General features: G+C 41.5%; 41 protein-coding genes and 1 pseudogene (1 of these 42 only partly in view). 15 read left to right on the top strand and 27 right to left on the bottom strand.

Translation table 11 applies throughout. The annotated features are described in order from the left end of the window. Positions 1 to 46: 46 nt before the first annotated feature. On the bottom strand, positions 47 to 1,714 hold the full coding sequence (locus tag NXV01_RS04785) for a tetratricopeptide repeat protein (protein ID WP_259021827.1): 1,668 nt from the start codon (positions 1,712 to 1,714) through the stop codon (positions 47 to 49). Between the two features lie 180 nt (positions 1,715 to 1,894). Further along, positions 1,895 to 3,187, bottom strand: a complete 1,293-nt coding sequence (metK, locus tag NXV01_RS04780) for a methionine adenosyltransferase (protein ID WP_148367809.1) — start codon at positions 3,185 to 3,187, stop codon at positions 1,895 to 1,897. A gap of 230 nt (positions 3,188 to 3,417) precedes the next feature. Here metK and NXV01_RS04775 point away from each other — a divergent pair, with 230 nt between their 5' ends. Further along, the gene (locus tag NXV01_RS04775; RefSeq protein ID WP_259021826.1) at positions 3,418 to 3,606 is read left to right on the top strand and encodes a hypothetical protein; all 189 of its coding nucleotides are present in this window, start codon (positions 3,418 to 3,420) and stop codon (positions 3,604 to 3,606) included. Here the strand turns inward: NXV01_RS04775 and folK are convergent. The 7 genes from folK to NXV01_RS04740 are packed head-to-tail and all read right to left on the bottom strand — an operon-like array spanning position 3,581 to position 8,761. Further along, positions 3,581 to 4,066, bottom strand: a complete 486-nt coding sequence (gene folK, locus NXV01_RS04770; RefSeq protein ID WP_148367808.1) for a 2-amino-4-hydroxy-6-hydroxymethyldihydropteridine diphosphokinase — start codon at positions 4,064 to 4,066, stop codon at positions 3,581 to 3,583. The genes NXV01_RS04775 and folK overlap by 26 nt on opposite strands. Then, positions 4,066 to 5,124: a tRNA preQ1(34) S-adenosylmethionine ribosyltransferase-isomerase QueA gene (gene queA / locus NXV01_RS04765; protein WP_004298889.1), complete on the bottom strand. Its 1,059-nt coding sequence runs from the start codon at positions 5,122 to 5,124 to the stop codon at positions 4,066 to 4,068. The genes folK and queA overlap by 1 nt, the downstream gene beginning before the upstream one ends. Before the next feature lie 17 nt (positions 5,125 to 5,141). After that, complete coding sequence (gene truB, locus NXV01_RS04760; protein WP_259021825.1) at positions 5,142 to 5,864, bottom strand: tRNA pseudouridine(55) synthase TruB; 723 nt, start codon at positions 5,862 to 5,864, stop codon at positions 5,142 to 5,144. Further along, positions 5,864 to 6,718: an undecaprenyl-diphosphate phosphatase gene (locus NXV01_RS04755; protein ID WP_148367806.1), complete on the bottom strand. Its 855-nt coding sequence runs from the start codon at positions 6,716 to 6,718 to the stop codon at positions 5,864 to 5,866. The genes truB and NXV01_RS04755 overlap by 1 nt, the downstream gene beginning before the upstream one ends. A 2-nt stretch (positions 6,719 to 6,720) precedes the next feature. Further along, on the bottom strand, positions 6,721 to 6,963 hold the full coding sequence (locus NXV01_RS04750) for a DUF3098 domain-containing protein (RefSeq protein ID WP_009001366.1): 243 nt from the start codon (positions 6,961 to 6,963) through the stop codon (positions 6,721 to 6,723). A 13-nt stretch (positions 6,964 to 6,976) separates the two neighbouring features. Next, positions 6,977 to 7,858 (bottom strand): ABC transporter permease, encoded by an 882-nt coding sequence (locus NXV01_RS04745; RefSeq protein ID WP_117513332.1) that lies wholly within the window; start codon positions 7,856 to 7,858, stop codon positions 6,977 to 6,979. A gap of 3 nt (positions 7,859 to 7,861) precedes the next feature. After that, positions 7,862 to 8,761, bottom strand: a complete 900-nt coding sequence (locus NXV01_RS04740) for a methyltransferase domain-containing protein (protein ID WP_008641564.1) — start codon at positions 8,759 to 8,761, stop codon at positions 7,862 to 7,864. Positions 8,762 to 9,330: 569 nt separating this feature from the next. Here NXV01_RS04740 and NXV01_RS04735 point away from each other — a divergent pair. Next, positions 9,331 to 10,506, top strand: a complete 1,176-nt coding sequence (locus tag NXV01_RS04735) for an IS256 family transposase (RefSeq protein WP_259021824.1) — start codon at positions 9,331 to 9,333, stop codon at positions 10,504 to 10,506. 836 nt (positions 10,507 to 11,342) lie between these two features. On the opposite strand, the gene NXV01_RS04730 is transcribed toward NXV01_RS04735, so the two are convergent. From NXV01_RS04730 to NXV01_RS04690, 9 genes are all read right to left on the bottom strand, one after another. After that, a complete protein-coding gene (locus tag NXV01_RS04730) occupies positions 11,343 to 12,701 on the bottom strand; it encodes a transposase (RefSeq protein ID WP_259021823.1) in 1,359 nt (452 codons plus the stop codon). A gap of 215 nt (positions 12,702 to 12,916) precedes the next feature. Then, a complete protein-coding gene (locus tag NXV01_RS04725) occupies positions 12,917 to 13,522 on the bottom strand; it encodes an imm11 family protein (RefSeq protein ID WP_259021822.1) in 606 nt (201 codons plus the stop codon). Further along, positions 13,519 to 16,782 (bottom strand): RHS repeat-associated core domain-containing protein, encoded by a 3,264-nt coding sequence (locus NXV01_RS04720; RefSeq protein ID WP_259021821.1) that lies wholly within the window; start codon positions 16,780 to 16,782, stop codon positions 13,519 to 13,521. The genes NXV01_RS04725 and NXV01_RS04720 overlap by 4 nt, the downstream gene beginning before the upstream one ends. Before the next feature lie 14 nt (positions 16,783 to 16,796). Then, entirely contained in the window at positions 16,797 to 20,435 is a 3,639-nt protein-coding gene (locus tag NXV01_RS04715; protein WP_259021820.1) for a hypothetical protein, read from the bottom strand. 95 nt (positions 20,436 to 20,530) lie between these two features. Next, positions 20,531 to 20,626 carry a smalltalk protein gene (locus NXV01_RS04710; protein ID WP_005681936.1) on the bottom strand — a complete coding sequence of 32 codons (96 nt, stop codon included), beginning with the start codon at positions 20,624 to 20,626 and terminating at the stop codon, positions 20,531 to 20,533. Positions 20,627 to 20,631: 5 nt separating this feature from the next. After that, positions 20,632 to 21,168: an N-acetylmuramoyl-L-alanine amidase gene (locus tag NXV01_RS04705; protein WP_259021819.1), complete on the bottom strand. Its 537-nt coding sequence runs from the start codon at positions 21,166 to 21,168 to the stop codon at positions 20,632 to 20,634. A 101-nt stretch (positions 21,169 to 21,269) separates the two neighbouring features. Beyond that, a complete protein-coding gene (locus tag NXV01_RS04700; protein ID WP_120079432.1) occupies positions 21,270 to 21,788 on the bottom strand; it encodes an HU family DNA-binding protein in 519 nt (172 codons plus the stop codon). A 204-nt stretch (positions 21,789 to 21,992) separates the two neighbouring features. Further along, positions 21,993 to 22,862 carry a DUF4373 domain-containing protein gene (locus tag NXV01_RS04695; RefSeq protein WP_259021818.1) on the bottom strand — a complete coding sequence of 290 codons (870 nt, stop codon included), beginning with the start codon at positions 22,860 to 22,862 and terminating at the stop codon, positions 21,993 to 21,995. 36 nt (positions 22,863 to 22,898) lie between these two features. Next, positions 22,899 to 23,285, bottom strand: coding sequence for a hypothetical protein (locus NXV01_RS04690; RefSeq protein WP_259021817.1), 387 nt, complete (start codon positions 23,283 to 23,285; stop codon positions 22,899 to 22,901). A gap of 481 nt (positions 23,286 to 23,766) precedes the next feature. Between NXV01_RS04690 and NXV01_RS04685 the strand changes: the two genes are divergently transcribed. Continuing rightward, the gene (locus NXV01_RS04685; RefSeq protein WP_259021816.1) at positions 23,767 to 24,480 is read left to right on the top strand and encodes a S24 family peptidase; all 714 of its coding nucleotides are present in this window, start codon (positions 23,767 to 23,769) and stop codon (positions 24,478 to 24,480) included. A gap of 82 nt (positions 24,481 to 24,562) precedes the next feature. On the opposite strand, the gene miaB is transcribed toward NXV01_RS04685, so the two are convergent. Continuing rightward, entirely contained in the window at positions 24,563 to 25,936 is a 1,374-nt protein-coding gene (miaB, locus tag NXV01_RS04680; protein ID WP_148367735.1) for a tRNA (N6-isopentenyl adenosine(37)-C2)-methylthiotransferase MiaB, read from the bottom strand. A gap of 336 nt (positions 25,937 to 26,272) precedes the next feature. Here miaB and NXV01_RS04675 point away from each other — a divergent pair, with 336 nt between their 5' ends. The 3 genes from NXV01_RS04675 (at position 26,273) to NXV01_RS04665 (ending at position 29,754) form a co-directional block, all read left to right on the top strand. After that, entirely contained in the window at positions 26,273 to 26,746 is a 474-nt protein-coding gene (locus NXV01_RS04675; protein WP_148367734.1) for a ferrichrome ABC transporter substrate-binding protein, read from the top strand. Positions 26,747 to 26,926: 180 nt separating this feature from the next. Further along, positions 26,927 to 28,426: an acetyl-CoA hydrolase/transferase family protein gene (locus tag NXV01_RS04670; protein ID WP_259021815.1), complete on the top strand. Its 1,500-nt coding sequence runs from the start codon at positions 26,927 to 26,929 to the stop codon at positions 28,424 to 28,426. Positions 28,427 to 28,557: 131 nt separating this feature from the next. Next, entirely contained in the window at positions 28,558 to 29,754 is a 1,197-nt protein-coding gene (locus NXV01_RS04665) for an ATP-binding protein (RefSeq protein WP_148367732.1), read from the top strand. A 6-nt stretch (positions 29,755 to 29,760) separates the two neighbouring features. On the opposite strand, the gene dacB is transcribed toward NXV01_RS04665, so the two are convergent. The 4 genes from dacB to NXV01_RS04645 all read right to left on the bottom strand — a co-directional run bounded on the left by dacB (position 29,761) and on the right by NXV01_RS04645 (position 34,343). Then, positions 29,761 to 31,167 (bottom strand): D-alanyl-D-alanine carboxypeptidase/D-alanyl-D-alanine-endopeptidase, encoded by a 1,407-nt coding sequence (gene dacB / locus NXV01_RS04660; RefSeq protein WP_259021814.1) that lies wholly within the window; start codon positions 31,165 to 31,167, stop codon positions 29,761 to 29,763. A 46-nt stretch (positions 31,168 to 31,213) separates the two neighbouring features. Next, entirely contained in the window at positions 31,214 to 32,416 is a 1,203-nt protein-coding gene (locus NXV01_RS04655; RefSeq protein ID WP_309569313.1) for a TlpA disulfide reductase family protein, read from the bottom strand. Positions 32,417 to 32,505: 89 nt separating this feature from the next. After that, positions 32,506 to 33,849, bottom strand: a complete 1,344-nt coding sequence (gene lpdA, locus NXV01_RS04650; protein ID WP_258978907.1) for a dihydrolipoyl dehydrogenase — start codon at positions 33,847 to 33,849, stop codon at positions 32,506 to 32,508. Between the two features lie 41 nt (positions 33,850 to 33,890). After that, positions 33,891 to 34,343: a PH domain-containing protein gene (locus tag NXV01_RS04645; protein WP_148367729.1), complete on the bottom strand. Its 453-nt coding sequence runs from the start codon at positions 34,341 to 34,343 to the stop codon at positions 33,891 to 33,893. Between the two features lie 106 nt (positions 34,344 to 34,449). Here NXV01_RS04645 and nadB point away from each other — a divergent pair, with 106 nt between their 5' ends. The 8 genes and pseudogenes from nadB to NXV01_RS04600 all read left to right on the top strand — a co-directional run bounded on the left by nadB (position 34,450) and on the right by NXV01_RS04600 (position 50,923). After that, entirely contained in the window at positions 34,450 to 36,021 is a 1,572-nt protein-coding gene (nadB, locus tag NXV01_RS04640; RefSeq protein ID WP_148367728.1) for an L-aspartate oxidase, read from the top strand. 365 nt (positions 36,022 to 36,386) lie between these two features. Next, on the top strand, positions 36,387 to 37,445 hold the full coding sequence (locus NXV01_RS04635; RefSeq protein ID WP_259021812.1) for a glycoside hydrolase family 130 protein: 1,059 nt from the start codon (positions 36,387 to 36,389) through the stop codon (positions 37,443 to 37,445). Continuing rightward, positions 37,445 to 38,707 (top strand): MFS transporter, encoded by a 1,263-nt coding sequence (locus NXV01_RS04630; RefSeq protein WP_148367726.1) that lies wholly within the window; start codon positions 37,445 to 37,447, stop codon positions 38,705 to 38,707. The genes NXV01_RS04635 and NXV01_RS04630 overlap by 1 nt, the downstream gene beginning before the upstream one ends. Continuing rightward, entirely contained in the window at positions 38,691 to 40,424 is a 1,734-nt protein-coding gene (locus NXV01_RS04625) for a hypothetical protein (RefSeq protein ID WP_148367725.1), read from the top strand. Before NXV01_RS04630 ends, NXV01_RS04625 begins: the two co-directional genes overlap by 17 nt. 17 nt (positions 40,425 to 40,441) lie before the next feature. Further along, positions 40,442 to 43,511: pseudogene (locus tag NXV01_RS04615) on the top strand (SusC/RagA family TonB-linked outer membrane protein). A gap of 24 nt (positions 43,512 to 43,535) precedes the next feature. Beyond that, complete coding sequence (locus NXV01_RS04610) at positions 43,536 to 45,089, top strand: RagB/SusD family nutrient uptake outer membrane protein (protein ID WP_258978902.1); 1,554 nt, start codon at positions 43,536 to 43,538, stop codon at positions 45,087 to 45,089. A 59-nt stretch (positions 45,090 to 45,148) separates the two neighbouring features. After that, positions 45,149 to 46,852: a hypothetical protein gene (locus NXV01_RS04605; RefSeq protein WP_259021809.1), complete on the top strand. Its 1,704-nt coding sequence runs from the start codon at positions 45,149 to 45,151 to the stop codon at positions 46,850 to 46,852. Positions 46,853 to 46,969: 117 nt separating this feature from the next. Next, the gene (locus NXV01_RS04600) at positions 46,970 to 50,923 is read left to right on the top strand and encodes a two-component regulator propeller domain-containing protein (protein ID WP_259021808.1); all 3,954 of its coding nucleotides are present in this window, start codon (positions 46,970 to 46,972) and stop codon (positions 50,921 to 50,923) included. A 199-nt stretch (positions 50,924 to 51,122) separates the two neighbouring features. Here the strand turns inward: NXV01_RS04600 and rbr are convergent, their stop codons facing one another. Then, positions 51,123 to 51,701: a rubrerythrin gene (gene rbr, locus NXV01_RS04595; protein ID WP_148367721.1), complete on the bottom strand. Its 579-nt coding sequence runs from the start codon at positions 51,699 to 51,701 to the stop codon at positions 51,123 to 51,125. 247 nt (positions 51,702 to 51,948) lie between these two features. Between rbr and NXV01_RS04590 the strand changes: the two genes are divergently transcribed. After that, complete coding sequence (locus NXV01_RS04590; RefSeq protein WP_148367720.1) at positions 51,949 to 53,628, top strand: SulP family inorganic anion transporter; 1,680 nt, start codon at positions 51,949 to 51,951, stop codon at positions 53,626 to 53,628. A 781-nt stretch (positions 53,629 to 54,409) separates the two neighbouring features. Here NXV01_RS04590 and NXV01_RS04585 read toward each other — a convergent pair. The 3 genes in view from NXV01_RS04585 to NXV01_RS04575 are tightly spaced (at most 30 nt apart) and all read right to left on the bottom strand, a layout consistent with a single transcriptional unit that may run on beyond the window. Continuing rightward, positions 54,410 to 56,449 (bottom strand): fimbrillin family protein, encoded by a 2,040-nt coding sequence (locus tag NXV01_RS04585; RefSeq protein ID WP_259021807.1) that lies wholly within the window; start codon positions 56,447 to 56,449, stop codon positions 54,410 to 54,412. A gap of 30 nt (positions 56,450 to 56,479) precedes the next feature. Next, positions 56,480 to 56,953 carry a hypothetical protein gene (locus tag NXV01_RS04580; RefSeq protein WP_004324161.1) on the bottom strand — a complete coding sequence of 158 codons (474 nt, stop codon included), beginning with the start codon at positions 56,951 to 56,953 and terminating at the stop codon, positions 56,480 to 56,482. A gap of 12 nt (positions 56,954 to 56,965) precedes the next feature. Beyond that, positions 56,966 to 57,671, bottom strand: partial view of a glycoside hydrolase family 88 protein gene (locus NXV01_RS04575; RefSeq protein WP_117933363.1) — the 3' portion only. Its footprint extends 476 nt past the window's final position; 706 of the gene's 1,182 nt are visible here — the last part of the coding sequence; its start codon lies beyond the right edge, outside the window; its stop codon occupies positions 56,966 to 56,968.

The following is a 57,671-nucleotide window of genomic DNA, read 5'->3' as shown; positions in this document are numbered from 1 at the left end:
ACACAGTTGCTTAAAAACAAAACAGCCAAGAAATATCTGTCATATTTCACTGATTATCAACGCCAAACACCCGTTCGAAAATTTGCGTATCCATTTTGTTCTTTATACGATTTTTACGTGTTTTAAGAGCATCTGATGTAGCATCCATCAACTCCATCACAACAGTCTTTGAACAACAAAGCAGTGAAAGAACACAAAAAAATATATCATCGCCAGTTAAAGCGGGGCAGCGCTCCTTAAGATTCATCATCACATCAACAAAAGCGTTAGAAATATCAGAACGTATTTCCTTCCTCAAGCTACGCATTGCCAATAACTGTTTAGGAGTCGCTCCCTCTAATGCTTCCAATTGATCGTAACAATTAGTAGTCTTAAGTACAGATATACACAATTGAATCTGTTGTTCCGTCAGATCTGACCTTTTCTTATTTATATGTTCCTTATTCGATTCAGAAACCTCCTCCTCTTTCAACAACATTGTATCTACTCGTTTTTGAGTTAATTCGTGTTGTAAATCAATATAATACTTCTTCCTTTGCCTATCATTCCACATAAACCAAAAGATACATATAATCATCAAAGAAAAAAATGTAGTAACTAAACTAAAAACCAATGTTTTTGTACGCTCAGACAACAACCTTTTATGTTCCTCCAATTGATGTTTATCCATGAGCCGGTTAAGTTCCTCATTGTCAGCCATAACTTGAATAGAATCATAAAGAACCTTATATGCATCCATATTTTTCATCGCAGCTTCCCATTGACCTTTTCTCTTTGCCACTTGATACATTCCATCATAACACACAGCCCTTCCATTAATATCGAGATAATCCATATCTTTATTAAAAAAATAACTCGCAGAATCAAGCTTATTTAAATTAAGCATAATTTCAGCTTTTAACAAATAAGCATTAGTCGCTTCATCCTGCCCCATTACAAGAATAGCTTTTGATATATATTGATCTGCTCGGATATAATCTTTTTCTTCATTATAAACCATAGCAAAGTCATGATAAATTGCACCTATCATACTAGAATTCTGCATTGTCAATGCACAATCAAGGGCTTGTTGATAATAACATAATGCACTATCTTTTTCACCTTGTGAGAAAAATACACCTGCGATCCCTCTCAATGGGTATACCTGTGCACTTTCGCCTTTTAATATCTGATAAGCTGCACGATAAGCCTCCATAGCCACACTATTCAAACCATCTTTTGCATAGCACTCTGCAAGATTATCATATATCATTGCTAAAAATTCATCTCGAACAGGCATCAGTCGAATTGCAGCCAAATATTCTTCTACAGCAAAAGAAGTATATCCTTTCTCTCGATAGGTAGCTCCCCAATAATAATGAGCTTTTGCAGCACGTACACTTTTCTTCTTATCACCATAGTATTCAACAGCCGTTTTTATCAGCGAATCATCCTCTAAAGCAATATAATTTTTATGCCTTGCTTGCGTAAGCAATAGCGCATAAAGTGCTCTGTCGGCACGTGGCAATTTCAGTGGGGAGGAAATTGATTCCAAAATAGATAATGCACTATCAGGATATATTTCCATCAATGAGTCAGCAGATAGTAGCAATGGACTCTTCACCGAAGAAGAGCAGGAAGATAGAAAGACAGACATCAGAATGCTACCTACGCTGACAAGTAAACTAAAAAACACCAATAAATAGCGTTTAGAACAACAACATCTTGTTTTCATTAGGCAGTCGTTTATTTACGGGGCAAAAGTAACAAATTCCGGCAAAAGAAGATTAATATCCAAAAGACATTTATTTAAATATAACTTATTTAAAATCAAGAGCCACAACCTCTATTTCCTACCAAAAGGAGTTGAGGTTGTGGCTCTTACTGAACGAGCTAAGCTCGCTTTCAGACTATTTTACAGACCAAAAGCAGCTTTAATTTTATCTACGTAGTCAAGTTTCTCCCATGTAAAGAGTTCTACTTCCACAGTTTTGTCCCCTTCGTAGCGAGAGAAGAATTTCTTCGTTACCACTTGCGGTTCACGTCCCATATGGCCGTAAGCGGCTGTTTCCTGATAAATAGGATTACGAAGTTTCAGACGTTCTTCGATTGCTTTCGGGCGAAGATCGAACAACTGGTCGATAACGCGGGCAATCTCACCATCCGTCATATTGACGTGGGAACGACCATAAGTATCTACAAAGATATTGATCGGACGAGCCACACCGATAGCATAGCTCACCTGTACAAGCATTTCATCTGCTACGCCTGCCGCTACCATATTCTTAGCAATATGACGCGCCGCATAAGCTGCGCTACGGTCTACCTTGCTAGGATCTTTTCCGGAGAAAGCACCACCACCGTGAGCACCTTTGCCACCATAAGTATCAACGATAATCTTACGACCTGTCAAACCGGTATCTCCGTGAGGACCACCAATTACGAACTTGCCCGTAGGATTCACATGATAAATGATTTTATCATTAAACAGCGCCAACACTTTATCGTGATGGATAGAAGCAATGACACGAGGCATCAGAATCTCGATCACATCACGACGGATGATAGACAGCATTTCTTCGTCAGCTTTCAACTGGGCAGCTTGAGAATCATCTTCCGGTTGGATAAAGTCATCATGTTGCGTAGAAACAACGATTGTATCAATGCGAACAGGAGTTCCGTTGTCATCATATTCAATAGTAACCTGGCTTTTGGCATCGGGGCGGAGGTAAGTCATCACCTTTCCTTCACGACGAATGTCGGCCAGCACTTGCAGAATGCGGTGTGCCAGATCAAGAGAAAGCGGCATGTAGTTTTCCGTTTCATTGGTAGCGTAGCCAAACATCATACCCTGGTCGCCTGCACCCTGTTCCATCGGGTCCTGACGCTCTACACCACGGTTGATATCGGGGCTTTGCTCATGAATAGCGGAAAGTACGCCACAAGAGTTACTTTCGAACATGTACTCTCCTTTGGTATAACCGATTTTCTTAATCACTTCGCGTGCGATGAGCTGGAGGTCAACGTACGCTTTAGTTTTCACTTCACCCGCTAGCACCACTTGTCCGGTAGTCACTAGTGTTTCGCAAGCTACTTTCGAACTGGGGTCGTAAGCCAACAGTTTGTCAAGCACGGCATCCGATATTTGATCGGCTACCTTGTCGGGGTGTCCTTCTGACACCGATTCGGATGTAAATAAGTATCCCATCTTTTTAAATTAAGAATTAAAAATTGAAAATTAAAAAATGAGAGAGAGTAGGAGAGGCGAGTGCTGCAAAGGATAAACCGAAAGGCGTCAATCAGACGTGTTTTAGCATTTTTTTCCGTGGTTGCAAGCTACTCAAATCTGTCCACACTTTCATTTCGGGTACAAAGATAAAGAGATTTCGGAGATTATGAGTATCTTTGCCCTGTATTTAACACATAAATAGATTTATAATGATTCTAAATAAGAAATTTAAAACGCTTTTGGTGTTGGCACTTTATATAGGCTTCACGATTGCTATCTATGCCATTGTCTGCCATTTCATCGACAAGCCGTTTCAGGAGATTCATTTGTTGTATGCAGTATTGGTAGGATGCATTGCCTATTTGCCGGTGTTTATTGCGGAGAAAAAGAAGAAGTAAGTTCCTTCATCGTTTTTCCAAGTACCGGATGCACTAATCCGGGAGCAATTTCTGCCAGCGGCTTCATAACGAAGTCACGTTCTGCCATCAACGGATGGGGGAGGATCAACTTCGCTCCGGAGGGAGAAGTGGTGGAAAGTATCAAATCATCATAAAGCAACAGGTCAATATCAATCAGGCGGTCGCTATATATACCGTTGACGGATTTCTTCGTACGTCCCAATTCCTGTTCAATTGCCTGCGTTCTCTGTAAAACGTCTATGGGAGTCAATCCGGTATCTACACAAACTGCTGCATTCAGGAAACTGTTATCGGAAGAAAATCCCCAAGGGGCAGTTATGTAAAAAGCAGACAGGGAAACTATTTTCCCCACCTGCTCTTCTATTTTTTGCACGGCATCCCGAAGATTTTGTTCTTTATCTCCGAGGTTAGTGCCGAGTCCCAGATAAACTTTTGCCATTATTTGTCCAAAATCAGCATTGCATCTCCATACGTGCCGAAACGGTAACCTTCTTTCAATGCTACATGATAAGCATCCATCACTTGATCATAACCACCGAAAGCAGCTACAATCATCAGTAAGGTAGAAAGCGGCATGTGGAAATTGGAAATCATTGAATTGGCTACGGTAAATTCATATGGAGGGAAGATAAACTTGTTAGTCCATCCTTCAAATTCCTTGAGATGTCCGTCGGTGCTGACTGCGCTTTCAATAGCACGCATCACTGTCGTACCTACCGCACATACATTTCTACCGTTATCTTTGGCACGATTCACAGTTTTCACCGCCATTTCGTTTACAAACATTTGTTCTGAATCCATCTTATGCTTCGTCAAGTCCTCTACGTCGATGTCGCGGAAGTTACCCAGACCGGCGTGCAGAGTGATATATGCAAAGTCCACACCTTTGATTTCCAGACGTTTCATCAACTCACGGCTGAAGTGCAAACTAGCAGTCGGGGCAGTCACCGCACCTTCGTTCTTTGCGAAAATTGACTGGAAGCGTTCAGCATCTTCCGGTTCTACAGGACGGTTGATAATAGAGTGGGGGAGTGGAGTTTCACCCAAAGAATACAGTGCCTTTTTGAACTCGTCATGAGGTCCGTCGTAAAGGAAACGGAGCGTACGCCCGCGAGAAGTGGTGTTATCAATCACTTCAGCCACCATTGAATCGTCCGGACCGAAATACAGCTTGTTACCGATACGTATCTTACGTGCCGGATCAACCAATACGTCCCATAAACGAAGTTCTTCATTCAACTCACGCAACAAGAATACCTCGATACGAGCACCTGTCTTCTCCTTGTTACCATACAAGCGGGCAGGAAACACCTTCGTATCATTGAATATAAACACATCTTTATCATCAAAGTAGTCCAACACATCTTTGAACATCTTGTGCTCAATCTTACCTGTATTACGATGCAATACCATCAAACGCGACTCATCCCTATATTTCATAGGATGTAGAGCGATCTTATCCTCGGGTAACTTAAATTTGAATTGTGATAATTTCATATCTATTCCTTATTACGTTAATTATTTTCTTCCTCATTTTCTATCTCCTGTCCGTCGATCCACTCTTTAAAGTGTTCGGGGTTCAGGCAGTCTTCCAACCGGACATCACCTACGCGGGTGCGGATCAATCCTGTCAGGTGAGCTCCGCTATGGAGTGCTTCACCGATGTCGCGGGCCAGGGCACGGATATAAGTCCCTTTGCTGCATACGACACGGATTTGAATCATCGGTTCCGGATCATCCAGACGACATTCCAGCAATTCAATCTCGTCGATAACAAGCTGTTTTGCTTTTAGTTCGACTTCTTCTCCTTTCCGGGCCAGTTCGTAAGCACGCTTACCGTCTACCATACAGGCAGAGAAAGCAGGAGGTACCTGATCGATGGCACCGATAAAATGCGTCAGCACTTCTTCCACCAGTTCCCTCGTGATATGTTTGGTAGGGTAGGTGGCATCTATTTCATGTTCCAAATCGTATGACGGAGTAGTGGCACCCAAACGCAACGTTGCAACATACTCCTTCGTATGATATTGAAACTCTTCTATTCGTTTGGTTGCCTTGCCTGTACATACAATCATCACCCCTGTTGCAAGCGGGTCCAGTGTTCCGGCATGGCCGACTTTTAGTTTTTTCACTCCTATCCGGCGGCAAATATGATAGCGGGCATGCCCTACTACTTTAAATGAAGTCCATCCGAAAGGTTTATTGAAAAACAGTACTTCTCCTTTTTTAAAATTCATCAGCCAATTTCTAAGTTATATCCAAGCAACAGCATTACCAGAATGATTCCGCCAACTATAATTCTGTACCAGCCAAATGCTTTAAAGCCATATTTCGTAACAAAGCTAATAAAGAACTTGATAGCCAGCAAAGCAACGACAAAAGCCACCACATTACCGATAATAAGTGCCGGCATGTTGTTGACAAGAATCTCGGTTCCACCATCCAGGAAGAGTTTCAAGACCTTGTAGCCAGTTGCCGCAAACATAGTTGGCACGGCAAGAAAGAATGAAAACTCAGCAGCATCCTTACGAGTCAGTTTCTGGGCCATACCTCCGACGATGGTAGCCATCGAACGGGATACACCCGGTATCATTGCAATACATTGAAACAAACCGATATTGAATGCCTTTTTTTCTGTCAGCACGGTATCTTTACTTCCCTTCGAAAAAATCTTATCGCAGAACAGCATGAATATACCACCGATTACCAGCATCACTGCTACTATCGCTACACTTTCGAGCATCTCGTCTATCTTATCGCTAAACAGGAAACCCAAAATTGCAGCAGGAATAAAAGCCACCAGCAGCTTCCAGTAAAAATCGAATTTATGCAGAAAACACTTCAAAGCAGAAGCGCCTGCAGGAGCCGGTGTATGGTTCAACCGGAAAAAACGTTTCCAGTAAAGGCAGACTACTGAAAGAATTGCGCCAAACTGAATAATTACAGTAAACGCTTTTACAAATTCCGTACTTTCTACCCCTAGTATGTTTTGTGTAATAATCATGTGTCCTGTAGAAGAAACCGGTAAAAACTCGGTCAGCCCTTCTACAATAGCAATAATAATCGTCTCAAATGTTGTTAAATCCCCCATTTTTATTCTTCTGTTTTTTGTGTTTTAGGTTTGCGCAATACTGCATAAATCATAGATATAAAGCCAAACAGGCAAACGACCGGCGCTACCTTGATTCTGCGTACACTGAAAATATCGGGTTCAAAAAGCGTTTCGGACGATGTAGGTCCCGTCATCAATAGAAAGCCGATAATAACAATCGCCATCCCTATTGCGAGCAAGATAAAGTTCACTTTATCAAAGGCAAATTTCTGCTTGTCAGACATAGTTTATTTTTTTTTAAATATAGTACAGGCTGTTCGCTTTCATTCTCAAGTATTTATTCATGGAGAAATAGGCGCATAGCCACGTTATTACAATTCCAAACGCCAATACGCTTGCACAGACTATCAACATGACTTCAGGCGTGATGACCTGAAGCAATTCCTGTTCGTATGTCACAGCCCAATAGGCGGTTCCCATCAATATGGAATCGGCAACGATGGCTGCCAATATCCCGCTCCATACATTCTTTCGAAGGAATGGCCCCCGGATAAATCCCCAACTCGCCCCTACCAGTTTCATGGTGTGAATAAGGAAGCGTTTGGAGTAAATAGCCAGTCTTATGGTATTGTTTATCAGGGCAAAAGAAATAAAAGTAAGCACGACCGCCAAGGCAAGCAGTACCAGACTGATATTTCGTATGTTATCATTCACGGCGTCAATCAACTCCTTTCGATAGAGCACATCTTGTATGTTGGTATTCTTTTTAATCATTTTCTCTATCTTCGCAATGCTGTCCGAGTTGGCATAGTCAGAATGGAGTTTGATTTCGATGGAAGCGGTAAAAGGGTTATAGCCCAGAAATTCTTCCGGATCGGTTCCCATTGCTTCCGTCTGTTCTTTCAGTGCTTGTTTTTTAGAGATATATTCGGATTGTTTCACGAAAGGTTCCTGATTCAGCTTCTTCTGAAGTTTCAGTATATCCGCTTCCTTCATGTCGTCGCTGATAAGAACGGAGAAACTGATATTCTCGCGGACATATACGGAAAGATTGTGCGCTGTCAATACAAAAAAGACAACCAGTCCGAGCAACAGCAATACCAGTGTCGTACTGATACTCGACGTGATGAACTGCATGTCGAAAATCGAACCTGACTTATATTTGTTTTGATTTCCCATGCGTTATCTCTTTTTTCGGAATACATAAATCATTGAACTGCTGCGTTCTTTCCTTCCCAAAGCATTGAACCAGGCCAACGTCCCGGCAAACATCCCTTTCAGGAAACTGCATGAACTGCCACGATGTTTCTCGCTCAACATAGATACGTAAAACGCATCGAACGGCATCGGATGACGTGCCGCCATAATAAAACCATGGCGGGAAGCCAACTGTTGTATAGTGCCCGGAGTGAAATGCCAAAGATGGCGGGGAACGTCATAAGCCGCCCAATACTCACCGTAGCGCTTGGCATCATAAGAAGAGCAGTTGGGTACTGCCACAATCAATACTCCTTTTTCTGTCAGCAGTTCGCGAAGCGTCTCCCAAGTCTCATTCAAAGATTCGAGATGCTCCATCACATGCCAGAGAGTGATGACATCAAAACTAGCAGGAGCAAACTCTTTCAGAGCCGATTCGGGCTTTACATCCAGTTCGAAATGTGTTTTTGCAAACTCACGTGCCTGCGGACTTTTCTCCACTGCCTCTACCTTCCATCCCCGACGAACCATTGTATCGGAAAAATAACCGGTTCCCGTACCTATATCGAGCAAACGCCCCGTCTTGCGATGCGCTTCCTTGGCTACCAGACGCGCTTTGCGACCCAGCATATAAGAACGTACGTAATGGTAGATATTATTCATCGCTCCCTTGCGCGTATCAGTGTGGGAGATGTAGTCGGGAGTCTCATAATACTTGCCTATCTCTGCTTCCACGGGAACTCCTTGTGTGAATGTAAATCCACAGTCTTCACACGAATACAGTTCAAACTGTTCGCCCGAAGCATAAAAATCCGTACAAGTCATGACGCGTTTCAAGTGCGTACCGCCACACACCGGACAAGCATTTATACTGAGTTTCTCCATTAATTTCTAAGCAAAATTAAGAGCCGCCTCGAATGACAAGACAACACTATACCCGAATTTGGTGCAAAGAAACAAATAAAAAGTGATGGATTGGGCTTTCGTTAAGGACTTTTAATAGAAGAGTTGCTCCCGATACAAGATGAGAGTAGTTTTGACAGCTCATATCGGGACAAGATATCTTTTTGAAGAAAGATTAAAAAGTCAGATTAACGGAAAAGCCCATGTTTCTGTAGCTGGGTTGACGAGACCATGATAGACTATTAACATTTCGACAAGGCGGAAAAATGGAAGAGACAACATTCGATTCAGCAGAGGAAATGGTCAAATTGGCAACTATAAAATTATTATTGAGGAAAATTTAAACAGACTCTAAAACAAAAAGAAACCGGTATGTATCAAAGTTCAAAGCTGATCCATACCGGAAGTCATGACTTAAAAGAATATTTCACAAAACATAATAAGACTCGAACATGGTTAACTAAATTGATTTCCAAGTCACTTTAGAGAATGTAATTTAAACTGTGTCAGGAAAGAAAAAAGAATTAACTTTGCTAACACAGTTTTTTTTTATGAACGAAGAATTTGATTTTGAAAGTATTAAGAACAAGGCTCTCGAACAACTTAAATCGGGTAAATCCTTGTTAGGTAAAGATGGTGCTTTTGCTCCTCTTTTAGAAAGTATTCTTAACGCCGCCTTGGAAGGTGAGATGGATGCGCATCTTAGTCCAACAGAGCGTGAAGAGGGTAATCGCCGTAATGGCAGGATGCATAAGCAGGTTCAAACTCCCTTAGGGGAGGTTACTGTTTCCACTCCCCGTGATCGTAATTCCAGCTTTGATCCTCAGTTTATAAAGAAGCGTGAAACGGTTCTTGCGGAGAGCGTTTCTGATCGTATTATCGGTTTGTATGCTTTGGGTAACAGTACGCGTCAAATCAATGATTGGATGGAGGAAAACTTAGGTAATCGTGTATCTGCCGATACAATCAGTTCAATCACCGATCGTGTACTTCCGGAAATAAAGGCTTGGAAGTCTCGCAGTCTTGATTCTGTTTACCCCATTGTTTTCATGGATGCTATTCATTATAAAGTAATGGATGATCGCGGTCAGTCTGTCAGCCGCGCTATCTATAATGTTTTGGGAATAGACTCGGAAGGTCATAAAGAACTTTTAGGGATGTATATTGCTCATAGCGAAGGCGCTAATTTTTGGTTGTCCGTCCTTACGGATCTTCAGAATCGTGGTGTGAAGGATATTCTGATAGCTTGTGTAGATGGCCTGAAAGGTTTTCCTGATGCTATTGCGAGTGTTTATCCTGATACTACTGTCCAACTTTGTATTGTCCACCAAATTCGCAACTCCATCAAATACGTAGCCAGCAAGAATCAAAAGGAATTTATGAAAGACCTTAAACTTGTTTACAAAGCTGTAAGCAAAGAAACAGCTGAAATGGAACTGGATAATTTGGATAAGAAATGGGGAAAACTTTATCCTATTGTGATAAAATCATGGAGGGATAATTGGGAACGGCTATCTGCGTATTTCCAATTTACTCAAGGTATTAGAACACTTATCTACACTACTAATACTGTTGAAGGATATCATCGGCAGATTCGTAAGGTTACCAAAAACAAGGGCGTATTCCCTACGGATACAGCCCTTGAAAAATTGGTTTATCTTGCTTACCGGAACGTACGTAAAAAGTGGACTATGCCTATTGCTAATTGGGCTATAATCGCACAATAATTAGCAATTAAATTTGGAGAACGATTGATTTTAATCTAATTTTGTCGCTCGTCGGGACGGGTGGTCCCGCCCCTTGCCGCTGGGCGTTCCCCGACCGAAGAGATTTTAGAGAAAAGAAGGCTTGACACAGTTTATTTTACGCTCCCTCACTTTATACTAGAATAGGACGCTATAATTTATATGTGTACTTATTATTATCAGCGAATACATATAGTACATCATCCTGAATATTAAAATCATCAATTAAATCAGTCGTCATATCTTAAACAATTTCCCCATAAGGGTTAACTGTTCTAATATAAGTTTCTTCCAAAACGAGCATTTTGTTATCATCTATTTGATAAACACCAATCAATGGGCTAGTTTAAGCCTATTTCTTTTATAACTTGGCCTTCCTTATTATCGATAATATACATAAGAATCAAAACTTATAATTACAATATTCTTAATTTATCCAAAAACATATATTTATATTTTCTTGAATAAAGTTGCTGCAAAATGACAACGCAAACTCCTTTTCTTGTGTATTTGCTACCTATTTGTACATCGAAGTGCTATCCATCTTGATTTAACCCAGAGTAATGCAAAAAAAACCTGACATGAAACTAATAATTAGGGATATTCAGTAAATGTCCCTCTTTCTTATAAATACAGAGATCAGCTCTCCTTTTCGTGAACTTTTCTCTGTATTTTTCTTGGCAAATTCTCGATTCTTCTATCTTTTTACAAGAATATTATTTACATATTGTTGTTTTTTCTTCGCAACACTGCGTTATGCACATACTTTTTTAGGTGAAGTTAAAAACCTCTCCTCTTCTGTTCTTATTTCAGTCTGATTATGCTGCCGCTCTTTTTTTCTTTTCAACCTTTTCTATCATACATATCGCGTTGGCCGTATGTATTCCAAAGAAAATCCAAAGAATTTCCGTTTTTCTGTTTCTGGCTTTTATCCTAGCCAGTGAGTAATGTTGTTTCTGTGTACCAAAACTTCCTTCCAGACGGGTAGCTCTTTCACGGCTAAGTTCCGACCGTAAGATCTTCCGAAGCGGCTCATCTTTGGCCGCTCTGCCCTTACGCTTAAAGGAAGTACTTATATGATATTTTGTACAAAATTTCCGGTTGGCATTATTAGCATAGATTGAATCCGCTGCAAGCGCCTTAACCCTAACCTTGATCAGTTGTTGTTGCAGATGAATACAGTCTTTTAAACGTACTCCTTCGTTAAAAGCCTTAAAGGAGATATGTTCTATAAAGGAGATTCCATCTATCTGTATATTGTTGACTTTGGCTCCGAATTCAACGGATTTGGTTTCCTTGCCTCTGATAATGGGGCGAAGGTAATGCCGGTCGATACTCACGATACGGTTAGGCACTTTTTTACCTGCAAATAAATTCTTCCCTTGCTCAAGGACCGTCTGTATGACCGAGAAACGTCTTTGATAATCAGAGGATAGTGTAAGCCTGTGCCTGTAGGATGAATGAAGCTGCTCCAGCTGGTCCAGTAACTTTTCCAATAACTGAAGTAGTCTGCGTTTAACCATACGAGTCTGTGATTTCCTGCGTTTACGCAGTTTACTGTAAGCAAGGTAGGCACGGCTTACATCAAGATACTTGTTACGGGGACGTTGTATGTGCAATGTCCGGCAATGTTTGCACAGATGACGATGAAGCCATACAATACCTTCCCATAAGAGTTTGACATCAGTAGGGAAACGCAGATGACTTTCATAACAGGTGGCATCGGTCATACAGACATGAAGGTCCTCAAGATAAGGTTTCCAACGGTCAGCCAGAATAGGCTGGAGGGACTCAATATCAAGGCGATCTGCTAGTTCCTGACGAATTGCACTGACGATTTTAGGATTGGTCAGTGGATGAAGAGGATCAATCTGAACACCACAAAATAACTGGTAATGAATATTATCGTTTAAATGTTCAATCAGTTGTGAATCTGAAAAGTTAGTATAGGACTTCAAGACCATTAAGGCGATTTTACCTTCAGGAGAAAAATAACTTTTACGACCCAGACGAGATTCATGTAAATCCATTTGTTGAGCCAGTTCGGAGAAAGGAAAAAGAGAATGAAGACGCCCCAATTCACTCTTTTCAAAACTTTGACGATATTTTTCGAGAATATCAAATTCTGTAAAACCTAAAGTAGGTTCAATTTCTGAAATTTTTCGTATCTTTACCATGTGTTTTTATTTTTAATTACCCCCGTTTTAGTCGTCAAACTGTATTTACGGGGAAATGCTTAAAGATACAAAAAAGGCAACTAATTCGCAATGAAGTAGTTGCCTTATGTTTTTTATTTACTGAATATCCCTAATTAAGAGTTCTCATGTCAGGGCAAGCATCAAATACGGTTATCGAATATGATTAACTAAATCACAATATGGTTCAGAAATATCTATTCCGTTATAATCGCCTTTTCGAACTCTATTCCTGTTAATTTTTCTTTTTGTATTTTCTTTTTTATTTCTTCATTAACATAGAATGAAGAAGGTATTTTCCAAAAATTATAGGATGAAGGACATACAAACAAACTGTAATTTTTAATCTTAGAGAAAGAAAAGACAGGCTTTATTACACTTTCTTTTCTTTCATCCATAAATAATGTTTTCTTCTTGTCCAGCACATCCATTTGCTTATTGAAGCGCAAAATGTAATACTCTCTAGTTTCACCTAAATTTCTAAGATTGCAAGTAATCCAATCTATTTGCTCATTGCCTTTCAAACTCGCTTCAATTATACTTTTAAACTTTTCAGACATTATAGGCCACACTAAGCTATTAGGCTGATAATCCTGCCAAACATCTTTTACTATTACTGTATTGTCATCAATAGTTAAGCCATCTTTTCCCTCCTTAATTCTTCTCAATTTAAAATCTAACGGCATTTCATTTTTGCCTTCCAACCGAGATATTAACTCATAATCGAATAGACTTTCATCCTCATAACATGCACTTGCAATCTCTGGATTATCTCTCCAATATACACAATAATATTTTTTCATTTCCAACCTGATTTATTTAATAAATTGGGATTATTAATAACTTTTTGTTTCACATATTTATTATAGAGTTTCAAAAACTTTTTAGGATTTCCACCGGCTTCCATACTAGCTTGTTTCATACCTCTCAATACAAACTCATGATATGCGTTTGGATGTCTTCCCAAATGCGGAAGTGCCATTTTGTTCCAAGCCTCATCTAGCTTTAATCCATAAATTTGAGCGATATCTGCCATCTTTTTCGTATATTTAGAGTTTTTATTTGTAGCAAAGTGGTGTATCTGAACAGGTAACTTCTGCCCCCCCTTGTATAACAGATTAGCTATCCCTCTTGCAAAAGTAAGAATCCCAAACTCAGGATATACATTGTTCAGGCTACCAGATGCTTTTCGATACCATCTTCCTTTACCTCCATCTATTGAAGCTCCACCTTCCCAAACATTGGATGCTTTTACAGAAACACCAACTCTAGTAGGGACTCCATCTTCAACAATACCATAACTTGAATAAAAAGTATTTGTTTCATCGTTGAATGTCAAATTGCCTGTGAACTCACCATCCGTAGCATGATCCCACGAGCTAAAGTTAAACCTCTCCAGGATAGAACTATTATTGAAACGAAGAGCATCCATAAAACGGGCAATCTCAGCCGAATTATTTGTGCTCCAATAATCCATTCCGTCAGGATCAAATCTATTTACAGGATTATTACCACAATAATTGTATGGACTGGTTTCACAATAAAGTTCTGCCATCGGATCCACCGTATGCCATCTACCCAACGTCGCATCATACATTCTCGACCCGTAATCATAGCAATCCAATCCGTTTTTACGATCCAATTCTTTCCCATTATACTTATAAGGCTGAACGGAATTTACAAATGAAGAAAGTAAACTTCCGAAAGGATAATAATCATTCACTTCTTCCATTGTCCCGTTCTGCGCAAGTACAACACGAATATTGCCCTGATGGTCGCAACAGAAATAATGAAACTTGTCATCGGAAGGTGTTATATATCCATCCGAAGTCAGCATTCGGACTAACACATCATTCTCATAGATCGCATTGCCAAAATAAGAGACGACAGTCGTATCATTACCTAAAACATAAGTAGAACGAAATTTCGTTCCGTCAGCTGAATAGAGGTAAAAGATACTGTTACCATTCTCAAACTCAACTTTCTCTGGCAAATCTAATAAATTATATTGAATAACAACTATCTGTTTATTCAAATCTTGCGTTAAGTTACCATTTTCATCGTAAACATACTCTATACTCTCCGTTGCACCGTTCTTAAACTCCATACCATTGCCGTACACGGAATGAGTGGCGTTATCATAGACCGATTGTAACTGATTTCCCGCATAGGTCAGATTCAAGTTATCAACCAGTCCGTAGCCAGCGGTAGAAGTCTGTCCGTAGCGAAGCAGTGAGAGGATATTTCCGTTCCTATCATAGTTCGTGATTTGCTCGTCAAAACGACCGACATTGTCACTCAGCAGGATACCTTCACCATACTTTGCGTCTTTCAGACGGGAAAATCCGTCGTATACATACTGATATCCTTTGAACGAACCGTTTTCTGTTTTCCATATTGTACTGCTGATATTTCCATTATAACAAGGAGTACCTGATCCGTCTGTATAGTGTAGCATTTGTGAGAAGTGCGGGCTCTCTATTCCTGTCAGCCAGCCGCGGATATTATAAGAGAGGCTTTCTGTCCATACGTCATTATATCTCTTGCCCGTCAGGCGACCTAACCTGTCATACGTATAAACCACTTTGTCGGAAGACGTTCCGTTCCAAGTATTGTCTTTAGTCAACAATCTACCTCTTTCATCATATTTGTATATGGTTTCCAAGACGTTTGCTCCAGTTTTATCCCTTAGCTTCAACACATTACCCGTAAAGTCGTATGCAATATCAGTCTGTCGTGATCCTTTTCCGGGATAATGGGAAAAAATCTGAATGGCACGAGAACGGGTATCATAGTAAGTGGTTTCTGTTATCCAATCGTCTGTACCGAGGAGACGTACCTTTACACTTGTTACCAAACCGGTAGGATATACATTATATAGCGTATCATATCCGATAACCGGAACAAAGAAATGACTTATCACGTTTTCCGTCGGCTCATAGCTATCATACACTGTATATTGCAAAGGCGTACGGATGCCCTCGGGAAGATAACGCGCACTTTCCCATGCCGATTGACGGAGTTCACTAAGAGACTGTTCGGAAGAGAGTTGCACCTCGCCTTCTTCTATCACGCGGTTATGGCAATCATAAAGAAAATAACTCCATTTCCTTGCATCAGCGTTCCGTTGTTTTCCATCTTGGGCCAATGCTATACGATCACGTCTATCATAAATCATATAAACGGGTTCGCAACCCGGAAGACATTTTGATATCAGGCGGTCCCGGTTATCGTACTCATACGTATAGACCAGACTTTTTAAGACAGAGACATCCACCGTATCCGTTTCCGCTTCCAACCGATGATCAGCTTCCGGAGAGAGGACATAACGAAGGCGGCTACGATCATCATACACATAGCAAGTTCTCAAACTATCTTCACCGTTGACAGATGTAATCTGAATGATACGTTTATCGGAATCGGTATAGGTTATACTCTGACATCCGTCTTCATCCGTTTTGGCAACGGTTTCCAGTTTTCCTGCTTCATAGAATCCAGAAATAGTCAACAAACCATCGGGAGCTACCTTGTAGTGCTTCACCTCGTCCTCCCCATTCATCCCATAAATGGATTGAACACTCTTACCAGCAATGTGCCATACCTTACCAGGCCCCATCTGTCGGGATACACGCATCAGCGGGTTGTCCTCATATTGAGTCAGATGATAGGCATAAGACTGCTCTTCCGTGCCATACATGCTCCAACGTTCCGAAGAAAGAGTATCAAAGGCGCCTCCGTTATCGTTTTTCGCATACGGCAGGTATTCTTTTTCAATCTTGCCCATTGTACTATAAGCGTAAGAAAATACCAAGTCGGCATTATCCACAGGGCTACCGTTTACTTGTATCTCCTGTTGCTTGAACCCGAAACCGTCGGTATAGACTATATTATGAACAGTTCGTACCGCATTCCTGTCCATTCGGGAACTTTCGTCCAGATAAATTTCTTCTGCTGTATAATTACGTGCTTTCGTATAGCTTGTCGCTTGTTGCCCATTCATAAAAAGAGAGAAAAAAAGCAGACAAAGCAGGCTTACTGCTCGTTTTATCTTTACTGTTTTCATATTAAATATCTAATTTATTCATTAATGGATTGGTTGTGTTCGTATATTTTCAGAATATTTCCGTACTGATCTTCTACTTTGGTCACTCTCCCTACGGAATCGTAAGTGTAATACTCTACATTTCCACTTTGATCGAAACGAGCGTATATCGTGCCATCTTCATTATAAGAGATAGCTTCAAAATTGGCTCCTTCGGGGACGAGTGCCATGTAAGAACCTTGACCTAAGGTCGTGACAGAAGTTATATCGGAATACTCCCCCAAATATATAGTGTATATTTTCAGTTTAGAGGAAGAAACACTCTCAACGGTATATGAAGTCTTTCCACCAGAATGAGCAATAACTCCCGAAGCAGTTTCATTGCCGTCCAATATATATAATTTTATGTATTGAACACCTGAAAGAGGAGTTAATTGTGGAAGATTAGCAAACCCGTTGTTGGCAACGTTGAATTTTAAATAGAAAAAATTAAAAAGCTCAAGTTTGTCAAATCTGAATAATGCTTCCACCTCATTTAAAAAACCTCTTAAATAATCGCTGGATTCAGGATAGAGTTTCATAAGCCGTTCATACTCATATACAAATACGCTTAATGCTTTGTAACCATTCTCTTCGATATGTTCATAATAGTTTCTAGCTATACTTAAATCCGGTCTATTTTTTATTATTTCCAACATAAATGAAGAGATCAAGTCATTTTCCGCTGAAGCTAAAAAACGAAGGAATTGTTTATCTTCTATTTCTTCAAAAACTCCTTCTTCTTGATTAAAAAAATACCTATACTTTCTTAAAGACTTCAATACGCTGTTAATTTCAGCCCCATTTACTGTCACATTCGCTCCTTTATATTTGTCACTTACCGCAATTCTGTTCGCATCGCTTTCCATCAATAATTTCCCGTAGTCATCGTAAGCATAGCTTTTCGCTGCCGTTCTTCCTTCAGTTTCTACCCGTAACCGGAATTCCTTTTGTCTAACATAACGATGAGAGGCTTCCACCACATATTTATCATCCCCATAAATAAATAACAGTGTATCAATAACAGCAGAAAGATACACTTTCGGAGTGTCAGGAGTATAAGTCAGTTCTTCCGCCAAAACTATAGATCCCGGCTTTCCCTTCCCATCCGATTGATATCGATATACTGTTTCATTGGTCAGTTTCCCATCAATCAAGTTTTGCAATTTTATTACAGGAGAAAGCAAACGAGCTTCTTTCATTTTGATAAAAACAGAATCTGCCACATTTGCCATGTCCATTACCCGTTTTACAACCTCGATCCGTTCAATACCGTCCGATCCAATACGAACAATACGAGTAGGAAACATAGACTTCTCATTATCATAGAAATACTTTGTCTGATAATACGGGGTATTTCCGTTATTCCTGTATTCCACTTCTTCCTTTAAAGCAATTTTCCAGCTATGCTGCAAATAATAGAGTTTGTCAGTATTCGTTGGAGTCAGGCGTGGCTTAATGTTACATTCATAAAACTCTTCTCCTGTCAAATAAGCAGTTCCTTGATGATTGTAAAAACTCCTCAATTCATCACCATCCAAATAAAAATTAGAAGGCTGTATTTGCAGAAGTCTATTTTCCCTGTCCGCATGTACATCATAAATATACCTAACTCTTTTTAACAACTCTCCATCGACATTGTACATCTGTTTTTCTGTCAGTAACCCGTTCAGCCAATATGGATAGTTATCAGTCGTCGACGAAGGAGAAACCACCTGATAATGGTAGACAGTGCTACCTTTACCAGAAACTATCTCCGCCACGCATGGATAATAAAAACCATTATTACCCGTATTTATTATCGGATGTCCTTCCGGCTGTACACAGTCATAAACAATTATGTCGCTACACATAGGATAAGTAATAGTAACCTTATTGGAAAAGTTATAATACACACTCACCCCCATTTGGGGATAAGCATAAAAAATAGTATCATTCCGTGCACCCTCCATGTCACCGAACACCAACGATTTTAAGCGTATTCCCCCTACTATGGTATTTCTTGCCCTATTTCTTTCATAACAGATCCCTATCTTTCCGCCGCCGGACAAGGCTATACTTTTCAAAGACTTGACCATAGCATATTCTTCACATACCTCATCTTCTTCATTTTGTGCAACAGGATATCCCCAAAGATCTTTTCCTTTCTCTTTCCAACCGGAAAAATCATCCTTATCATAATAATCAAACTTTGTGATGGATATTTTTCTGCCGTTCTTATCTAGGAAAGCCAGTTCTTTCAGAGGGGATACTGAACCCATCGAATATGACGACAGCAATTCCATATTTCGGTTATGCAAACTAACAGAAGATAAAGTAGAGGAAGAATGATAGGCAAACTTGATTACATATTCAGAAGAAGTAATCCTATCAAGCAACGGAGAAAGAACGGAATAACTGCTTCCTCCACTTATTTCTTTTGTCTTAATATACCGGACCTCAGATAAATACGATTCTATACAAAATGCCGCTCCATCCAAATAGCTACTAGCCATATCCGCATGATATCGATCACCACCAGACATATTTCTGCAATATTTTGCCATACTTTCCAGCGCTTCTTTCAATTGCTTTGAAAAGTTATCCATTTGAGATATATCAGATAATAATCCGACAATTCTGGCATTCGTTTTTATATAGCCGCTGTTAAGTGGCTGGATAACGGACAGACCGTATTGGTTAAAATCTCTCAATTTTGAATTCAAGTCTTCAATACTCATCTGTAAAGAACACATGCTCAAGTGAAATTTAGCCTTCGAAATGGAAAAGTCAAACTCCGACCGATATTTACCAAAATCAAAAGGTTGTTCTTTTACAGGACTGCCGTATGTGTAATTCATCTTGTAGGAATCATATACATCCATTACATATACATCTTCATCGGAAAATCTGTAAGTATCTCCATTGTAATAGAAATCGATTGGCGCACCGTTATATGGAAGTATTCGGGTAAGATACCACGCAGAGGTATACTCTGTACTAATACCATTCGAAGTGGATACATTCACATATTTGACATCTTTATGTTTGGCTTCCTGCCGGTAAATATACCGGTCTCCGTTATTATCCGTAATCACCCAACCGGTAATGTTCGCATAACCACCCTCACACTCGATGTGGACATCTGTCTGTTCCAGCGGAAGAGCGTATACATGAAAATCTTCATCCATCTGAATAATAAAATCGACCTTCTTTCCGTTGAATACTGCAGTAAAGATATCGCTTTCTCCATCCCGTTTGCGAAGCCCCACACTTTTGGCATCCTGTTCCAGAGGAGTAGTAAAGTATTCATTATTAATTAAATATCCTCTTTCCTCATCAGCAAATCCGCCACGCATTGTGCGGGTAACAATTCCACCGACATTGAGCGACCAGTTGTATCCGACCAAACCATAAGGGTCACTCACCTTCACCCCTTTTCCTACATAATCCAATGAAATAGGTAATTCATAATCACCGGATTTCAGAGTATACAGAGGAACCTTATAGTGAAACAATCCCGTTGCATAATCCACCACTACATTTTTTCCCTCCGTCAGATTCTGGACATCTGGTCCAGGAAAGAAGTCCTGAGCTTTCACAGATACGCCCACCAATATACATAATAATAATGCGTACAGTTTCTTTTTCATCATAAGTTTAATTTTTATATCTTATTTAGTTTTTGTTTATTTAAAGGATGTCGAAAGTCTGAGAAGTTATTGTTAACCTTCGACACCTTCATGATATTTTACAAATTCATCGCGTTAGCGCCCAAAACTCCTGCCAAAGCTGAAGCCACTGCGATAACCACTTTCAGGATCATGTCCCATACTGATTTCTTCATTGCCATCATTTACCTCCTTTCTGTTCTTTAATGTGTTGTGTTACTCTGTTTTTCTCCGTACTTCCAATCTCATCAGTTCTATCGGCAAATGCTCCGAACTCCTTGAATTCCTTTGCCACCTCAAAACACGGACACGATTTAATCCACTCTTCCGGTTCTATCTCACCATTCCCATTGAGATCGGGCGAAAGATCCCGGTGTCCGCATACCCGGCAGCCGGGGAATTTCCTTTGCAACTGCTCAACAAGTTGCCGGAGGGTAGCCCGTTGTGCCGGAGTCCGGGTATCTGCCGGGCGTCCCCGGCAGTCCAGACCACCTTCATAGCAGATACCTATTGAATGAGTATTGAAACCTTTTGCGTGTGCTCCGACACGTTCGATTGCTCGGGTGAGATGCACTGTTCCATCCTTGCGGATATAATAGTGATAGCCTGTTCCGTTGAATCCGCGACATCGGTGCAAACGGTCCAAATCTTCCGGAGAAAGTGTACAATCCTCCCTCGTGGCGCTGCAATGCACCACAATCAAGTTGATAATCCTCATGTTAGTGGATGATTTCTAGTTTAGTTAAAAGTCAAATGTTTAGTTAAGCCTACGAAGTTTGTCATTTACATTTTGTGTACTATTCACTGCTGTGACACCATTTATGCAGCCGGATCGGGTGCTTCTCCACCTCCTTCATTACCGCCTCCACCGGGCTTGTCGCTTCCACCGGAGTTACCGCCTTCCGCACTACCCGCATCGGAAACAAGTTTATCATAACGAGCACACTTCGCACCGGTCACCATCGAACGGGTAGCGGTAGTGCGGTCAAGGTTCCTGGTAGTCGCCGGTTGGAATCGGACGGTAAGCGTAGCCTGTGCAGCCGACACTTCGTCAGAGGTTTCCACACCTTTGCCGCGAGCCACCATCACCATACGGAAGGTACCAAGACCGTCCACGCTTACGCTTTCCGAAGATTGTAAGTGTTGCCCCATCACCGTCACTAGGTTGTCGAGTGTGTTTTTTACGTCACCCGGAGAGAGGGAAGAGTAGGCTGCTATTTCTTTCGAAAGTTGTGCGGAATCTACGTTTCCCGAACGTACAACTCGGGGATAGAAGAGTTTTTTACCGCTTTTTTTGTCTTCCAGAGTTGACTGGAAGGGTTTGTACAATACTGGCATAATTGTAATAGTTTTTAGTCGTTAATAATTCTAGTTAGTCTGTGTCTTTAAGCTTATCGACAATGCAAATATAAGACCTTATTTCTGTCTGTGCAAGAGATTTTAAAAGTGTGCGTTAATAAATTCGTTAATATAAAAATCTGTTATTATATTACTAATTTACAAAATATTATATAACAAAAAAGCATCACAACCCTTATTAATTCAGTTATTCAGGACACTCAACAAATAATGACCGGGCAGTTTGATCTTTCCGGCACTTGCCCGAATGACGCCGAACCCCTTCCAAACTTTACCACCGATTTCTCCGTAATTACTTTTCAGCACGATTGCATACTGTTCGGAGGGAGGAATATGATAAAGACGAAGGTTATCCAACAGTCCGGAAAGGTTGCGCGGGTGTCCGTCAGCAGGAGCTTGCATCCGGTCAATATCCGACTGTGTCAGTTCGTGTTTCTTCTTCGCCGGTTTTCTGTTAGAAAAATCTCCTCCCTCTTCTTCCTCATCCCCTCCTTTGGGCAAAGGAGGGTTAGGGAGGATGTTTTCTTTCCTTTCTTTTTCTTTTCTTTTTATGAGGGTGCTTTTTGTTGCAGTACCCGGGGATTCTGTTACAGTATCGAGGGTTTGCGTTACAATATCCGGGGTTTCTGCAACAGCATCCGGAAGGGTGGAGTGTACGGTTTCCTCATCCGGCAGCAGACAATAGTCCGGAGAAATATGACGGCGGCTGCGACGTTTAGTGATAAAAAGGAACTGCCGCTGAATGTCGGCGGAAGTCAGGATGCCGTAACGTTCGTAGAGAGAGGAATCGAAGAAACCGTACTCCACAAACAGATGAAGCACCCGCCGGACACTATCGTTATCCGTGCTGAAGAGCTGGTCGGAGAGTTCGTCATAGAAGTCATCGTCGACATGAATATAATAACCCTCGCCCGAATATAGATAAGACAGGGTATAGAGCAGGATTGTGAAGGCGGAATCGCCTTCACGCTTCATCACACGGCGTACGACACGGTCGTGCATAAAATCGGTATTCAAAGGGAAATAGTCAAGCCCTTGTTTTATTCGTCCCATGATATAAATTGTTTTTATAAATCAGTCTGCCAATTCTTATTTTAATCCTGATTTTGATTCTAATTCCAATTCAAAGACTGATCCGGATTGGGATTCAGAACCTGACTCGGGTTCAAACTCCGATTCACGGACTTTCCGCCTTTTCCGTTCAATGCTGGCAGCTACGGTTTCAAGGGCATGCAGAATAAGTTTCCGTCGCAACGCGGGATCTTCCGTAGAGGTAATTACCGGATAACTGCTTTCCCTGTTGCATGCCAGGGAGCATTTCTCGTTCTTCCGGTGGTTCCGGCTGACAGTTTTACGACATTCTTTACAGTAGTTGCCGGGAAGACCGGTTTTCTTATTGATATAAAAGGCACTTGCCGGAAGAGAGCGTTTGCAACATCCGCAAACGCATAGTGTTTGTACTTTTGAGCTTTTCATTTTGTTATCCAATTATAAATTATAAATACTAGTTTCTATCAGTCAGGTCTGTAATCATTCAAATACGGAGTATTCGTATACAATATGTTATCCTTTTGTTATCCTATTGCCAGGTATTAACATCTGGCGTCTCAGATATTAATGGTTAGAGAAATAGCTATTAACACTTGAGGAAATAGCTGTTAACAGGTATCAGCAAGCTTTCCGCAGGCGGCGGATGAGAAATTTTCAAGGTTTCGGTGTTTTTCTTGAAGTTTTGCATGGCATATCCGTTTTTAATTTATATTTTTGAAACGTTTTCTATTAATCAATGGGACAAAGATAGAATATTTTTTCATAAATAAAACAGCGATTTTCATTTTTAATCTTAACTATTTTACAAGTCATTGATTATAAACATATAGTAAACACTTTTTTTAGTCAGCCATTTTATAGCTGCCATTTATAAATCCGGGATTAGTCTTTTAAATAAAAAAACAGAATGGATACAAATTTGGATGTATTAGGTATCATCAAGCGTGCCAAACAGGCATTGAACTTAAAGAGAGACAGTGAACTAGCTGAATACCTGGAAGTTTCGAGAGCAACAGTAACCAATTGGGGAGCACGAAACAGTATTGATTTTCGTCTGCTGCTTGACAAATTCGGGGACAAAGTGGACTACAATTGGTTATTATTGGGAAAAGGGAATCCGAAACACCAGTCAAGATATTGCGAAAGCGAACTGGTGCAGGGAGAAGTCGAGATTATACACAATCCGAAAACACCCGAACCAATAGACGACCGTAGCGTGACATTATACGACATTACGGCAGCTGCGAACCTGAAAACATTGTTCACCAACAAAAAGCAGTATGCACTGGGAAAGATATTGATTCCGAATATTTCCGTCTGCGACGGAGCAGTCTACGTCAACGGAGACAGCATGTATCCTATATTGAAATCGGGAGATATTATCGGATACAAGGAAATTAGCAGTTTCGACAACGTGATTTACGGGGAAATATACCTGGTGTCGTTTATGATTGACGGAGACGAGTATCTGGCGGTGAAGTACGTGAATCGTTCGGAAAAAGAAGGGTATTTAAAGCTCGTGAGCTATAATACTCATCATGAGCCGATGGATATTCCATTCGTGTCCATCAATGCGATGGCAATTGTGAAGTTCTCCATCAGGAGACACATGATGATGTAAGGTCCACCACAGAGGACGCAGAGGACACAGAGGTCTTTTTCTTCCTTGAAACTCTGTGTCCTCCGTGTCCTCTGTGGTAAAATCAGATTTCTTCCCCCTTCAGCGTAGCCGAACTGGCTTCCGTGACACGCACATTGACGAAATCACCGACACGGTGCGTACCTCTGTCGAACACCACCACACGGTTCTGCTCCGTACGGCCGAACAGCTGGTCGCGCGAACGCTTGGAAACTCCTTCTACAAGCACTTCATACGTTTTACCGATGCAACGCTGGTTGGATTCGGCAGACAGACGGTTCTGCAAAGCGATAATTTCGTTCAGGCGGCGCACTTTCACCTCTTCGGACACATTATCTTCGAGATGCTTCGATGCATACGTTCCCGGACGTTCGGAGTATTTAAACATGAAAGCAGCATCGTATCCACATTCTTCCATCAGCGAAAGTGACAAGGCATGATCCTCTTCCGTTTCAGAATGAAAACCGGAGAAAATATCGGTAGTCAATCCGCAATCGGGAATGATACGTTTGATAGCTGCCACCCGGTCCAGATACCACTCACGGGTATATTTACGGTTCATCAGTTTCAGAATACGCGAACTGCCGCTCTGCACAGGCAGATGGATATGTTTACACACATTGGGGACTTGCGCAATTACTTCCAACGTCTCATCGCTCATGTCTTTCGGATGGGAAGTTGTGAAACGAATACGCACTCCCGGAGCAGCTTCAGCCACCGTTCGGAGCAACATCGGGAAAGTAACCACTTCGCCTGTCGGTCTTTCAAAACGGTAAGAGTTGACGTTCTGCCCCAACAGGGTGACTTCCTTATAGCCTTTCGCCACGAGGTCTGCCACTTCATTCAGGATGCTTTCTACGTCACGGCTACGCTCGCGTCCACGAGTATAGGGCACGATGCAATAGGTGCAGAAGTTATTGCAGCCACGCATGATGGATACAAAACCCGAAATATGATTGCCGCAGATACGCGACGGAATCACATCCCGATAAGTCTCGGTAGTAGAAAGTTCCACATTGATTGCTTTTTCACCGGTTTCTACGGCGGCAATCAGGTCGGGCAACGTCAGGTAAGCATCCGGCCCCACAACGAGGTCGACATGATGATTCGTTATCAGATCATCCTTTACCCGTTCGGCCATACAACCCAATACACCTACAATCAGGTGCTTTTTCTTTTTCTTCAGCGAGTGGAAAAACTCCAGGCGATTCAGAATCTTCTGCTCCGCATTGTCGCGGATGGAACAGGTATTCATAAACACGGCATCGGCTTCCTCCAGCGTTTCGGCTACGGAATAACCCGCCATTTGCATCACCGAGGCAATCACCTCACTGTCGGCTACATTCATCTGGCAGCCATAGGTTTCGATAAACAACTTTTTGTTGTCATCATTCATTTCAGTTGCGGATTTAAAGTCCGCTCCCGTTAATTCATTCATACTCAAATCTTAGTTTAAAAATTCGGATGCAAAGATACGGCTTCGCTTTCAATAAGTAGTGAATTGATATCAAAATAACGCAAAAACTTATGATTTGGCAAGCAAATTTGTAATTAATGTTAAGGGAATAAACATTTTTAGGCGATATGCTTGGCAAATTTAAATTTATTTTTCACATTTGTGCAATGAAAGAAACATTAGATTTTTTCATAGTTAAGGTTTAGGTTAAAAAAATTAAGGGGAGCTGTGAAGCTGCCCTTTTTTCATACTAAAAAGTTAGCCTGAACCAGATAAAATACGTAACTTTGGCAGATAACTAATTAGCAGTGAAACACAATGGAAGATTTTTTGAAATTTCTCTTGATAGCAGGTGTCATTCTTGTGGGAATATTCAAAGAGGTGAATAAGAATAGTAAATCGAAAAAAGCTAAGAATAAACGCCCCGTTTCCCCGATGCCATCCCCCGTTGAAGTAGCTCCGGATGCAGTTCCTATGCCCGAGGCATGGGGCGGCCCCAAGTCGCTGGAAGAATTGTTCCAGCCTAAACCTATCGAACCGCCAACCCGGAAAAAGCATTCACAACAGACGCCACCCGGAAAAGTTCCGAAGCAGAAAAAGAAAAGAGAAGAAGTTTCCGTTGCCGCATCCCTGGCAAACAGTGCCGCGCAAGATCAATTGAACAACAGGCAAGGTTCTCATTACGACGCTCTCAACAAATCATCCGATAACAACGAAGACTTCACAATTCATTCGGCAGAAGAAGCCCGCCGAGCCATTATCTGGGGGGAGATACTTCAACGGAAATACTGACGGAAATTATAAAGACATATATTTCAGGCACGGATTACACGGATTACGCTATTGCTTTATGCAATCCCTAACTTTCCGAAAACCGTGAAATCCGTGTAATCCGTGCCTGAAATTTTAATAAGATATCGAATTATTAACCGATAAAATATCAACTGTATTTTAACACGAAATTTACTATTTATGTCATTCAATCGTATTTCGGCAGCGGAAGCTGCAAGCCTGATCAAACATGGCTACAACATCGGCCTAAGCGGATTTACTCCCGCCGGAACGGCCAAGGCTGTAACAGCCGAACTCGCAAAAATTGCTGAAGCAGAACATGCGAAAGGAAACCCGTTTCAAGTAGGAATTTTCACAGGCGCATCAACAGGGGAATCCTGTGACGGTGTACTGTCACGCGCCAAAGCCATCCGCTACCGCGCTCCTTATACTACCAACGCCGACTTCCGCAAAGCTGTGAACAACGGAGAGATTGCCTACAACGACATACATCTCTCACAAATGGCACAGGAAGTGCGCTACGGTTTCATGGGTAAAGTGAACATAGCCATTATCGAAGCCTGCGAAGTGACTCCCGACGGAAAGATTTATCTGACTGCCGCCGGTGGTATTTCGCCGACTATCTGCCGTCTTGCCGACCAGATTATCGTGGAGTTGAACAGCGCACACAGCAAATCCGGTATGGGTATGCACGACGTATACGAACCGCTCGACCCGCCTTACCGCCGCGAAATACCGATCTACAAACCGAGTGACCGTATCGGACTGCCTTACGTTCAGGTAGACCCGAAAAAGATTATAGGCGTAGTGGAAACCAACTGGCCGGATGAAGCGCGTTCTTTCGCTGCTGCTGATCCGTTGACCGACAAAATCGGACAGAATGTTGCCGACTTCCTTGCTGCCGACATGAAACGCGGTATTATCCCGCCTAGTTTCTTGCCTTTGCAATCGGGTGTAGGAAACATCGCCAACGCCGTACTCGGTGCATTGGGACGTGACAAAACGATTCCTGCATTTGAGATGTACACAGAGGTTATCCAGAACTCCGTGATCGGATTGATTCGCGAAGGACGTATCAAATTTGGTAGCGCCTGCTCACTGACTGTTACAAACGACTGTCTGGAAGGTATTTACAACGATATGGATTTCTTCCGCGATAAATTGGTTCTCCGTCCGTCGGAAATCTCAAACAGCCCGGAAATAGTACGCCGTCTCGGTGTCATTTCCATCAATACAGCCATCGAAGTTGACCTGTACGGCAATGTAAACTCTACCCATATCGGCGGAACAAAAATGATGAACGGTATCGGTGGTTCGGGCGACTTTACCCGCAACGCTTACATCTCTATCTTTACTTGTCCGTCTGTGGCCAAAGAAGGTAAGATCAGCGCCATCGTACCGATGATATCCCACCACGACCACACAGAGCACGATGTCAACATCGTTATCACCGAGCAAGGTGTTGCCGATCTTCGTGGCAAGAGCCCGAAAGAACGCGCACAAGCCATCATCGAAAACTGTGCACATCCTGACTATAAAGAGCTTCTTTGGGATTACCTCAAGCTGGCCGGTAACAGAGCACAGACTCCGCACGCTATTCAGGCTGCACTGGGCATGCACGCAGAGTTGGCTAAAAGTGGCGATATGAAGAATACCAATTGGACTGAATACGCAAAGTAAATAGAATATAGAATTTACAGTATTCGATTCAAAACAAGTATAATTGTATTCTCTGGTAAACAAAATCCAACTATTTTTGTTTATTAGAGAATACAATTATATCTTTGTAGAAGAATCAATAAGTTACTCCTATGAAACAGTTATTCACCACATTCTATCAACTTAAAGAACGGGTCTCTCTGGATTTCATCAGATACCTGTATCATGAAATTCGTTGGAACAATCGACTGATAGCTATAACAGGTGCACGCGGAACAGGAAAAACTACCCTGATGCTTCAATACATAAAAGAGCATTACCCCGGCTATGGCAATGAAGCACTCTACGTTTCATTAGACAATATATGGTTCACCACTCATTCATTATTTGAACTGGCTGACGAGTTTCAGAAAATGGGAGGAAAAGCTTTGTTTTTGGACGAAGTACACAAATACCCCACCTGGTCAAGAGAAATAAAAAACATCTATGACAGTTATCCGGACATAAAAATAGTATTCACAGGATCTTCTTTATTGGAAATACACAAAGGCGAAGCAGACCTCTCAAGAAGGGCTGTTACCTATCATCTTCATGGCCTTTCTTTCCGTGAATTCTTACTATTCGAATATGGATATAAAATGGAAGCACTTACACTTTCTGATATTCTGAACCGACATATCGAAATGGCCATGAACGTAAACAAACAGTTGAAGCCGCTTGTAGCGTTCAACGAATACTTAGCTTACGGCTATTTCCCTTTTTATAAAGAAGATAAAATATTGTATCATGAGAAACTATTAGCCACCCTGAATACAATTCTGGATGTAGATCTACCTTCTACTGAAAAAATAGATTATTACTCCATTGGTAAAATAAAAAAACTATTTGCCATACTCGCCGGACTTGTACCCTATATTCCCAATATATCAATGCTTAGTAAGGAGATAGAAGTCAGTCGTATCAGTCTGTTGAATTATCTATCCTATCTCCAAAAAGCCCAAGCCATCCTACTACTTGACAAAGAAGCTTCCGGCATCAAACAACTGGCAAAACCGGAAAAAATTTATTTAGGTAATACAAATTATGCATACGCATTGGGAGGAGAAAAAACAGATATAGGAAATGTCCGGGAAACATTCTTCTTTAATCAAACAGTCGTAAAACATAAGGTTACCTATTCCTCCCAAATAGATTTCACATTGAATGAAACATATAATTTCGAAATAGGTGGTAAAAACAAAACTCAAAAACAATTAGCGGGAGTGGAGAATGGATACCTAGCCCTTGATAACATAGAAATCGGATTCAACAACGAGATTCCACTTTGGTTGTTCGGGCTAATGTATTAACATAGCCTATTTCCCGATAATCACCTCACACACCTTATCCTGAAACGCTCTCGCTTTAGCAGCCGAAAGCACATTCTGGTTCATAATGGCAAATGCCACTTCATGCCCGTTCTTCATCTTCAGATAGCCTGCAAGCGCATTTATTGCCGTAAACGAGCCTGTTTTGGCATGAACATTCCGGAAAGCGGGAGTACCTTTCATCCGGAATTTTAAAGTTCCGTCCACCCCGCCAACGGGAAGTGATTTATACAACATCTGAAACACTTCTGTTTGCGAGTACGCATATTTTAGAAAGTCGACCAGCAGAGCAGGGGAGAGGTAATTATAATTAGACAATCCGCAACCGTCGGCAATCTTATAGTCTTTCGGATCATGCCCCAGGCAGCGGATCAGCTTCATTATTTCGACAATGCCATCTTCGGCAGCTACTTGCTTCTTTCCCGTAGCCTGCGCTCCCAGGCGACAGAGAAATGCTTCCGCATTGAGGTTATCACTCTCTTTCATCAACTGGTTCAGCACTTTCTGCACGGAAGTGTTCCAGCAAGCCATACGCTCCACTCTCACACTGTCGCGAGGCAATTCGGCAAAACCATACGATTGGGGAGTGGTGATTCCTTTCCCACGAAGGCGTTCCAGAAAAGTGTGCATAAAGAAACGGGGGGAATCGTAGATGTTGACATCATCTTTCCGGATCGAAGTGACATTGCCCGAAACAAGGAGATTGTTTCCATTCGTCAGCCAATCTCTCGTGAAAGAGAATTTCCCGGCAGAAGAAGTGCGTGTCTTTGTCTGATTCGTTACTGTATAATAAGAAGATACAGGTTGGCAGGAAACACTTGCCGCATCGCCCTGCACGGTGGAGGGAACTACGGAGACCTGTACAGTCCCTTTGCAAAACATCAATGGAGAGAGATAAGGCTGATAACCCGCAGGCGTATCGTCCCAGGCCCATCCGCTGCCCCAATAAAGGGAGTCTTTCATTGAGACGTCACCATATACCTGACCGTTAATGACCGAAAAAGGAAAAGTGATTACCTCTTCTATCAATGAATCCATCGACTGGCTATCAAATTCCGGATCAAATCCGCCTACCACATACAGGTTGCCTTGCAAGGTGTCATGTTCTATCACGCCATCATGCCATACTTCCGTGCGGAAAGGCTCGTTGGCTTCGGGGCGGGAGAGTGCGGTAATGGCCGTCAGCAGCTTCATGGTAGAGGCAGGACGGGAAAGTTTCTCCGCACGATAGTTATAAAGCGATTTCTTAGCCGTCAGGTCGTAGACGGATATGCCGACTTCGGATGCTTCGGGGAGCATCTTCTTGATAAGCGAATCTATCCGGGAGAAGTTCTGTTGCCCCCAAAGTGGCAATAAACAAACTGAAAGGGCGACTAATAAAAAACTTTTTTTCATACAACACTGTTTATGACATCAACAAATGATAGTATCTTACATCTATCTATTTCAAGTTTTTCTCTACCTGTCCAAGAAGCGAACCAGAGCCATAGCCGGACCATACATCCTGGATTTTTCCATCAGGGGCAATCAATACATAATGAGGGATTCCCCGTACCTGATAGTTCAGGGCAAGACCGGTACGTCCTTTACGAAGTTCGTTCCACTGGTTACCGCCCATTCCTTTCGTCTTGATATACTCTTTCCAACGTGCTTTCGGGTCCTCACTAATACTAATCACAGTCATTTTATCCTTATACAGATCCATCACCTTCTCCATTTCGGGTATCGACTCCACACAAGGACTACACCCGCTACTCCAGAAGTCGAGCAAGATGAACTTCCCCTTGAACTCTGAAATATGACGGAGAGAACCACTCACATCATACAAGTCCCCATCCACCATCATATCTCCAATTCCCACCGTAGAGGGAGGAAAAACATAGGCTGTAATCTCCTGTCCGTCATCCGTTTGCTTATCGGCTTCCGACATCCGGGCATAGAGTTTTTTCACCTCTTCTTTATAAGGCATGATGGTTTCATATTTCATCATGGAAGCAAATAGCAATAACCTGTCCATCCATACCGGGGAGACGGGCGCTTCTTCCATGTATTCCATTTCCTTTTTCCAGATTTCCTGCTGCAACGGCATTGACAGTTTCCGGATAGAATCTATCTTGGCCCAGGCCTGACTTTCAAACTCCCGGTCGCCCGGATGATCTATGAACATCATCCGTTGCCAGTCATATTCTGCCGCCATGTGCTGCATCAGTTCTTTCTGTTGGGCCATCGCGCAAGCCGTAAAGCGGTTTTCTTCCTGCTGTTCCGGCACATCGCTTACTACTTCCCATGTTTTCACTAGTTTGTCCTGCCCCTTGATTTCGATGTATTCTCCCGGTGCGATCCACACTTCCAGCCATGTACCCGGGAAGCCCCGGTTATCAGACATAATCAGCATTTTCCGCGTGGTAGAAACCGTGTCGCGGAAAGAGAACTGCCCGCTCATAAGCGTATCTCTCCATACACAGTTGAGAATACTTCCGTCTTCCTCATACAGACCAATCACAATGCTGTCGGGAAGATTAGCCAGTTCGCCCTGAATCAAATATTCATTTGCAGCAACTGACGCTTTACGGTTGAATGTACAATGACACATCACCATACAAGCTATTGTCAATAAGACCGGAGTGATTATATATTTTTTCATCATCTATTCGATTTTATAAGTGAGATATCCTAGTCCATGAATCAGATAAGTATCTTAATCAATGCACAATGTCAGATATCAGAATCCGTTTATAAAGCCTCGCGGAAGATTTCTCCTACCGTGGGATGCGGGAAAACAATCTTTTTCCATTGCGCTGCTGTCAGTCCGAGTTCAATGGCAGTCCCCGCAAGAGTGATAATCTCCGAAGCGGGATTTCCCAATACATGAGCGCCAATCACCCGTTGCTGTTCATCCAGCAGTACTTTGCAAACTCCGTTCACACCTTCATTCTCCGCCACAAAACGGCCGGAGTAAGCCATCGGAAGTTTGATAACCTGATAATTGATTCCTTTCGTTGAGGCCGATTCCTCCGTTTCACCCACTCCGGCAATCTCCGGATTGGTATAGACTACGCCCGGAATAGCCCGGTAGCTCATGGTGTCTTCTTTCCCCAAAATGGAATGTACGGCAACTTCTGCCTCACGAACGGCCGTATGGGCGAGCAAAGAGAATCCTGTCAGGTCACCACACACATACACACCCGATACAGAAGTCTGCATCTTTTCATTGACTCTGATAGTGCCACGCTCTGTTTTCTCCAGATTCAGGTTTTCGAGTCCGAAACCTTTCGTCACAGGACGGCGACCGACGCTCATCAACAGCTTTTCTGCAACGACACTACCGTTTCCCTCTGCATTTTCATAAGAGACAACAGCTCCTTCTTCCGTTTGCGACAAGCCGATAACTTTCGTACCAAGCAGGAATTTAATACCACGTTTGGCATATTCCGCACGGAGCAAGGCGGAAAGCTCTTTATCCATTCCACCCAGAATTTCGTCCATCATCTCAACCACCGTCACCTGTACTCCCAAACTGTTGAAGAACGATGCAAACTCCATCCCGATCACTCCGCCACCGACAATGGCGAGAGAAGCCGGCAATTCCTTACTATCCAAAGCATCCCTGTGCGTCCAGTAGTTCACTGCATCCACTCCGGGAATAGGGGGAATAAAGGTTTCCGAGCCTGTACAAAGTATCAGGTTCTCCCCTTCGTAAGTCTCTTCTCCGCAACGAACTGTATTTTTATCAATGATCTGTGCTTCTCCCGATACGATCGTCACATTGTTGGCAGTCAGCTTTGCTTTCACTCCCAGCACCAGTTTACGCACTACCTTACTTTTACGTGCTATAATCTTAGGCAAATCGAAAGAGACTTCCGGGATATTGACTGCATACTTTGACGCATGTTTTGCACTGTCATAAGTCTTTGCCGAATACAGCAACGTTTTCGTAGGAATACAGCCTTCATTCAGACAGACACCACCCAGACTATTCTTTTCGATAAGCAATACGCTCAAACCGCCTTTACCGGCAGCTTCGGCAGCCGTATATCCCGCAGGACCGCCACCGATGATAATTACTTGATATTTCATAGTATATAATCAGTTAATCTTTTCATTATTATCAAAACACGCTATGGTTCATCCTCTTGAGAATCTACAGAGTCTATTGTCTCCAGCCCTTTTATCTTCTTTGCGAACATTCTCTTTTCGAGCAATTCCGCAAATTCCCGTTCCTTGACAGGCATCACCGAAACAAACTTCCCTTTTCCATATTCTATCAAGATATAATCCGTCACCGAAAAACTACCGAACTTCATGGAATGGTATTTCCTTACTGTGGTGATTTCGGAAAGCGGAATTACCTTCTTACGAATAAAACGGCCGCGTGAAACCTCCAGATTACCGTCTGTAGTCAATGTATAAGCAGTGTGTATAATCTGCTCGATTACTACAATCAGCATAAGCATGAACAGTACGGCTACCAAGATATATTTACACCACAATGCGCCGACGGCATTCACAGTAAGCACTACCAACAGGAAATATTGGTACCAGGCGATGCGGGCATGGAAAATTCGATTCATTTTGTCAGATTTTTGCCTGCAAGGTAGCAATTTTATGAATTAGTGACAACGAAAAGTACAACGAAGTAACTTATTTTGTAGCTTTGCGGTGAGAAATAACAAGATTATGGTAAGAAAATTCGATTTCCTCGTTATCGGTTCCGGAATTGCCGGTATGAGTTTTGCGCTGAAAGTGGCGCACAAAGGTAAAGTTGCTCTTATCTGTAAAAGCGGGCTGGAGGAGGCCAACACGTACTTCGCCCAAGGAGGGGTAGCCTCCGTCACCAACCTTCTGGTGGATAATTTCGACAAGCACATCGAAGATACGATGATTGCAGGCGACTGGATCAGCAACCGTGCCGCAGTAGAAAAGGTAGTGCGCGAAGCTCCCGCACAAATTGAAGAACTGATTAAATGGGGAGTGGACTTTGACAAAAACGAGAAAGGCGAATTTGACTTGCACCGCGAAGGAGGACACTCGGAGTTCCGTATTCTTCACCATAAAGACAATACAGGAGCAGAGATTCAGGACAGTCTGATTAAAGCCGTGCAACGGCATCCGAATATCACGGTCATCGAAAACCAGTTTGCCATTGAAATCCTGACACAGCATCATCTGGGGGTTACCGTAACCCGTCAGACACCGGATATTAAATGCTACGGCGCTTATATCCTCGATCCGAAAACGGGAAAAGTAGATACGTATCTTGCGAAAGTGACATTGATGGCTACCGGTGGAGTAGGAGCCGTTTATAAAACGACCACTAACCCGCTAGTCGCTACCGGAGACGGTATCGCTATGGTGTATCGTGCCAAAGGTACGGTGAAGGATATGGAGTTTGTACAGTTCCATCCTACCGCCCTGTATCACCCGGGAGATCGCCCTTCTTTCCTGATAACGGAAGCGATGCGCGGCTACGGAGGCGTACTGCGCACCATGGATGGCAAAGAGTTCATGCAGAAATACGACCCCCGTCTTTCCCTGGCTCCCCGTGACATCGTGGCACGTGCCATCGACAACGAGATGAAGAATCGTGGAGACGACCATGTATATCTGGATGTTACCCACAAAGATCCCGAAGAAACAAAGAAACATTTCCCTAATATTTACGAGAAATGTCTTAGCCTGGGCATCGACATCACTAAAGATTATATTCCGGTAGCCCCGGCCGCTCACTATCTCTGCGGAGGTATCCTTGTCGACCTGGACGGACAATCTTCCATCGAACGTCTTTATGCCGTGGGAGAATGTTCCTGCACGGGATTACACGGAGGTAACCGCCTGGCTTCAAACTCATTGATTGAAGCAGTGGTATATGCCGACGCTGCTGCCAAACACAGTCTGCAAGCGGTCGATCAATATTCTTATAATGAAGATATTCCCGAATGGAATGATGAGGGAACCCGCTCACCGGAAGAAATGGTGCTCATTACGCAGAGCATGAAGGAAGTGAACCAGATTATGAGTACTTATGTAGGTATTGTCCGCAGCGACCTCCGTCTGAAACGGGCGTGGGACAGACTGGATATTATCTACGAGGAAACTGAAAGCTTGTTCAAGCGCAGCGTAGCGTCCAGAGAAATCTGCGAATTGCGTAATATGGTGAACGTGGGTTATCTGATTATGCGTCAGGCAATGGAGCGTAAGGAGAGTCGCGGATTGCATTATACGATTGATTATCCGCATGCAAAGAAATAGAATTTACAGTATTATTCTTATTAAAAATAAAGAAACAAGAGGCTTTCTCAAATTATATTTTTGAGTTTAGCCTCTTGTCTTTTTATCTTGATACGTTTCTTTTCACTCCTCAAAGAAACTATACTATACATTTATGAGAATATAATACACTTCAGAATGCCACTTATCAAACTGTAAAACAAGCATTTACGCAACAATAGCATGTAAGTACGAATATCTCTGTCTATTCTAAAATTGTCCCTGAATATCACTCTCTTAAAAACATGTTCTTGAGCATGTGTACACTTCTTTGAGAATATAGTAAACGCTTTCCTGTCTCTCATCCCATACTTTTGCTCACAGAAATAATCACTAATCGAAATATTATGGATATAGCTAAAAGATGTGAGCAGAACCCCCTACTGGCTCCAAAAGATTTAAAAGCGGGAATCAACGGAATGGAAATTACATGTTTGTTAAATCCCGGAGTTTTCAAATATCAAGGCAAAATTTGGTTACTTTTACGCGTCGCAGAAAGACCTATACAGAAAGAAGGAATTATCAGTTTTCCTATATATAATGAAAAAGGAAAAATAGAAGTGGTTTCGTTTTTAAAGAATGATCCCGATTTGGATGCTTCAGACCCACGCGTTATCGGTTACAAAGGAAAGAATTACCTGACCACGATGTCTTACTTACGTCTGGTTTCAAGTACCGACGGTATTCACTTCAAAGATGAACCGGAATTTCCACCTATTTTCGGAAAAGGAGAGCTGGAAGCATTCGGCATTGAGGATTGTCGTGTTGCAACAACCGAAAATGGCTTTTACTTTACTTTCACAGAAGTATCATCGGTAGCTGTAGGGGTTGGACTGATTCACACCAATGATTGGAAAAACTATACACGGCATGGGATGATATTCCCACCGCATAATAAAGATTGTGCATTGTTTGAACAGAAGATAGGTGACAAGTATTTTGCTCTTCATCGCCCCAGTAGTCCTGAACTTGGTGGCAATTACATATGGTTGGCAGAATCGCCCGACCGCTTGCACTGGGGAAACCACAAATGTGTAGCAACCACTCGTGACGGAATGTGGGATTGTGCACGTATAGGGGCAGGAGCTGCTCCAATAAAGACAGAAGAAGGCTGGCTGGAGATTTATCATGGAGCCGATTTTAATCACCGTTATTGCTTGGGAGCTTTATTACTCGATTTAAATGATCCGTCGCAAGTGATTGCAAGAAGTGAAGAACCTATCATGGAACCTATCGCAGCTTATGAGCAAACAGGTTTCTTCGGAAATGTTGTTTTCACTAATGGTCATTTCGTGGACGGCGATACGATAACCATGTATTATGGAGCAAGCGATGAAGTGATTTGCAAAGCAGAGCTTTCTATTTCAGAGATATTAAATGTATTAAAACAGACACAAGAGAAGTAATGAATAAACTGAAAAAAGAATATCTGTTCTTTAAGCAACAGGAACCTAACATGAGAACACTGTTGGTTACCAATATGCTTTATGCATTGGTACTACCGATAGTAGAAATCTTTGTGGGAGCCTATATCATGAGGAACACGAGCGATCCGGTAATGGTTGCTTTTTATCAGCTGGCAATGTATATAGGTATCATTACGACCTCTTTTGTTAACGGTTATCTACTAAAAAAATACAGTGTGAAGACGCTTTATTCTGTAGGAATCTTAGTAAGTGGCATTTCCATGTTTGGTATGATGGCTATTAATTCACTTGGTTTCATAGAACTTGGTCTGGCCGGTTTTTTAATGGGAGCAGCTTCAGGTTTCTTCTGGACCAACCGATACTTACTGGCTCTCTATAATACCAACGATAATAGCCGTAACTATTTCTTCGGACTAGAGTCTTTCTTCTTTTCTATTAGCTCCATCGGTGTTCCTTTAATTATTGGTGCATTTATCAGCCAGATAGATGGAAAAGAAGTTTTTGGATTCCTCTTCAACATCAATACTTCTTACTGTGTGGTTACTATGGCAGCAGTAGTTGTTACTGTTATCGCCTGTATGACACTGTGGAAAGGTAAATTTGAGAACCCCAAAGAAACGAACTTCCTCTATTTCCGCTTCAACATTCTTTGGAAAAAGATGCTTTGGCTAGCCGCATTGAAAGGAATGGTACAAGGTTTTTTAGTAACGGCTCCAGCTATATTAGTGTTGAAGCTGGTAGGAAATGAAGGAGCTTTGGGATTGATACAGGGAGTTAGCGGAGCATTGACTGCTGTCTTGGTGTATGTATTAGGACGTATGGCCCGCCCGGAAGACCGTTTGAAAATTTTTGTAGGAGGATTAATCATATTCTTTGTCGGTACACTATTTAACGGCGTTCTCTTCTCTGCTACAGGAGTGATCCTTTTTGTGCTTTGCAAAGTGATATTCCAACCTTTGTTCGACTTGGCTTATTTTCCCATTATGATGAGAACAATTGATGCAGTTGCAAAGATTGAGAATAGAAACGAGTATGCATATATCCTGAGTCACGAGTTCGGTCTTTTCCTTGGAAGAGCTTTCGGCTTACTACTGTTTATCTTCCTTGCTTATTGTGTATCGCAAGATTTTGCATTAAAATATGCGCTGGTGATTGTTGCCGGATTACAATTAGCGGCATATCCTTTAGCTAAGAATATTACTAATCAAACAGATATTATTGAACATGAGAATGAGAAGTAAAGGTCTTTTTTTACTTATCGCCGTTTGTTTTCTGGCATCTTGCTCAAGCAACGGAAATAACTTTGGAGAAAAGGTAGAACAGGTTTCCATCCATAGGGTAGACTCTATGCCTGATATGCCTGAAACTTATAAAATGCTGGACTGGAAGCAAAAAGCAAAAATGTATGACCAGTTTATTTTTGACTGGAATAATAAAAGCGAAGTCGGACCATTAATTTGGTTAGATGATGCCCGCAGAAATATTGACCAAACTACATTTGGTTTATATACCGCCATTAAAGATATTCGTCAGGGAAAGGATGTCAATAACGGAGAGTTCCATGAAAGTCTGAATTCATTGGCGGCTATTCTTGGTGCTGGTCTTGTAGGGATTGATAAGACTAATCAAGACGGATATAACTACGTAAAAATGGTGCAGAATTATTTCAATTCTGATAACGGATGGAATATAGTAATGAACAATACGACTCCGTCAGTAGCCCTTTTAGGAGGAGGCTATGGTCGTGACTGGTGGTATGATGTATTACCCAATGCTTTATATTATGCTATATGTGATGTTTTCCCCGATGTAGACGGGGCAGAGAAGATACAAAAAAGCATTGCGGAACAATTTGTTAAAGCAGATTCGGTATTGAATGGAAATTACGATTACTCTTATTTTGATTATGCACAAATGAAGGGAATGGTCAATAATATTCCATTGCAACAAGACGCCGCCGGTGGTCATGCTTATGTATTGTTATGCGCTTATCATAAGTTTGGTGACCCACGTTATCTACAACATAGTAAGAGTGCCATCGAAGCCCTCCTTGCCCAAAAAGAAAGTCGTTTTTACGAGGCTCTTTTACCACTTGGAGTTTATACGGCAGCCTATTTGAATGCGGTAGAGGGAGCCAACTATGATGTATCCAAACTTCTTGATTGGGTATTTGACGGATGTAAAAGCCCTGCGGGAAGAACCGGTTGGGGAATTATTGTAGGAAAATGGGGTGAATATGATGTAAGTGGTCTGCAAGGAAGCATCACAGACAGCGGAGGATATGCATTCCTCATGAACAGTATCAAACCCGCCTGGCCCTTCATTCCGATGGTGAAATATCAACCTCAATATGCAAAGGCTATCGGCAAGTGGATGCTGAACAATGCAAGTGCGTGTCGTTTATTCTATCCGGGGGAAATAGATGAAAAACATCAATGGGCTCCAGAATTGAAGGACATTACGTATGACAATGTTTCTTATGAAGGTTTACGAAAGACGGATGACTATGGGAAAGAGTCATTAAAAGGGGTTAGCCCGGTTGCAATTGGCGATGGTCCCAAATGGATAAAAGGTAATCCGACGGAAAGTATGTTTAGCGTTTATAGCTCTTCTCCTGTCGGCATTTTGGGCGCAATTGTTTGTCAAACAAATGTGGAAGGTATTCTCCAGCTGGATTGCAATGTCACAGACTTCTATGTAGAGAAACCTTATCCGGTCTATCTCTATTATAATCCTCATAAAGAGGCCAAAACCATTACTTATCAGGCTACCCAGCCATGTGACTTGTTTGATATTGTTGCCAAAGAATATATAGCAAAAAATATAAAGGCAAATGGTTCTGTTGAGATTCCGGCCAATGACGCAAGAGTTATTGTGGAACTTCCCGCCGGAACAGAATTAGAACTGAAAGATGGTAAGATTATTGCGAATAAACAAAATATCATTTCATATAATTAAATCTAAGTGTATAAACTATGAGTAAGCATTTATTATTACTAATTCTTATTCTTGCTGTTTGCACAAATGTCTTTGCACAGCAAACCAAGAGTATTTCAGGTGTGGTATACGACAGTAATACCGGAGAGGCTTTAATTGGAGTTTCTGTTCTTGAAGTGGGAACGACCAATGGTACTATCACAGATTTTGACGGCAGATATACATTGAAAGTATCGTCAAATAAGGTTTCATTCTCATACGTAGGTTTTAAAACTGAAATTGTAAATGTAACAAATAGCGGAACGTACAATGTAAATCTATTGTCCGATAATAAATTGGATGAGGTTGTAGTTATTGGTTACGGTACTCAAAGAAAGAGTGACCTTACCGGTGCCTTGGCTTCTATAAGTAGTAAGGATATTAAGAACTATGCAGTATCTAATGCCTCTGAACTACTTACAGGTAAGGCAGCCGGAGTATTTGTTGCCGCCAGTTCCGGCCAACCGGGATCGGATGCAGTTATTCGCGTGAGAGGTTTAGGTACTGTAAATGATAACAATCCATTGTACGTAGTTGATGGTCAGTTCATGGATAACATTAGCAGTTTGAATCCCTCTGATATTGAACGTATGGAAGTATTAAAAGATGCTTCAGCTTGCGCTTATTTACGGTTCAAGAGGCTCCAATGGGGTTATTCTCATTACTACGAAGGGAGGGGTGAAAGGTGAAACAACTGTAACATTGGATGCTTATGTAGGTGTGAAAAACAGTTATAAAGCATTGAACATGATGAACAGCGACCAATATTATAACTTCATAATGAAAGCATATGAAAAAGATGAAAGCTTTCAAAATTCAATGAAGGATAAGTTTACCAATCAGTATCAGAAGGGTTATAATACCAACTGGTGGAATGAAGTAACTCGTACAGCTTTTAACCAGAACTATAATCTGAGTATTCGTAAAGGAACAGATAATTCGAGATCTTCTTTAAGTTTAGGATATGTAGACGATCAGGGTGCAATCATCACTACTGAATTCAAGAGACTTTCACTTAAAGCGAATCTTGAATATGATATCAACAAATTTATCACTGTTGGCGCCAATGTCAATCTGGCAAAGATAAGAAAACGTGACGCAGGAGCAATTCCTTCATTCGATTTCATTCAAAAAGCTGATCCTTTTACCCCTGTTATCAGCCCGTTGGTAGATCCGTCTTCTGAAAATTACGAATATAACAAATATGCGCCTACCGAGTGGTCTTACGACCCTAATCCGGTAGCCATGCTCGAACTTCCTAATAGATACAATGACATATTCAATGTATTTGGTAATGTGTTTGCCCAAATCAAATTGTATAAAGGATTGAGCTATCGGGTACAGTATAGTTTCGAAAGATACCATGATACTTTCAAAGACTTCCGTCCTGTCTATTCGTCTACTTTTTCGGAAGATAACTTAGCGAATCAGGAAAGTAAATATAATAAAGAAACTCAATTGAATAATAATAGCGCTGTTACTTCTAATTATCAAGTGGAACAACGTCTTAACTACAACACGACAATAGGCAGGCATAAACTGGATGCAATGGTTGCCATGACTTATGAGAAGAACAGCAGCGAAGGCATTAATGCATTTAAGAGAAAGGCTTTAGGTAACGATGAAATCTATCAGATACTTGATGCACAAACAGCCGGAGATAACACCTCGGGAGGTAAAGAAACATCTTCTATGTTGTCGTACCTGGGACGTATCAACTATGTATATGATGACAGATACCTTGCTACAGTCAATTTCCGTGCCGACGGTTCTTCAAGATTTGCCAAACGTAACCGTTGGGGCTATTTCCCATCAGTTTCATTAGGTTGGAGAGTGAGCAATGAAGAATTCTTCAAGAACCTGAACATTGAAAATACAATTTCCAATTTAAAACTGCGTGTAGGCTGGGGACAGAATGGTAACCAACGAATTGATAGAGACGCGCCTCTTACGTTGATTGGCACCAATAATGAGAATCAGTGGTACTTTGGAAACGGGTACTCACAAGGTTACGTCCCGACTTATGTGGGAAATGCAGATATTAAATGGGAAACCAGCCAGCAAACCAATGTCGGTTTAGATATGTCTTTCTTTAAAAACAGCCTTGATGTTAGCATGGACTTTTATGTAAAGAAAACAAGTGACATGTTGCTCAATATGCCTATTCCTTCTTTTGGCGCCTTCCCTAACAGCCCCTTCTTCAATGCAGGAGACTTGAAGAATACCGGTTTTGAAATAGTAGTCAACTACCGTAACCAGATAGGAAAAGACTTTAATTACAATGTAGGGCTGAACATGTCTACTTATAAGACAGAGGTAACCAAACTTACATCGGAATATTTGAGTGGAAACACTAGCCGTACGTATGTAGGAGGTCCTATCGGACGTTTCTGGGGGTACAAACAAATAGGAATATTCCAGAATCAGGAAGAGATAGACAATTATGTGGATAAGAATGGTACCAAGATTCAACCTAATGCACAACCGGGTGATTTTAAATTTGCCAAATTAGGAGAATCAGGCGAATTGAATGATGATGATGACCGTACTTTTATCGGTGATCCTAATCCGGACCTCATTTATGGTTTCAACTTAGGATTTAGTTATAAGAACTTTGATGTAAGTATGGCATTCCAGGGAACTATTGGGAATGACATCTGGAATGTTGCTAAAGGAAGCCTTGCTTCAGCAGGACGTCAGAACGCTTTGGCTGATGCTTACACAAAAGCATGGACAAAAGACGGAGATTTGGATGCTGTATATCCACGCATAACCAACTCTGATTCTAACAATAATATGAGAGGTTCTTCTTTCTATGTGGAAAATGGTTCTTACCTACGTTTGCAAAATCTGCAAATAGGTTATACACTGCCGAGTCACATTTGCCAGAAGAGTAAACTGTTTTCAAGTTGTAGATTCTATGTGAGCGGTCAGAATATATTTACTTTAACCGGTTATTCCGGGCTTGATCCGGAACTGGGTATCAATAACCCATTGGATATGGGAGTGGATACTACACGTTATCCGTCTTCACGTACATTCACTTTTGGAGTTAATTTGCAATTTTAAATCTAGCTAAAAAGACATTACATTATGAGAAAAATATTATATATAATATGCTGGGCTCTTGCCGGAGTGGGGTTGTATAGCTGCTCTCTCGACGAACCAAGTTATGGTAAAACCACAAGCGATAATTATTATCAGAAGGAAAGCGATATTGAACAAGCCTTGACAGGAGCTTATCTTCAATTACGTACAACTTGGAATGAATATGCATTAAATCATTATTTTGTAGGTGATTGTAGCACTGATGATGCCCTAAAAGGAGGAGGTAATGACGGTGACCGTGCCGAAGTACGCGACTTGTCCGACTTTACTGTCTACACAACTAATGGCGAAGTAGGGCGTCGTTGGGAGATACTGTACAGATTGATTAATCGCTGTAACGATGTGATTTATTATGCCCCTAATGCAATAGGAAATGAAGAACTATTGACGCGTTATGCAAACGAGGCAAAAGCATTGAGAGCATTCGGTTATTATTGCCTGGTCAGTACATTCGGAGAAGTTCCTTTAATCACTACGCCAATGCAACCCGCTGAAATACTGCAAATACCCCGTTCCCCATTGGAGAAGGTATATGAATGTATTGTGAGTGATTTAACCGATGCCTCTGCACTTCCCGCCAAAGGAGATTACTCTGATGATGATGCTTATCGTGTAACACGTGGCTTTGCAAAAACAATGCTTGCTAAAACATATATGTTCAAAGGTGATTTTGCCTCTGCCGAAACTGTACTTCATGATATTATTGAAGTAGACAAAGACTATACATTATTGAGCGATTATGGCATGAACTGGCGTACTGAATATGAAAACAGCTCGGAATCTGTATTTGAGATTGCCAACAAAGTATATGATAAAAACATTGCCACAGGTACCAATGTTCCCCACTTCTTTACAAGCAGACGCATCTCCGGTTATCAGGGATATGGATTTCACGTACCGACTCAAGATCTCTATAATGCCTTTGACGCAGATGACCCACGTATTACCTACGTATTCACACAAACTGGTGACAGATATAAAGGTGATACTGAAGCGCAAGACAACGCTGAATCTCCAAGCGGTTATCATGATTACAAAATGACTGTACCAGCAATAGAAAAAACAGGTTTCGACGTCTGGATGATTAGTTACAACATTCGTTTGATCCGTTACTCCGATGTCCTCTTAATGTATGCCGAAGTATTAAACGAAAATGGAAAACCAGGGCTTGCACTTCCTTTCCTGAATGATGTAAGAGAAAGAGCCCGCAAAACTAATCCGATAGATCCGAGAAGAGATCAACAGACGTATGTTCCTGCTACAACAGCTAATACCCTGCCCGACATAACAGAAACGAACCCAGAACGTCTAAAAGAAATCATTTGGAAGGAGCGTCGCTGCGAATTGGCTATGGAAGGCTGGAGACGGGATGACCTAATGAGGCAAAAACGTTTCGGAACCGTGATGCGTGCTTATGCAACAAAATATAATACATCGAAAGGTGCCAATTTTAGGGACGACAGAGATTATCTGTTTCCTATACCACAAGGTGAAAGGGATAAGAGTAACAATATTCTTTCCCAAAATCCGGGTTATTAATATGAATAAAATGATGGGGCGGGTTATAAAATCCGCCCTCTTTTAACAACCAACTGACCATGAAAAAGACATTATTATTTCTCGTAACAGGTTTTTTCTTTCTCAACAACCTGTCAGCACAAAAGCCGATAGAGCAAAAAGATATCCATTTAGTACAGTATATGCCTAACATACCTTTCCCTTATAAAATGAAAAACTGGAAAGATATAACAACGAAGCAGGATAAACTATTTTACGATTTCAACGCCAAAGGACAGAGCTTACCTCTTATCTGGTGGGACGACTCTCAAATAAACTTTCCATTCCGCACTTTCGGACTTCCAAGCTACGTAGATAAAAGACGTTTAGGAGGAAACTCTTATGAGTCTCTTCCCACTATGGGATCACTCATTAGTGCAAGTCTGATAGGAGTAGACAAAAGCAATGATGACGGAAAAGATTATGTATCGATGATACGCCAATTCTTCAACAAAAAGAATGGAACAAATCTTATATTGAACGGACTCGACAGAAAAGCCGGAGAAAGTTTCTGGTATGAGATATGGCCGGCAATGGCTTATTCTATGCTGGTAGATTTATATCCTCAAAAAACAGAGATGCAGGAGCCGATGAAGATCACTGTCGACAACTGGTATTCTGCTATCCAAGACTTGAGTGAAGGCAGGGAATATCCGGACTTCAACTTCACCGCCTTCAACTTTAAGAACCGCAAAGGGTATCATAATAAAGTATGGCGCGAACCAGATGCAGCCGCAGGACTTGCTTGGTTGCAATACATCTCCTGGATTAAATACGGAGATAAAAAATATCTGAATGCTACACGTCAATGCATGGCATTCTTGCAGAACCGTCCCTCAAAAGAAGGCACTTTCTATGAGATAATGATGCCCTACGGAGCTTACCTGGCAGTACGTATGAATGCGGAACTTGGAACCACTTATGATGAACTGAAAATGCTTAACTGGTGCTTTGACGGTAATAACTCTGACCGTGACGGATGGGGAGTGATGTGCGAGCGTTGGAACAAATACGACGTACACGGATTGGTAGGACAAAAAAAGGATGAACAATATGCTTTTGCCATGAACACCTTTTCACAAGCTGCCGCACTTGTTCCAATTGTAAAATACAACCCAGCTTATGCTTCCACAATAGGTAAATGGATGCTGAACCTGGCAAACGCCTGTCGCTTATTTTATGCAGACGAGCACCCCCGCAACCGCCAGTCAAGTTCCATTTGGGAAGGCGATCCTCAACATGTCATTTGCTATGAAGGATTGAGGAAGGACTTGTATCATGGCAACCATTTTGAACCGTTCCAGGGATTATTGTCCGATGAGGGCCCCTATGCTATTGGGGATCAGGTAAAAACCATGTCTTCGGCTACGGATATTTGCTTGTATGGTTCGGCTTGGGTAGGCATGTTAGCTTCTATTGTAGATACTACTAATGTAGAATGTATTCTCCAACTGGATTGCAATGTCACAGACTTTTATTCCACAAGAAAATATCCTACTTATCTTTTATTCAATCCTTATTTTGAGGCCAAAGAAGTAACCTTGAATCAACACTTTACTGAACCTACGGACTTATATGATCTGGTATCCAAGCAATACATAAAGAAGAATTGTATGGGTGAAACAAGCATTATCCTAGACCCTGATAATGCCGTCACTATTGTTTGTATTCCTTCTTCGGCAAAGAAAATAAAGAAGCATGGTAAATTGGTTGTTGACGGTGAAATCATAGATTATCGTTTGTAGTTCAGGTGGATTATTTCATAATCTTATAATCCTCTGTTACCGATAAAAATATGCGTGGAATAAAATAAATTCCTTATATTTGCTATCATCCTAACCGTATAAATAACATTCATTTACATGAGAAACATCTTATACGTACAAATAATTTTTATTTTGATTATTGCATTTGTTACTCCCATAAAGTCTTATGCATTTAATGTATCAAAACACATATCAAATGTTAACGGACTGACAAATAACTCGGTAAACTGTATTTTGGAAGATGAGGAACACACGATCTGGATTGGGACATGGGATGGACTAAATGCGTATAATGGAAGAGAAATTACAACATTCAGATATAGCAAAAACAATCCGAATTCTATAAGTAATAACGTTATCCGACAGATTATTGAATGTAAGGGTAGCTTATGGATAGCAACAGATAATGGAGTTAATCGGCTAGATAAACGAACTCGTCAGATAACAAGGTATTATTTGAGAACAGACAATAAAGTACCTAATCAGGAAAAGTCTTTTATTTTAGGAAAGAGTGCGGCAGGAGATATCATCTGTCTTATAAAAGGGCTTGGTTTCTTTGTTTATAATGATTCTGAAGATGAGTTTAATCCGATTAACACAGACTTTGCAAGTCATGTAAAGGATTATTCTGTGAGTGATTCTGATCATGTGCTTTTTCTTTTAAATAATGGAAGCTCTGTATATTTGAGTTATAATCTACTTGTGAACGGAGGAAAGCAGGATGATTTACGCACAGTCGGCATACATACTCCTGTAGATAAAATATTTCTGTCGAAAGGCAGATTTATCTTGAATAAAGACAACAGGATTTTCCTTTTGAAGCCCGACTTTACAGTTTCCCAAGACATTGAACTGGATAGTAACAAACCTGTATCGCAAGCTATTTTAGCAGAGGATAATATGTTCGTCAGCTTTATAGAAGGTGGCTGTATTAATTATGATTTAAGAAAGAAGACTTTTACCTATCTGAACGAACTTTCCAACCAGTTGTCAGTTTTCACTCTTTATTCCGGCAGCCAGAATATATTGTGGATAGGTACGGACGGACAAGGACTAATTCAGCTTTATCATTATGATTCTTTGTTTGAAACCGTTCACACTAGCCACCCTGTGAGATGTTTTTGTGAGGATGAAGATGGTAATATTCTGATAGGCACAAAAGGAAGCGGAATAAAGCTGTTGAATCCTGAAACTAAAGAGTTGGCAGATTATCTGAATGAGAGTAAAGGATTGATATCCAATTCCGTCTATGCATTGAAAAGAAATAAAGCCAATGATATTTTTATCGGAACGGAAGGAACCGGAATTAATATATTGAATGCCGCTACAGGACGATTGGAAAAACTAGAGATACCTGATAAATACCCACCCTTCAAGGCTGTGTACAATATTTATTTTACGAATAATGATTCTCTTTTATGGATCGGTACATCAGGGTATGGCTTAATCAAAATAAATATTTCCAGAGAACAAGGTCGCTACCACGTTAAAGGATTCCGGCAATACAACTCGTCAGATAAGAATATCTCATTGAATAATGATGTTGTTTATGCCATTACATCCGACCCGAAAGACAATATGTTATGGTTTGGCACACGTGGCGGAGGCTTAAACTGCATTAATATCAAAAATAACGGCATAAAATCATTGGAGGATATAGACAGTCGGATTTTACTCACCAATAATGATGTATTGTGTTTACTGCGCGATGATACCGGTATATGGATAGGGACAAGTTATGGACTGAACGAATTGAAAAAGGAGGAGAATGATTTTCATCTGATACAATATGCCGACGAGAAATTGAATAATAAAACGATTCACGGAATATTAAAAGATCATGAAGGAAATATATGGATCAGTACCAATCAGGGGTTGTCTAGCTTGAATATAAGAAGCAATAAAATAGATAATTATACTTTGAATGATGGATTGCAGAATGATGAATTCTCTGATGGAGCTTTCTTCAAGGATAAACGTAATTTCTTATATTTTGGAGGAGTAAGCGGGTTTAGTTATTTCAATCCTCGAAATATACATTTGCGCAAGTTTAATCCTTCACTTATATTAAGTAGTTTGAAGATATATAATACGGTGCAGGATATTAATGAACGAATCAAAAAAGGAGTGTTGAAACTTAGCTACGAAGAAAGATTCATGACTTTCAATTTCATAGCCAAAGACTTTATTAACAATGAAAACTGCGAATATGCTTACCGCTTGAAGAACCATTCGGACGATTGGGTGGAAATGGGTAATAATCCGAATATTATTTTTACCCAACTTCCTCCGGGTGAATATCAATTTGAAGTGAAGAGCACGAATGGAGACAAAGTATGGGGAGATAACATTTATCACTTAACCATAAAAGTAGGTTATCCGTGGTGGCTTAGTGTCCCGGCATTGATTATTTATGCCATATTATGCGTTATTATCTTCTATATTACAAAGTCTGTTATCAAAAACCGCATACGGTTAAGCCGTCAGATTCTTATAGCCCAGATAGAGAAACGGCATGAACAGAAGATATATGAATCCCGGCTAAACTTTTTCACTAATGTGGCACATGAGTTCTTTACTCCACTGACTTTGATTTATACACCTGCACAACACTTATTGGAACAGAATGGGCTAGATAGTAACACAAAGAAGTATCTTCAAATAATAAAGAATAATGCCGAAAGGATGCAGAAGCTGATTAGTGAGTTAATGGAGTTTCGTAAAACTAAATCGAGCAATATGGATTTGCATCCTGAAAGTGTGAATGTGAAAACATTAATGGAATATGCTTCCAATAATTATGTGGATATACTAAAAGAGAATAAAATAGACTTCAAGGTAGAGACGCATGATACGTCAGAGATATATTCCGACCGCAATGCTTTGGAGAAAATTATATTCAATCTGCTATCGAATGCTTTCAAATATACTCCTCGTTATGGATATATTCACGTTGAAATATCACAGAATGAACCTGATAAAACCTTATATCTGATTGTAAGAAATTCAGGTAAGGGGTTAACAGAGCAACAGATGGCAGAGATATTTGATAAGTATAAGATATTTGATACTCCAAAATTGGGTAACTCTGTAAGCAATGGCATAGGTTTAAATCTAACAAAGAGCCTGGTTGAATTATTAGGTGGGCAGATAAGCGTAAGCAGTGAGCTAGGAAAAAATGTAGAATTTTCAGTTGTAATTCCTCCTTTACCATCCGATCATTCACTTGTTGTAACAGATGAAAAGGATTCGTTGCAGAAAGAAAAAAACGAGCAGGACGACTTATCTCCTCGCAAAGACACTGTCATACTGATAGTGGAAGATGAAAAGAATATCAGGGATCTACTTAAAGATGTCCTCTCCGATTATGTGATACATGAAGCAAAAGACGGGATGGAGGCTTTGAAAGAGATAGAACACAATCATCCTGATATTATTATAAGTGATATTGTCATGCCCAATATGGACGGTTTAAGTCTAATTCATAAGTTGAAATCCGATTTGAAAACAAGCTATATTCCAATTATAGGAATATCGGCAAAAGCTTCTGTAGAAGACCAAATTAATGCCTTTAATCATGGTGCAGATGCTTATATCGTCAAACCATTTCACCCAAGGCAGGTTATATCCGCAATAGAGAATCTACTGTCGAGGCAGATGCTTTTAAAAGACTACTTTAATTCCAGCATGTCTTCTGTGAAAGTAAAAGACGGGATTGTGCTTCATCCGGAAGACGAAGAGTTAATACAGAATGTGACAGATTTCATAAAAAATAATATAGATGATGAGTTATTAAGCCCTTCTTCTATTGCCGAGTTCGTAGGAGTGAGTAAAGCTACTTTATATCGGAAGTTCAAAGAAATAATAGATAAAACTCCGAGTGAGTTTGTACGAGGCATCAGACTGGAATATGCAGCCAAACTACTAAGGACAACTAAATTGACTGTATCCGAGATTATGTTCAGATGTGGATTCTCTAATAAATCTTATTTCTATCGAGAATTTTTAAAGCAATACGGTGTATCTCCAAAGGATTACCGGAATCAATAGATAATATAAAAAAGGCTATCCGAAAAATAAATAAATCCTATCAATCTGTCATTAACTTTGTTCAAAGCATGGTCAAAATATTGTGAAGCATCTCTTCTTTAATATAAAGCGCGAATTCTTCCACAAACAGGATGACAGAGCAAAATGATAGCAAATAGTACTTTTTTCGGAAAGCCTTTTTATTTAATCAATCCGTAGATCAATAGTTTTCTTTCTTCACCTCGAAGTAAGCCTGCGGATGCAGACATGCCGGGCAAACTTCAGGAGCTTCCTTACCTACAGTAATATAACCGCAGTTACGGCATTGCCATACCACTTCGCCTTCTTTAGCGAATACAGTCATATTTTCGATGTTGTTCACGAAAGCAAGGTATCTTTCTTCGTGACCTTTTTCAGCGATGGAGATATTGCGGTACATAGCAGCAATCATCGGGAAACCTTCCTGTTCTGCCACATCAGCAAAGTGAGGATAATCCAGTGACCATTCTTCATGTTCACCCGCTGCTGCAGCGCGAAGATTCTCAAGCGTATTACCGATTACACCAGCCGGATAGCTGGCAGTGATTTCTACCATACCGCCTTCGAGGAACTTGAACATACGTTTTGCATGCTCTTTTTCCTGATCAGCTGTTTCTGTGAAAATGGCAGCGATTTGTTCGTAACCTTCTTTCTTTGCCACACTTGCAAAATAAGTGTAACGCATTCTTGCCTGTGATTCTCCTGCGAATGAAGTCAACAGATTCTTCTCTGTTTGAGTTCCTTTAATACTCTTAGCCATAATTCTAATCTATTTTAAATTGGTTGATTACCATACGTAACTTGTCGTACTATTTATAACACAAATATACGCGATTTGTTCATAACAAACCACCTTTTCTTCAATTAATAATAACTATCAGCTCATCGATAAAACCTATCAACAAATAAATAGTATGTTGAAAAACACACTTCTTTCGATTATTTTATATAATTTTGCAACCTCTACTTTACAAAAGGGCTGAATATATACATAACAACTAATAATAATGAAGCTATTTGAATTTAAACCCAAACTGGTTTCTTGTTTAAAGAATTACTCAAAAGAAACGTTCATGGCCGACTTGATGGCAGGTATCATCGTAGGGATCGTTGCGTTGCCATTAGCCATTGCCTTCGGTATTGCTTCGGGGGTATCGCCCGAAAAAGGTATTATTACCGCTATCATTGCCGGATTTATCATTTCCCTGTTGGGAGGAAGCAAAGTCCAGATCGGTGGCCCGACAGGAGCATTTATCGTCATTATCTACGGCATCATCCAGCAATACGGCGAAGCCGGACTGATTGTAGCCACACTCATGGCAGGTGTACTCCTTATTTTATTAGGAGTGTTCAAGCTCGGAGCGGTTATCAAGTTCATCCCTTATCCTATCATCGTCGGTTTTACCAGCGGTATTGCTGTCACTATTTTCACGACCCAGATCGCCGATATTTTCGGTCTGTCTTTCGGAGACGAGAAAGTACCGGGGGACTTCGTCGGGAAGTGGATGATCTATTTCCGTCATTTCGATACTATCAACTGGTGGAATACCATCGTAAGTTTTGCCAGCATTATCATCATCGCCATCACTCCGAAATTCTCAAAGAAAATTCCCGGCTCACTGATTGCCATCATCGTTGTCACAGTAGCCGTTTATCTGATGAAAACTTTCGGTGGAATCGACTGCATCCAGACCATCGGCGACCGTTTCACCATCAAATCGGAATTGCCTGATGCCACTGTGCCTGCACTGAATTGGGAAGCTATCAGAGAATTGTTTCCGGTAGCCATCACCATCGCCGTACTGGGAGCCATCGAATCCCTGCTGTCCGCCACTGTAGCCGACGGTGTGATAGGCGACCGCCACGATTCCAATACAGAACTGATCGCCCAAGGAGCAGCCAATATCATAGCCCCCCTGTTCGGAGGTATTCCCGCTACCGGAGCCATTGCCCGTACCATGACGAATATCAACAACGGAGGTAAAACACCGATAGCCGGAATTATCCATGCAGTGATACTGCTTCTGATTCTGCTCTTCCTGATGCCCCTCGCACAATATATCCCGATGGCGTGCCTTGCCGGGGTACTGGTCATCGTATCTTATAACATGAGCGGATGGCGTGTGTTCAGAGCTTTATTGAAGAACCCGAAATCAGATGTCACCGTATTGCTGATTACTTTCTTCCTGACCGTAATCTTCGACTTGACTGTCGCTATCGAGGTAGGATTGGTGATTGCCTGCGTCCTCTTCATGAAGCGTGTCATGGAGACTACCGAAATCTCGGTGATTACCGACGAGATTGACCCTAATAAAGAATCGGATATTACCGTACACGAAGAAAACCTGATGATTCCCAAAGGCATAGAGGTATACGAAATCAATGGTCCTTACTTCTTCGGTATCGCTACCAAATTTGAAGAAACCATGGCTCAACTGGGAGACCGTCCGAAAGTACGTATTATCCGTATGCGTAAGGTTCCGTTCATCGACTCCACAGGTATTCATAATCTGACCACCCTCTGCGAGATGTCACAGAAGGAAAAAACCACCGTTATCCTTTCCGGAGTAAACGAGAACGTGCATAACGTACTGGAAAAAGCCGGATTCTACGAACTGCTTGGAAAAGAGAATATCTGTCCGAATATCAATGTAGCGTTGGAGAGGGCGAAGAGCCTTGTAAAATAAATGAGCTACTGAAAGCGTAAAAGACGTATTACACAAAAACAATTTACAACAAAACGGGCTGCTACAGAATCACTTCTCCGGCAGCCCTTCTTTCTTTAAATTAAAAACAGAAAGAGTATGATGTCATTTATTTAAGTTTCACAAGTAGTAAACAAACCTTTGCTCATGGCAAAGATACCATCGTTTATATGAAGATGAGCATTCAATAAATCGTATGCAGGAGACAGACGGAATCAATATGAAGAAACGCATATTTTATCTATTCTGTGCCTCATAATTCGAGCTCCTCTCTTCTGAATCAGAAAAAACGCCTGCAATTTAAAACAGCACAATTCGCAAGCGGCACCAAACACCTATTATTGCTAGACAAATTGCAGTAAAGCAGACCTTTTAAAAGTATAAAAAGTCACTATATCGTCAGACACATATCAGATTGCTATTTACAAACCAACAGAAAAGAAAGACCAACCAGCTCTAATTCTGCTCTCCCAAAACCCAGTTTCGCTTCCTTTAAAAGGAACCGACGGTTTGTTTATACCAAAGAGAGCGTTTGTTTTAAACAAACCGAAGCTTTGATTACACCAAACCGATGGTTTAGTGACACCATATATTGCATATTTCAAGGAAATAAATGCAATATAAAAAGAAAAAGCGCATATTCTTGCAACTGAATATGCACTTTTTCTTCTATTAGGTCCTTTTATCTTATTCCGGTTTTCTTCTGAATCTTAAAAATGGAACAGAGATGGAAAACTCTATTTCCTCATACAGCCCCATAAGCCTAACGATTCTCGGTATCTTTCATACACCGTACAGAGAATGCATGAGAACGACCGGAAGAGTGAGTCCACGTCTTATCGGAAACTTTATAATACAAGGAAGTAGCTCCCTGATCCTTATCATTTCCATAACTACTTGCCGATGAGTTGGACCAATAGCAAGCAGCACCCTTGCTAGCATCCAGCCCTGTATTATTACCATTATTTCCACCATTAGATCCCCACTTACAACCTGCTAACGGCCAATAAGCATAGTTTGTACCATCATAGCAATATTTAAATACCGCAGTTGCGCTCTGTTTCACAAATTCACCTTTCTGCTCTATCTCATCCAATACACGGGGAGACACTACCCGATACCCTTTCGGACAAGGATCATAAATAGATTTATGACCGTCAGAAGGATTGAGATAAGTGCTCGATTCGTTCGGATTACCCCAGAAGTCATCCTTACGGTCGGTACGTGCACCGGTCCATGCACCCAGATACCAGTCGGATTTTGTATTCTCCACTTCATTGGTATAAAGCAATGCACGAGGATTTTCGATAGAGAAGCGGACATTGGTGGCTTGAGTAGGTATGTTAGTACCCACGGTTCCCGACCAGCCCACCGGCGTAGGACGTCCCCACTGGAAGTAAACACCGTTTTGCTTCCAGTTGTCTCCTTCGCATGTCATGTAAGTACCCAAATTACGATCCAACACTACATATCCCGTATTACCATAAGGGTGTTCTGCCGGAGTAGGGGTCATCCAGATAATAAAACTCCAGATAACAGTAGTCTGATCCTCTCCATAGATAGCCACCTGACCGCAACCGCCGTCATAACCTCCACTTACCTTATAGGTATTGATCGTAATATTGTAATCACCGCCAACGGGAGTGATGTCCGTAGTAGAACCATTCACAGCAATCATCTTATGATTAACATTCAAATCGCACCCGAGAATAGTCTTTGCATACTTAGGTTCTTCCACTTCCATGAAGTTACCACGTGCCTTCACACTAATCGTATTGCTCACACCACTGGCCGAAATATTCGTCATCAGACAGTTGGATTCGCCATAAGCCCATCCGCCTGCCAGCAGACGTGTCTCTACAGGCTCATACCATTCACAGGAATTATCCGAAAGTTTCAAGTTATTAATAGCAATCGTATTGACTGCATTGGCTTTCAACTGCTTTCCTTCCTTTAGAATAGGAATCGTAACCGTCTGCCGGTCATTCTCCAGAGTGACCACAATATACACCTCTTTGCCGCTTAAATCAGCAGGATACGTAGTCAGATATAGATCCTGTGCGGAAGCCAGCAACTCGGGAGTAGCCAGTGAAACAGTGGCATACGGCTTGACATCCGTACCGTATGTCAACTCGTCCGTATCCAGATTCGCGGTAAACGTACCGGAAAGAGGCGTTTTCGTCTCCTTGTCGTACAGGGAAACACTCTTTAGCCTGTACGTAGAAAGTTCCTGCGACGAGATGCTGAACTTCACATAAGCCATCGCATGACTCAACGTAAATTTGGCAAGCATATCCGGACCGCTGACTGTTGCCTTGGCAAATGCAAACCCATACTTTCCAATATGATGACTATCACCCGGACGACTTTGCCCCTGCTCTACAGACAAGGAAGAAGTAATCTTGTTCCCGTCTTCGGCCAGTTCCGTACTTGCCCGGTACGGGTAATAGATAAGAAGTTCCGTAGCTCCTGCTTCCGCCATCTTCACATCGTCCGAAGTAAAGACACCGGAATTCTGCCCGATCGATTCATCACTTAACAAAGACTGCACATTGTGAATATCAGTCCCTGCCGTACGGGAGAAAACTCCCAAGGCATCCCCCTCACTCCAAAGCACCGGATAAACATCACCTGTTTTATCACCGATAGAAACACGCGTCTGCGGAGACGAGAGTCCGACCAGCGTCAGACATGAACCTTCCATTACCGGTTCCCGGCCGTTATCGGACGAAATAAGCTCGTCCTGTGTGCAACTTGTCATCATCAGAATCGTTACACCTATTGCATATAATTTATTTTTCATACCATTCATTCTTTTAGGTTACATCCTCGTTTACCATTCATTCTCTTCCAGATCACCGGCAGAACCGCCATCACTCCATGCGCCTTCTGTTCCTGCCGCTTTCCAAGTTTGAAAAGCGGAACACACAGCACGCCCCTCGGCATTATAGGCAATGATAGCACTGATATAATTCACTCCCGGACGCAATCCTTCGGTGACTTTACGGGTATAGGGCAGAGATACCGGTTCTCCGTTTTCTTCTACGAATTTCACCAGCTTCACTTCAATGTTATAGTCAAAGCCGATGTCGGCCACCGGATAGAAATCAATGACTTTCGCTCCGAATGTAGTACCTGTTTGCTGTTCGGAAGTAATCAGAGCCGTATTGTCTGCAATCTCCGAAACTGTCAGGTTCATGGTGGGGATGACACGTGGAGCCGAATCATCCTTGTCCGAACAGGAGGCAGTTATCAGCAGTAATACGAAGATAAATGCCATGCTTATATGTAAGTTCTTCATAATCATATTGTATTAGTTTTATTTTTGTAGATTCTTATACCGTAGCAATGCTTCTAAAAAGTAATAATCGGCATACGTCAGAGGGACATCTACTTCGCTTTTATCTGGAAGTGCGCCCACGCTATGCTTCAGGAGGAAGTTCCCGTTCGTATCCGGTTCGGCCAGATACTCTTTCGAGGCAAGCGTGCGGAGTTGCTTTTCCGCCATGGCAAGATAAGATTCCTTGGCTTCCGTTCCGGGGATATAGCGGCTTAGCTCGATAAAAGCAGAGGCCATGATAGCGGCAGCAGAAGCATCCCGATAGGAGTGTTCTTCCACCGGAGCGTCAAAGTCCCAGTAAGGAATACCGTCGGCAGGTAGACGGCGGAGCAGCATATCGGCAATATGTCCGGCTTGCAACAGATAATTCTGATAACCCGTCAGGCGGAACATCATCGTATAGCTATACAAGGCCCATGCCTGTCCGCGACTCCAAGAAGAATTGTCCGAGAAACCCTGCACAGTCTGCTTGCCGCGCACTTCTCCGGTTTCAGGATCGTAGTCCACCAGATGATACGTAGAGTAATCATCGCGGAAATGATTCAGGATAGTGGTGTTGGCATGTGTGCAGGCTATGTTCTGCAAAGAATCATCGGCATAGGCTTTCGACATGGATAACAGCAATTCAAGATTCATCATATTGTCAATAATCACCGGAAACTTCCAGTCACAACCTTTGCGCACA

The organism is Bacteroides sp. BFG-606 (genome assembly GCF_024788145.1).
Taxonomy (GTDB): Bacteria; Bacteroidota; Bacteroidia; order Bacteroidales; family Bacteroidaceae; genus Bacteroides; species Bacteroides vicugnae.
The sequence above is the reverse complement of the archived record's forward strand: the minus strand, read 5'-3'. Positions and strand labels throughout refer to the sequence as shown.

Bases quoted from the DNA above. Each gene is read 5' to 3' on its own strand.
- truB (WP_259021825.1), bottom strand. From the start codon at position 5,864: ATGAATTTTAAAAAAGGAGAAGTACTGTTTTTCAATAAACCTTTCGGA.
- NXV01_RS04585 (WP_259021807.1), bottom strand. From the start codon at position 56,449: ATGAAAAATAAATTATATGCAATAGGTGTAACGATTCTGATGATGACA.
- NXV01_RS04670 (WP_259021815.1), top strand. From the start codon at position 26,927: ATGTCATTCAATCGTATTTCGGCAGCGGAAGCTGCAAGCCTGATCAAA.
- NXV01_RS04785 (WP_259021827.1), bottom strand. From the start codon at position 1,714: ATGAAAACAAGATGTTGTTGTTCTAAACGCTATTTATTGGTGTTTTTT.
- NXV01_RS04715 (WP_259021820.1), bottom strand. From the start codon at position 20,435: ATGATGAAAAAGAAACTGTACGCATTATTATTATGTATATTGGTGGGC.
- NXV01_RS04605 (WP_259021809.1), top strand. From the start codon at position 45,149: ATGAAAAAGACATTATTATTTCTCGTAACAGGTTTTTTCTTTCTCAAC.
- NXV01_RS04695 (WP_259021818.1), bottom strand. From the start codon at position 22,862: ATGGGACGAATAAAACAAGGGCTTGACTATTTCCCTTTGAATACCGAT.
- NXV01_RS04655 (WP_309569313.1), bottom strand. From the start codon at position 32,416: ATGAAAAAATATATAATCACTCCGGTCTTATTGACAATAGCTTGTATG.
- NXV01_RS04735 (WP_259021824.1), top strand. From the start codon at position 9,331: ATGAACGAAGAATTTGATTTTGAAAGTATTAAGAACAAGGCTCTCGAA.
- lpdA (WP_258978907.1), bottom strand. From the start codon at position 33,849: ATGAAATATCAAGTAATTATCATCGGTGGCGGTCCTGCGGGATATACG.
- NXV01_RS04755 (WP_148367806.1), bottom strand. From the start codon at position 6,718: ATGGGGGATTTAACAACATTTGAGACGATTATTATTGCTATTGTAGAA.
- NXV01_RS04705 (WP_259021819.1), bottom strand. From the start codon at position 21,168: ATGAGGATTATCAACTTGATTGTGGTGCATTGCAGCGCCACGAGGGAG.
- miaB (WP_148367735.1), bottom strand. From the start codon at position 25,936: ATGAATGAATTAACGGGAGCGGACTTTAAATCCGCAACTGAAATGAAT.
- NXV01_RS04725 (WP_259021822.1), bottom strand. From the start codon at position 13,522: ATGAAAAAATATTATTGTGTATATTGGAGAGATAATCCAGAGATTGCA.
- NXV01_RS04710 (WP_005681936.1), bottom strand. From the start codon at position 20,626: ATGAAGAAATCAGTATGGGACATGATCCTGAAAGTGGTTATCGCAGTG.
- NXV01_RS04720 (WP_259021821.1), bottom strand. From the start codon at position 16,782: ATGAAAACAGTAAAGATAAAACGAGCAGTAAGCCTGCTTTGTCTGCTT.
- NXV01_RS04700 (WP_120079432.1), bottom strand. From the start codon at position 21,788: ATGCCAGTATTGTACAAACCCTTCCAGTCAACTCTGGAAGACAAAAAA.
- NXV01_RS04600 (WP_259021808.1), top strand. From the start codon at position 46,970: ATGAGAAACATCTTATACGTACAAATAATTTTTATTTTGATTATTGCA.
- NXV01_RS04590 (WP_148367720.1), top strand. From the start codon at position 51,949: ATGAAGCTATTTGAATTTAAACCCAAACTGGTTTCTTGTTTAAAGAAT.
- NXV01_RS04740 (WP_008641564.1), bottom strand. From the start codon at position 8,761: ATGGAGAAACTCAGTATAAATGCTTGTCCGGTGTGTGGCGGTACGCAC.
- metK (WP_148367809.1), bottom strand. From the start codon at position 3,187: ATGGGATACTTATTTACATCCGAATCGGTGTCAGAAGGACACCCCGAC.
- folK (WP_148367808.1), bottom strand. From the start codon at position 4,066: ATGGCAAAAGTTTATCTGGGACTCGGCACTAACCTCGGAGATAAAGAA.
- NXV01_RS04580 (WP_004324161.1), bottom strand. From the start codon at position 56,953: ATGATTATGAAGAACTTACATATAAGCATGGCATTTATCTTCGTATTA.
- NXV01_RS04635 (WP_259021812.1), top strand. From the start codon at position 36,387: ATGGATATAGCTAAAAGATGTGAGCAGAACCCCCTACTGGCTCCAAAA.
- NXV01_RS04685 (WP_259021816.1), top strand. From the start codon at position 23,767: ATGGATACAAATTTGGATGTATTAGGTATCATCAAGCGTGCCAAACAG.
- NXV01_RS04730 (WP_259021823.1), bottom strand. From the start codon at position 12,701: ATGGTAAAGATACGAAAAATTTCAGAAATTGAACCTACTTTAGGTTTT.
- NXV01_RS04750 (WP_009001366.1), bottom strand. From the start codon at position 6,963: ATGTCTGACAAGCAGAAATTTGCCTTTGATAAAGTGAACTTTATCTTG.
- NXV01_RS04745 (WP_117513332.1), bottom strand. From the start codon at position 7,858: ATGGGAAATCAAAACAAATATAAGTCAGGTTCGATTTTCGACATGCAG.
- NXV01_RS04645 (WP_148367729.1), bottom strand. From the start codon at position 34,343: ATGAATCGAATTTTCCATGCCCGCATCGCCTGGTACCAATATTTCCTG.
- NXV01_RS04675 (WP_148367734.1), top strand. From the start codon at position 26,273: ATGGAAGATTTTTTGAAATTTCTCTTGATAGCAGGTGTCATTCTTGTG.
- NXV01_RS04690 (WP_259021817.1), bottom strand. From the start codon at position 23,285: ATGAAAAGCTCAAAAGTACAAACACTATGCGTTTGCGGATGTTGCAAA.
- NXV01_RS04630 (WP_148367726.1), top strand. From the start codon at position 37,445: ATGAATAAACTGAAAAAAGAATATCTGTTCTTTAAGCAACAGGAACCT.
- dacB (WP_259021814.1), bottom strand. From the start codon at position 31,167: ATGAAAAAAAGTTTTTTATTAGTCGCCCTTTCAGTTTGTTTATTGCCA.
- rbr (WP_148367721.1), bottom strand. From the start codon at position 51,701: ATGGCTAAGAGTATTAAAGGAACTCAAACAGAGAAGAATCTGTTGACT.
- NXV01_RS04665 (WP_148367732.1), top strand. From the start codon at position 28,558: ATGAAACAGTTATTCACCACATTCTATCAACTTAAAGAACGGGTCTCT.
- NXV01_RS04610 (WP_258978902.1), top strand. From the start codon at position 43,536: ATGAGAAAAATATTATATATAATATGCTGGGCTCTTGCCGGAGTGGGG.
- NXV01_RS04775 (WP_259021826.1), top strand. From the start codon at position 3,418: ATGATTCTAAATAAGAAATTTAAAACGCTTTTGGTGTTGGCACTTTAT.
- nadB (WP_148367728.1), top strand. From the start codon at position 34,450: ATGGTAAGAAAATTCGATTTCCTCGTTATCGGTTCCGGAATTGCCGGT.
- queA (WP_004298889.1), bottom strand. From the start codon at position 5,124: ATGAAATTATCACAATTCAAATTTAAGTTACCCGAGGATAAGATCGCT.
- NXV01_RS04625 (WP_148367725.1), top strand. From the start codon at position 38,691: ATGAGAATGAGAAGTAAAGGTCTTTTTTTACTTATCGCCGTTTGTTTT.